53 protein-coding genes and 2 pseudogenes are annotated in these 41,337 nt (G+C 69.6%); 27 read left to right on the top strand and 28 right to left on the bottom strand.

The features are described 5' to 3' along the window. A pseudogene (locus tag ACZ50K_RS35065) lies at window positions 1–90 on the top strand (transposase); the annotation flags it as partial. A gap of 34 nt (window positions 91–124) precedes the next feature. On the opposite strand, the pseudogene ACZ50K_RS35060 reads toward ACZ50K_RS35065, so the two are convergent. The 5 genes and pseudogenes from ACZ50K_RS35060 to ACZ50K_RS35040 all read right to left on the bottom strand — a co-directional run. Continuing rightward, a pseudogene (locus tag ACZ50K_RS35060) lies at window positions 125–523 on the bottom strand (ATP-binding protein); the annotation flags it as partial. Continuing rightward, window positions 520–825, bottom strand: coding sequence for a calponin homology domain-containing protein (locus ACZ50K_RS35055; RefSeq protein ID WP_468910983.1), 306 nt, complete (start codon window positions 823–825; stop codon window positions 520–522). The gene ACZ50K_RS35055 and the pseudogene ACZ50K_RS35060, both read right to left, overlap by 4 nt. 106 nt (window positions 826–931) lie before the next feature. Next, window positions 932–1,159: a hypothetical protein gene (locus ACZ50K_RS35050; RefSeq protein WP_468910981.1), complete on the bottom strand. Its 228-nt coding sequence runs from the start codon at window positions 1,157–1,159 to the stop codon at window positions 932–934. Continuing rightward, window positions 1,156–1,488: a DUF6233 domain-containing protein gene (locus ACZ50K_RS35045; protein ID WP_468910978.1), complete on the bottom strand. Its 333-nt coding sequence runs from the start codon at window positions 1,486–1,488 to the stop codon at window positions 1,156–1,158. The genes ACZ50K_RS35050 and ACZ50K_RS35045 overlap by 4 nt, the downstream gene beginning before the upstream one ends. A gap of 187 nt (window positions 1,489–1,675) precedes the next feature. Beyond that, window positions 1,676–1,918, bottom strand: a complete 243-nt coding sequence (locus tag ACZ50K_RS35040) for a hypothetical protein (RefSeq protein ID WP_468910975.1) — start codon at window positions 1,916–1,918, stop codon at window positions 1,676–1,678. A 127-nt stretch (window positions 1,919–2,045) separates the two neighbouring features. Here ACZ50K_RS35040 and ACZ50K_RS35035 point away from each other — a divergent pair, with 127 nt between their 5' ends. Both ACZ50K_RS35035 and ACZ50K_RS35030 read left to right on the top strand, forming a co-directional pair. Then, a complete protein-coding gene (locus tag ACZ50K_RS35035) occupies window positions 2,046–2,516 on the top strand; it encodes a Ku protein (RefSeq protein ID WP_468910973.1) in 471 nt (156 codons plus the stop codon). Then, on the top strand, window positions 2,447–2,935 hold the full coding sequence (locus ACZ50K_RS35030) for a Ku protein (RefSeq protein ID WP_468910970.1): 489 nt from the start codon (window positions 2,447–2,449) through the stop codon (window positions 2,933–2,935). The genes ACZ50K_RS35035 and ACZ50K_RS35030 overlap by 70 nt, the downstream gene beginning before the upstream one ends. Before the next feature lie 102 nt (window positions 2,936–3,037). Here the strand turns inward: ACZ50K_RS35030 and ACZ50K_RS35025 are convergent, their stop codons facing one another. Together ACZ50K_RS35025 and ACZ50K_RS35020 are read right to left on the bottom strand one after the other, a co-directional pair. Next, window positions 3,038–3,391 (bottom strand): STAS domain-containing protein, encoded by a 354-nt coding sequence (locus ACZ50K_RS35025; protein WP_468910968.1) that lies wholly within the window; start codon window positions 3,389–3,391, stop codon window positions 3,038–3,040. Window positions 3,392–3,589: 198 nt separating this feature from the next. After that, the gene (locus tag ACZ50K_RS35020; RefSeq protein WP_468910966.1) at window positions 3,590–4,012 is read right to left on the bottom strand and encodes an ATP-binding protein; all 423 of its coding nucleotides are present in this window, start codon (window positions 4,010–4,012) and stop codon (window positions 3,590–3,592) included. 931 nt (window positions 4,013–4,943) lie between these two features. On the opposite strand from ACZ50K_RS35020, the gene ACZ50K_RS35015 reads away from it, so the two are divergent. Both ACZ50K_RS35015 and ACZ50K_RS35010 read left to right on the top strand, forming a co-directional pair. Continuing rightward, window positions 4,944–5,294, top strand: coding sequence for a MerR family transcriptional regulator (locus ACZ50K_RS35015; protein ID WP_468910964.1), 351 nt, complete (start codon window positions 4,944–4,946; stop codon window positions 5,292–5,294). Window positions 5,295–5,559: 265 nt separating this feature from the next. Continuing rightward, entirely contained in the window at window positions 5,560–5,763 is a 204-nt protein-coding gene (locus ACZ50K_RS35010; protein ID WP_468910962.1) for a cold-shock protein, read from the top strand. Between the two features lie 498 nt (window positions 5,764–6,261). On the opposite strand, the gene ACZ50K_RS35005 is transcribed toward ACZ50K_RS35010, so the two are convergent. Together ACZ50K_RS35005 and ACZ50K_RS35000 are read right to left on the bottom strand one after the other, a co-directional pair. Continuing rightward, entirely contained in the window at window positions 6,262–7,512 is a 1,251-nt protein-coding gene (locus ACZ50K_RS35005; RefSeq protein ID WP_468910961.1) for an FG-GAP-like repeat-containing protein, read from the bottom strand. A 332-nt stretch (window positions 7,513–7,844) separates the two neighbouring features. Further along, complete coding sequence (locus tag ACZ50K_RS35000) at window positions 7,845–8,732, bottom strand: hypothetical protein (protein WP_468910960.1); 888 nt, start codon at window positions 8,730–8,732, stop codon at window positions 7,845–7,847. A 704-nt stretch (window positions 8,733–9,436) separates the two neighbouring features. On the opposite strand from ACZ50K_RS35000, the gene ACZ50K_RS34995 reads away from it, so the two are divergent. The 3 genes from ACZ50K_RS34995 to ACZ50K_RS34985 all read left to right on the top strand — a co-directional run bounded on the left by ACZ50K_RS34995 (window position 9,437) and on the right by ACZ50K_RS34985 (window position 12,094). Beyond that, a complete protein-coding gene (locus ACZ50K_RS34995) occupies window positions 9,437–9,844 on the top strand; it encodes a hypothetical protein (RefSeq protein ID WP_468910958.1) in 408 nt (135 codons plus the stop codon). Between the two features lie 170 nt (window positions 9,845–10,014). Further along, complete coding sequence (locus ACZ50K_RS34990; protein ID WP_468910956.1) at window positions 10,015–11,523, top strand: FG-GAP-like repeat-containing protein; 1,509 nt, start codon at window positions 10,015–10,017, stop codon at window positions 11,521–11,523. 205 nt (window positions 11,524–11,728) lie between these two features. Next, window positions 11,729–12,094, top strand: coding sequence for a hypothetical protein (locus ACZ50K_RS34985; protein WP_468910955.1), 366 nt, complete (start codon window positions 11,729–11,731; stop codon window positions 12,092–12,094). A gap of 177 nt (window positions 12,095–12,271) precedes the next feature. Here ACZ50K_RS34985 and ACZ50K_RS34980 read toward each other — a convergent pair whose 3' ends face one another. Continuing rightward, complete coding sequence (locus ACZ50K_RS34980) at window positions 12,272–12,862, bottom strand: hypothetical protein (RefSeq protein ID WP_468910953.1); 591 nt, start codon at window positions 12,860–12,862, stop codon at window positions 12,272–12,274. 454 nt (window positions 12,863–13,316) lie between these two features. Between ACZ50K_RS34980 and ACZ50K_RS34975 the strand changes: the two genes are divergently transcribed. Both ACZ50K_RS34975 and ACZ50K_RS34970 read left to right on the top strand, forming a co-directional pair. Continuing rightward, window positions 13,317–13,637, top strand: coding sequence for a hypothetical protein (locus tag ACZ50K_RS34975; protein ID WP_468910951.1), 321 nt, complete (start codon window positions 13,317–13,319; stop codon window positions 13,635–13,637). A 111-nt stretch (window positions 13,638–13,748) separates the two neighbouring features. Continuing rightward, the gene (locus ACZ50K_RS34970) at window positions 13,749–14,282 is read left to right on the top strand and encodes an SMI1/KNR4 family protein (protein WP_468910950.1); all 534 of its coding nucleotides are present in this window, start codon (window positions 13,749–13,751) and stop codon (window positions 14,280–14,282) included. A 33-nt stretch (window positions 14,283–14,315) separates the two neighbouring features. Here the strand turns inward: ACZ50K_RS34970 and ACZ50K_RS34965 are convergent, their stop codons facing one another. Beyond that, window positions 14,316–15,437: an IS630 family transposase gene (locus tag ACZ50K_RS34965; protein ID WP_468910948.1), complete on the bottom strand. Its 1,122-nt coding sequence runs from the start codon at window positions 15,435–15,437 to the stop codon at window positions 14,316–14,318. A 179-nt stretch (window positions 15,438–15,616) separates the two neighbouring features. On the opposite strand from ACZ50K_RS34965, the gene ACZ50K_RS34960 reads away from it, so the two are divergent. The 3 genes from ACZ50K_RS34960 (at window position 15,617) to ACZ50K_RS34950 (ending at window position 18,800) form a co-directional block, all read left to right on the top strand. Beyond that, window positions 15,617–16,240, top strand: coding sequence for a hypothetical protein (locus ACZ50K_RS34960; RefSeq protein ID WP_468910945.1), 624 nt, complete (start codon window positions 15,617–15,619; stop codon window positions 16,238–16,240). A gap of 1,279 nt (window positions 16,241–17,519) precedes the next feature. Continuing rightward, window positions 17,520–17,936, top strand: a complete 417-nt coding sequence (locus ACZ50K_RS34955; RefSeq protein WP_468910942.1) for a hypothetical protein — start codon at window positions 17,520–17,522, stop codon at window positions 17,934–17,936. A 111-nt stretch (window positions 17,937–18,047) separates the two neighbouring features. Then, the gene (locus ACZ50K_RS34950; protein ID WP_468910939.1) at window positions 18,048–18,800 is read left to right on the top strand and encodes a transposase family protein; all 753 of its coding nucleotides are present in this window, start codon (window positions 18,048–18,050) and stop codon (window positions 18,798–18,800) included. A gap of 133 nt (window positions 18,801–18,933) precedes the next feature. Here ACZ50K_RS34950 and ACZ50K_RS34945 read toward each other — a convergent pair whose 3' ends face one another. The 3 genes from ACZ50K_RS34945 to ACZ50K_RS34935 form a co-directional block, all read right to left on the bottom strand. Next, on the bottom strand, window positions 18,934–19,122 hold the full coding sequence (locus ACZ50K_RS34945) for a hypothetical protein (protein ID WP_468910937.1): 189 nt from the start codon (window positions 19,120–19,122) through the stop codon (window positions 18,934–18,936). A 71-nt stretch (window positions 19,123–19,193) separates the two neighbouring features. After that, window positions 19,194–19,721, bottom strand: a complete 528-nt coding sequence (locus tag ACZ50K_RS34940) for a DUF5958 family protein (protein WP_468910934.1) — start codon at window positions 19,719–19,721, stop codon at window positions 19,194–19,196. A gap of 69 nt (window positions 19,722–19,790) precedes the next feature. Beyond that, window positions 19,791–20,081: a hypothetical protein gene (locus ACZ50K_RS34935; RefSeq protein ID WP_468910933.1), complete on the bottom strand. Its 291-nt coding sequence runs from the start codon at window positions 20,079–20,081 to the stop codon at window positions 19,791–19,793. A gap of 255 nt (window positions 20,082–20,336) precedes the next feature. Here ACZ50K_RS34935 and ACZ50K_RS34930 point away from each other — a divergent pair, with 255 nt between their 5' ends. From ACZ50K_RS34930 to ACZ50K_RS34920, 3 genes are all read left to right on the top strand, one after another. After that, entirely contained in the window at window positions 20,337–20,969 is a 633-nt protein-coding gene (locus tag ACZ50K_RS34930) for a hypothetical protein (RefSeq protein ID WP_468910931.1), read from the top strand. A gap of 893 nt (window positions 20,970–21,862) precedes the next feature. Next, a complete protein-coding gene (locus ACZ50K_RS34925; RefSeq protein ID WP_468910929.1) occupies window positions 21,863–22,066 on the top strand; it encodes a hypothetical protein in 204 nt (67 codons plus the stop codon). Then, the gene (locus ACZ50K_RS34920; protein WP_468910927.1) at window positions 22,057–22,356 is read left to right on the top strand and encodes a hypothetical protein; all 300 of its coding nucleotides are present in this window, start codon (window positions 22,057–22,059) and stop codon (window positions 22,354–22,356) included. The genes ACZ50K_RS34925 and ACZ50K_RS34920 overlap by 10 nt, the downstream gene beginning before the upstream one ends. Window positions 22,357–22,446: 90 nt before the next feature. Here the strand turns inward: ACZ50K_RS34920 and ACZ50K_RS34915 are convergent, their stop codons facing one another. Both ACZ50K_RS34915 and ACZ50K_RS34910 read right to left on the bottom strand, forming a co-directional pair. Beyond that, entirely contained in the window at window positions 22,447–23,019 is a 573-nt protein-coding gene (locus tag ACZ50K_RS34915; RefSeq protein ID WP_401893085.1) for an HD domain-containing protein, read from the bottom strand. Window positions 23,020–23,033: 14 nt separating this feature from the next. Next, entirely contained in the window at window positions 23,034–23,213 is a 180-nt protein-coding gene (locus ACZ50K_RS34910) for a hypothetical protein (RefSeq protein WP_468910925.1), read from the bottom strand. A gap of 127 nt (window positions 23,214–23,340) precedes the next feature. Here ACZ50K_RS34910 and ACZ50K_RS34905 point away from each other — a divergent pair, with 127 nt between their 5' ends. Together ACZ50K_RS34905 and ACZ50K_RS34900 are read left to right on the top strand one after the other, a co-directional pair. Beyond that, entirely contained in the window at window positions 23,341–24,237 is an 897-nt protein-coding gene (locus tag ACZ50K_RS34905) for a hypothetical protein (protein ID WP_468910924.1), read from the top strand. Between the two features lie 104 nt (window positions 24,238–24,341). Continuing rightward, window positions 24,342–24,689 carry a hypothetical protein gene (locus ACZ50K_RS34900; RefSeq protein WP_468910922.1) on the top strand — a complete coding sequence of 116 codons (348 nt, stop codon included), beginning with the start codon at window positions 24,342–24,344 and terminating at the stop codon, window positions 24,687–24,689. Between the two features lie 188 nt (window positions 24,690–24,877). Here the strand turns inward: ACZ50K_RS34900 and ACZ50K_RS34895 are convergent, their stop codons facing one another. Beyond that, window positions 24,878–26,065 carry a hypothetical protein gene (locus ACZ50K_RS34895; RefSeq protein ID WP_468910920.1) on the bottom strand — a complete coding sequence of 396 codons (1,188 nt, stop codon included), beginning with the start codon at window positions 26,063–26,065 and terminating at the stop codon, window positions 24,878–24,880. An 82-nt stretch (window positions 26,066–26,147) separates the two neighbouring features. Beyond that, window positions 26,148–27,005, bottom strand: coding sequence for a hypothetical protein (locus tag ACZ50K_RS34890; RefSeq protein ID WP_468910918.1), 858 nt, complete (start codon window positions 27,003–27,005; stop codon window positions 26,148–26,150). Window positions 27,006–27,160: 155 nt separating this feature from the next. Between ACZ50K_RS34890 and ACZ50K_RS34885 the strand changes: the two genes are divergently transcribed. Further along, window positions 27,161–27,520, top strand: coding sequence for a hypothetical protein (locus ACZ50K_RS34885; protein ID WP_468910916.1), 360 nt, complete (start codon window positions 27,161–27,163; stop codon window positions 27,518–27,520). A 4-nt stretch (window positions 27,521–27,524) separates the two neighbouring features. Here the strand turns inward: ACZ50K_RS34885 and ACZ50K_RS34880 are convergent, their stop codons facing one another. From ACZ50K_RS34880 to ACZ50K_RS34870, 3 genes are all read right to left on the bottom strand, one after another. Next, entirely contained in the window at window positions 27,525–28,400 is an 876-nt protein-coding gene (locus ACZ50K_RS34880; protein WP_468910914.1) for an IS5 family transposase, read from the bottom strand. A gap of 621 nt (window positions 28,401–29,021) precedes the next feature. Continuing rightward, window positions 29,022–29,249, bottom strand: coding sequence for a hypothetical protein (locus ACZ50K_RS34875; RefSeq protein ID WP_468910913.1), 228 nt, complete (start codon window positions 29,247–29,249; stop codon window positions 29,022–29,024). A gap of 23 nt (window positions 29,250–29,272) precedes the next feature. Next, a complete protein-coding gene (locus tag ACZ50K_RS34870; protein ID WP_468910911.1) occupies window positions 29,273–29,602 on the bottom strand; it encodes a DUF6233 domain-containing protein in 330 nt (109 codons plus the stop codon). A 430-nt stretch (window positions 29,603–30,032) separates the two neighbouring features. On the opposite strand from ACZ50K_RS34870, the gene ACZ50K_RS34865 reads away from it, so the two are divergent. Continuing rightward, complete coding sequence (locus ACZ50K_RS34865; protein WP_468910910.1) at window positions 30,033–30,485, top strand: hypothetical protein; 453 nt, start codon at window positions 30,033–30,035, stop codon at window positions 30,483–30,485. Between the two features lie 69 nt (window positions 30,486–30,554). On the opposite strand, the gene ACZ50K_RS34860 is transcribed toward ACZ50K_RS34865, so the two are convergent. Next, window positions 30,555–31,118: a hypothetical protein gene (locus tag ACZ50K_RS34860; protein WP_468910909.1), complete on the bottom strand. Its 564-nt coding sequence runs from the start codon at window positions 31,116–31,118 to the stop codon at window positions 30,555–30,557. A gap of 232 nt (window positions 31,119–31,350) precedes the next feature. Between ACZ50K_RS34860 and ACZ50K_RS34855 the strand changes: the two genes are divergently transcribed. Continuing rightward, entirely contained in the window at window positions 31,351–32,217 is an 867-nt protein-coding gene (locus ACZ50K_RS34855; protein WP_468910907.1) for a hypothetical protein, read from the top strand. A 1,389-nt stretch (window positions 32,218–33,606) separates the two neighbouring features. Here ACZ50K_RS34855 and ACZ50K_RS34850 read toward each other — a convergent pair. Continuing rightward, window positions 33,607–34,725, bottom strand: a complete 1,119-nt coding sequence (locus ACZ50K_RS34850; RefSeq protein WP_468910906.1) for an IS630 family transposase — start codon at window positions 34,723–34,725, stop codon at window positions 33,607–33,609. Between the two features lie 356 nt (window positions 34,726–35,081). Between ACZ50K_RS34850 and ACZ50K_RS34845 the strand changes: the two genes are divergently transcribed. Both ACZ50K_RS34845 and ACZ50K_RS34840 read left to right on the top strand, forming a co-directional pair. Then, the gene (locus ACZ50K_RS34845) at window positions 35,082–35,315 is read left to right on the top strand and encodes a hypothetical protein (protein ID WP_468910905.1); all 234 of its coding nucleotides are present in this window, start codon (window positions 35,082–35,084) and stop codon (window positions 35,313–35,315) included. 53 nt (window positions 35,316–35,368) lie between these two features. After that, complete coding sequence (locus tag ACZ50K_RS34840) at window positions 35,369–35,545, top strand: hypothetical protein (protein WP_468910904.1); 177 nt, start codon at window positions 35,369–35,371, stop codon at window positions 35,543–35,545. Window positions 35,546–35,613: 68 nt separating this feature from the next. Here ACZ50K_RS34840 and ACZ50K_RS34835 read toward each other — a convergent pair whose 3' ends face one another. Both ACZ50K_RS34835 and ACZ50K_RS34830 read right to left on the bottom strand, forming a co-directional pair. Further along, window positions 35,614–36,186: a hypothetical protein gene (locus tag ACZ50K_RS34835; protein ID WP_468910903.1), complete on the bottom strand. Its 573-nt coding sequence runs from the start codon at window positions 36,184–36,186 to the stop codon at window positions 35,614–35,616. 89 nt (window positions 36,187–36,275) lie between these two features. Then, window positions 36,276–37,382: a helix-turn-helix domain-containing protein gene (locus tag ACZ50K_RS34830; protein WP_468910902.1), complete on the bottom strand. Its 1,107-nt coding sequence runs from the start codon at window positions 37,380–37,382 to the stop codon at window positions 36,276–36,278. 113 nt (window positions 37,383–37,495) lie between these two features. Here ACZ50K_RS34830 and ACZ50K_RS34825 point away from each other — a divergent pair, with 113 nt between their 5' ends. After that, on the top strand, window positions 37,496–37,711 hold the full coding sequence (locus ACZ50K_RS34825; protein WP_468910901.1) for a hypothetical protein: 216 nt from the start codon (window positions 37,496–37,498) through the stop codon (window positions 37,709–37,711). Continuing rightward, the gene (locus ACZ50K_RS34820) at window positions 37,708–38,118 is read left to right on the top strand and encodes a hypothetical protein (protein WP_468910900.1); all 411 of its coding nucleotides are present in this window, start codon (window positions 37,708–37,710) and stop codon (window positions 38,116–38,118) included. The genes ACZ50K_RS34825 and ACZ50K_RS34820 overlap by 4 nt, the downstream gene beginning before the upstream one ends. A 149-nt stretch (window positions 38,119–38,267) precedes the next feature. Here ACZ50K_RS34820 and ACZ50K_RS34815 read toward each other — a convergent pair whose 3' ends face one another. Further along, complete coding sequence (locus ACZ50K_RS34815; RefSeq protein ID WP_468910897.1) at window positions 38,268–38,672, bottom strand: squamosa promoter-binding protein 15; 405 nt, start codon at window positions 38,670–38,672, stop codon at window positions 38,268–38,270. Between the two features lie 176 nt (window positions 38,673–38,848). Next, window positions 38,849–39,694, bottom strand: a complete 846-nt coding sequence (locus ACZ50K_RS34810; RefSeq protein WP_468910894.1) for a hypothetical protein — start codon at window positions 39,692–39,694, stop codon at window positions 38,849–38,851. Window positions 39,695–39,846: 152 nt separating this feature from the next. Here ACZ50K_RS34810 and ACZ50K_RS34805 point away from each other — a divergent pair, with 152 nt between their 5' ends. Further along, complete coding sequence (locus ACZ50K_RS34805) at window positions 39,847–39,972, top strand: hypothetical protein (RefSeq protein WP_468910892.1); 126 nt, start codon at window positions 39,847–39,849, stop codon at window positions 39,970–39,972. Between the two features lie 197 nt (window positions 39,973–40,169). Here ACZ50K_RS34805 and ACZ50K_RS34800 read toward each other — a convergent pair whose 3' ends face one another. Then, window positions 40,170–41,006, bottom strand: coding sequence for a WD40 repeat domain-containing protein (locus tag ACZ50K_RS34800; RefSeq protein WP_468910889.1), 837 nt, complete (start codon window positions 41,004–41,006; stop codon window positions 40,170–40,172). A gap of 210 nt (window positions 41,007–41,216) precedes the next feature. On the opposite strand from ACZ50K_RS34800, the gene ACZ50K_RS34795 reads away from it, so the two are divergent. Next, a partial coding sequence (locus ACZ50K_RS34795; protein WP_468910986.1) for a transposase occupies window positions 41,217–41,337 on the top strand: 121 nt, incomplete at its 3' end.

The following is a 41,337-nucleotide window of genomic DNA, read 5'->3' as shown; positions in this document are numbered from 1 at the left end:
ATCCGACGAGGCCTACGACACATCCAGTACCGCAGCGACCTCATAGACGGCTGCCTCGCCGAAACCGGCCTGACCATCAGACCCGCCTGAACAACAGCACGACATCACGAGTTCAACCTCAGTAGGTGCCCAGCGCGATCAGCAGGTGAGACTTGCCTGTCCCGGAGTCGCCGATCAGGCAGAGCGGCTGGCCCTTGCGGACCCACTCGCATTTGGCCAGGGTGTGGATGGCCGCCGGGTCGACGTTCGGATTGGCGTCGAAGTCGAAGGCACGCAGGGACTTGTCGCGAGGGAAGGCGGCGGCTTTGATGCGACGCTCCGACCGGCGTCGGGCACGGTCGTCGCACTCGGACATCAGGAGCTCGGCCAGAAAGCCCCGGTAGGACATCTGCTCGCGGGAGGCCGCGGCCGCGAGGTCCGGAAACTGGCTTCGGATGGTGGGCAGCCGCAGCATGCGGCATGCCTGGTCGATCGCGGTGGTGGCGGCTTCTTCGGTGAATTCGCGCTGGCGGGGGACGGTCATGTGGCTTCTCCCTGGCTGGTGCCCTGGCCGCCGGTCCGGCGGCGGTTGAGGAGTTGGTCGTAGGCGGCCACCGAGGGAAGGGGCCGGGTGTCGGGCGGCAGGTGGGTCAGCCGGTAGTCGGCGAGGAAAGTCACCGTCGCGTGCTCCTCGACGGCTGGGGCAGGCACCTCGGGTGCGGGAACTTGGGGCGCGGGAGCGTCGCCGTCGGCAGCCTTGCGGGCCTCCAGAGCGACCGCGTCCGCCGTCAGAGCGCCGGCCCGGAAGGCCTCTGCCAGGCCCGCGACCACGTGCTCGTGGCGCATATGGCGCCCCAGAAGCAGCACCTGGATCAGTGCCCGGGTGCCTTCGGCGTCCCCATGAGCTGACCGGACCGCGGCCCACCAGCCGGGCCCGATGGCCCGGCGCGGTTCACTCGGTCCCGGGGCCGGGACTCCAGACGGCGGGGCCGCCGCCGCGCCATTCGATGAGCGCCCGGTCGTTGAGGTTGACGGTGCCGGGATCGAGTCCGGCCCGGCGGAGGAACTCCCTCAGATCACCCGGCCCTGAGGCGCGGCCGAGATCGTTGCCGTAAGCGCGGACCTGCCGTCGGCCTTGTGCGTCGGGTGGGTGGACGGCTATGGGCGGGTGGCCGGTCATTCCAGTACTCCGAGGGCGGTGTTCGGTCGGCAGTGGATGCAGGCCGGTATGCCTTCCGTGAGGGCGCGGCGGGCGGTGTCGGCGGTGGCGGGGGACCGGTGTTTGCCGGCGTCCCAGCAGTCGCCGAGGTGGATCCGGATCGGGGGTCGGGACGCGCCGATGCCCCGCTCGATCAGGAACGGCGGCGGGGGTGGAGCCGGCCGGGCCGGGGCGGCGGTGGCCGCTGCGGTCTGGGCTGCGGCCAGTGCCTGCTCGACCCGGACGAGCTCAGCGCGGAGGTAGATCGCCAGGACCTCCAGACGGGGTGGATCCGGGGGCAGGACCGTCATGATCAGTTCCCCGTCAGCGGCCTACAGCGGACACACAAGGGGTTGGCAGGGGCCCCGTAGCGCGCGCACTCCTTGCCGCACCGGGCACAGGGACCGGCCTGCGACGGCGCCCACACGGTGGGGCTGCTGGGGCCAGTAGGTGTCTCGGCGGCGCGCAGGGTGACGTTCTCGACCGGGGCGGCTGTGGTCATGCTGCTGCCCTCCGGGGTGCGGCGGGGGCGGTGCGGGCGGCACGGCGTAGGTCGGCGCGGCCGCCCCCGCCGGGGCCGGTCCAGTACGGGTGCGTGTGCAGGCGCAGCGACAGGGCGATCAACCGCCGCCGCGCCGTGGTGGTGCCGGCCGGGCCGCAGCCGGCGAGGTCGGCGTAGGCGGACTGCCAGGCCCGTTCCAGGGCGAGGAGGTTGGGCGGGAAGCGGAGTGGTGCTCTCACCCCTCCAGGGAAACACGTGTTCGATTTTCAAGGGAAGTCCGGATGCTCCGTCCGGGCCTCGGCCGGGCGCCGGATCCGGGCTCGGGGTGCGAGGCTGGGAGAGGGGCTCACCGTGGGAGGTTCTCGGATGCGGCCCATCTGGTCCGGTGCGATCTCGTTCGGCCTGGTCACCATTTTGATCAAGGTCTACCCGGCGACGGAGTCCCACGCGGTGGCCTTCCGCCAGGTCCATCTCGCCGACGGGGGCCGGATCCGCTACCGGAAGACCTGCGAGCTGGACGGTCAGGTCCTGGAGGCGGGCGAGATCGGCCGGGGCTACGAGACCGCGACCGGCACCCTCCTCCCGGTGACAGGCCAGGATCTGGACGGGCTGCCGCTGCCGACGGCGAAGGCGATCGAGATCGTCGGGTTCGTGCCGGCGGCGAGCATCGACCCGATCCAGATCGGCGCCTCCTACTACCTGGCCGCCGAAGGAATCGCCGCCAGCCCTACGAACTCCTGCGCCAGGCGTTGGAGCGCAGCAGCAGGGTGGCGGTGGCGAAGTTCGCGGTGCGCGACCGCGAGCGTCTGGGCCTCCTGCGCGTCAAGGACAAAGTGATCATGCACCACTCGCTCCGCTGGCCGGACGAGATCCGATCGCCGGAGCAGGTCCCGGTGCCGGAGGTGGAGGTTACCGACGCTGAGGTCGACGGGGCGATCGCCCTCGCCGAGTCCCTGACCGGCACCGATCTCAGCGGTCTGCGCGATGAGTACCGGGCCGCTCTGGAAGCCGTCATCGAGGCCAAGCAGGCTGGGGACCGGCCACGCTCGGCCGCCCAGGTCGGGCCGCCTTCGGCTGAGGTGGTGGACCTGATGGCGATGCTGGAGAAGTCGGTGAAGGACGCGAAGGCCAGCCGGGGCGAGGACGCCACCGTCCACCCCCTGCCCGACAAGACCGGCCAGGAGCCCAGGTCCCGCAAAGCCACCGCGAAGCCCCCGGAAAGCCACCGCGAAGCCCCCGGAAGGCGACCACCGTGAAGAAGGCCGCCGTGAAGAAGGCCGTGCCGCGGCGTAAGCCACGTAGTGCCTGACCGACGTCCGGCTCCGGTCCCGGCACCGGGGCCGGGGCCGGGAGGGGGGTCAGGCGGGCGGTGGGGTGGGGTGGACGGTGAAGACCTGGTCGGCGCCGGTGATGTTCAGGAGGCGGGTGAACTGCCGGGTGGGTGCGGCCAGGACCAGGTGCCGGCCGGCGGCTTCGGCATCGATGCGGGCGGCCAGGAGGACGTTGAGTCCGCTGGAGTCGCAGAACACCATCTGCCCCAGGTCCACCACGATCTCGCCCATACCAACCGTCAGGGCGGTGTCGACGGCGGCGCGGAGCTCGTCGACGCGGGTGGTGTCCATCTCGCCCCAGGGGCGTATCACGGTGCGCAGCCGGCCGGTTTCGATGTCGGTCAGCACACTGTCGTCGTGGTCGTCGCTGTACTGCGTCATCTCGGCCTTGTGTCCCTTCCCGGCTGGTCACAGCCTCGCGTTTGGATTGCCTGTCCAGGGTAGGGAGGGGTGGGCCGGTGTGTGGAGGGCGTGACAGGCGTGACAGGGCCTTCCCCTTGCCTGGGCCGGTTCGGTGGCGAGGTGTCAACGCCGGGTCGGGGGCACCGCTGCCTGCAGGCGAGGTAGTGCAGATGTGGTCTACCGGGGGAGGCGGGCGCTGACGGTCTTGCCGGTCTCGTGGAGGGTGACGGATGTGGTGTGGGCGAGGAGGTTGGTCAGGGGCCAGCCGTAGCCCCCGGTTCCGTCGTGCAGGCCGGGGTCGCGGCCTGCGGGCGGGAGCGGGCTGGGGTCCTGGACGCGGATGTCGATGCCGTCGGGGTAGGCGGCCAGTGTCAGGGTGCAGGTGCCGCCTGCGTGGCGCAGGGCGTTGGTGACGAGTTCGGAGACGACCAGGAGCACGTCCTCGACGTCCTGTTCCGCGACCGGGGGTCGAAGCCCGTCGATGAAGGCCCGGCTGCACGCCCGGGCGTCTGCGATCGAGGCCGTGGAGGGGTCGGCTGCTATCCCTACCCGGAGGGGCTCCATCCGGTCGGTCGGCACTTGGGCGCCCGCTGTGCTCATCAGGTGGACCTGGCCTCTCCTGGGCCGCACCGGGCCCGTGCCAAGCGTCTGCCCGCAGCGTACGGCACAGATTCTCCCCTATGGACCAAGCCGGTTCGTTATCGCCATCAAACCCGACTACCTTCCCTCCACGCCCACAAAAACCTGTGCTGGCCGGAGTAGACATTGCGCGGCGGTGTGGTTATGGTTTCTCTTGAACCGAGAAGGACCGCGGGCCCGGCAGAGACGAACTGCCAGGCAGTAGTAGAGGCATTGCCCGTAGTTGCAGTGCGCAGGACGGTGCGGTGGTGGAGTTTCGAAGCCAGGGTTGTTGCAGGACGGCGACGGGGCTGACGACCGGACCGGGTGGCCCGCAGTGATCAGGGGCCGCCGCCAAGCAGGACCGCAGTTAACGCAGTGGTTGCAGTACCCAGCAGTGAATTGAGTGGAGCGGTACCTCGGTGAAGGCGTCGGCTGCGGGCGCGCGCATCGGGAGGTTCGGCAGTGGGGTTCTAAGCCAGAGCGGTTGCAGGATGGGCGACGGGGCTGGCTGCCGGAGAGTGGCGCTCGGTCAGGCCACGAGCAGTACGTAGTATCAGCAGTTCGCAGTACCAGCGGTATCGAGTGAAGCAGTACCCGTAGTTCGCAGTATCAGCAGTACGCAGTCCCCCGTTTGGTAAGCAGTTCATCACCAGAGGGAAGAACGGAGGAACCGAAGCATCATCAGGATCGCCCGGACGCCACGCGGGTCCGGGTGCCGCAGGACATCGACAGTGAGGTGGTCTGAGGTCACGCATCCGCGATCCCCGCACGCCCGACGAAGTTCAAGTCGGGTCGGCGGACACAGAAGGCCGGCGCAGTCCCAGGGCCGGCAGATGGTGTAGCAGTTCCTTCGGGGCCCGGGAGCCACATGCTCCCGGGCCCCTCCATGCGTTTTCACAGAAGAGGTGCAATGACGGCAGAGAACCCGGCCGGCCCCTTGGGCGGGCACCTGGACGACGACGACTATCCCGCTTACACGATGGGCCGGGCCGCCGAGATGCTCGGCGCCACGCAGAACTTCCTGCGCGCCCTGGGCGAGGCCCGCCTGATCACCCCGCTCCGCTCGGCCGGCGGGCACCGCCGCTACTCCCGCTACCAGCTGCGGCTCGCCGCCCGGGCCCGGGAGCTTGTCGACCAGGGGACCCCGATCGAGGCCGCCTGCCGGATCATCATCCTCGAAGACCAGCTCGAAGAGGCCCAGCGTCTCAATGCCGAATACCGCCGCGGTGCCGTAGCAGGCGATCCTCTTCCCGCGGCCTGAACCCCCTCTCGCCCTCACCGCCGGCCCCGGGCCCTCAAGAACACCGCAGCCCCTCCCTGCTCCGTCCTCTGGGCCGTTGTTGGTTGCCTCTGGTGACGGCCCGTTGTCGGCGTGTAGCGTTCGGGGCAGCTGTCGTGGTTCGGATACCCCCGTTTTGCCCACGCCTTCGGCGTGGGCGTTTTGCTGTGCTGTGCCGCAGGGACCAGGGCGATCACCTCCGCCTTCCACACGGTGTGGGAGGCGTACTCGACTGGAGGCATGAGACATGGCTACGGGAACAGTGAAGTGGTTCAACGCGGAGAAGGGCTTCGGCTTCATCGCCCAGGACGGCGGCGGCCCGGACGTCTTCGCCCACTACTCCGCGATCAACGCCTCGGGCTACCGTGAGCTTCAGGAAGGCCAGGCCGTGACGTTCGACATCGCCCAGGGCGCCAAGGGCCCCCAGGCGGAGAACATCACCCCCGCCTGACCCTGCGACACCACTCTCTCCCGGACTGCCCCGGGGATGGGGTCTGTCAATCGAACGGCTCTGGCTCACATCCGGTGGTGACGTACGGCAACGATCGCCACCCGCAGCGATGCGCCCAGTTCGGCTCGTCGTTCAGGGCGCCACGGCTCCGGGTGTGTGGGAGGAGAGGCAGCTGGCCCCGATAGATATCACCGGCTCGACCAGCGCATTCCTCGATGGCTCAGCGTCACCACCGGATGTGAGCCAGAGCCGTTTACTGGACACACCCCCCCAGAGGCGAAACTCCGCAGGGGGTATCCCAAGCCTTCGCGAGCACACGCGAAGGCATCCCCCCTCCACCCGGGGCGTAGACGGCATCAGCTGTGACAGGCGCACCGAGATCTCCTGACCGCCCCCACGGCACGTCGATCGTGGTAGAGCAGGCGCAGCCGCCACCGGTGGGGTGGATAGCGCCTTGAAGACGCAGGCGCCCGATCTGAACCAGGGTGCGTACGGTGCTCAGAAGATCCGGGTCAACGAATGCTGGTCGTAGGGGAGCCGGGAGGAGGGTGCGGAGAACTTTCCCGTGCCGCTGCCTTGGTGGACGGACAGGTCGCCGTTGATGTTCTGGAGGAGGTCGCTCTTGCCGTCGCCGGTCACGTCGCCGGTGGAGACCAGAGTGCCCTTGATGGTCAGGGAGACCGGCGCCTTCTTGCGGGTCGCGAAGCCGCCCTTGCCGTTGCCGGCATACACCCACAGGGTGCGTGCGCTGTCCCGGGCCAGGAGATCGGTGATCCCGTCGCCGGTCACGTCGCCGGGCGAGACGAGGGTGTTGTACGTGTTCCAGCCCGCGCCCACGCGGGCGGCGGGCGCCAGGCCGCCGCGGCCGTTGCCGGCGTACCGCCACAGCACTCCCGCTCCGTCCCGGGCGAGCAGGTCCCGTCGCCCGTCGCCGGTGATGTCGCCGACGGCGGAGATCTCCTTCATCGTGTTCCAGTTCGTACCGGCCTTCACGCGGCTGCCGAAGGCGCCCTTGCCGGTGCCGGGGTAGAACCAGAGCACTCCCGAGGTGTCCCGGGCGAACAGGTCCTCGCGGCCGTCGCCGTTGTAGTCGCCGTGCCGGACCAGCTGCGTCATCGCGTTCCAGCCGCCGCCGACCACCCGCCCCTTCCCGTCACCGGGAAGGAACCACAGCCTGCCGTCAGCCGTGCGCTCCAGCAGGTCGGGCCGGCGGTCGCCGTCGAGGTCGCCGAACTGGGCGGCGGCCGGCAGCCCGGCCGGCCTGCGCTCGCCGGACTCGCTGACCCAGGGCATGTGGAAGGTGCCGTAGGCCATCTCGTACTCGCTGGTCGACGCCCGGACCGAACTGATCCGGTTGTCCAGCTCGTACAGGAACGCGTGCGGCGGCCCGTCCGGGCCGACCCAGTAGGAATGGCCGCTCAGGTCGAATCCGCGCTTCTCGTACCAGGCCACGTGCATCCGGCTGTTGTTCACATACGAGGAGATCCGGTCGTTCCACCAGCCCAGATCCGCCTGGCTGCCGGAGATGACGGCCATCGCACCCTGGTAGTCGGAGTACTGGAAGACACACAGCTTCCCCGCCGGGCACCGCTTCTCCCCACTCGGCGCCGCCGGCGAGGGCGAGGCCGTCGCCAAAAGCGCGGCCAGGGCCGCCACTCCCGCGACCGACGCGCCCACCACACGACGCGTCCACCGCGAGAGCCGTCGGGCCCGCCCTCTGGCACTTCTCGTATGCACGGAAGCGAACATGATTCCCCCACTTGGTTGCTTGCAGTGGCAGGCCGCAATCGGGTGCGCCGCCCACCGCGGAGGATCCTAGTCGGCCCCTCTCCCGCTTCCCCTGGCGGCTGGTTCGGGATGGCTAGGGCGCAAATGCGGCTGGTCGGGGGCATAGGCGGCGGCTGGCTCTTGTGAGCCGGCCGACGTCGTCGGGTCTGGCGTGCGTCGCCGCCGACCACGATCATGCCAAGGCCCCAGGGTTCCATCGGAGATCGGCCGCGAGGCCCGTTTCGCATGGGCGGGCATACCAGGGCGGTCCTCGGTTCGTCGAGCCGGAGGGGGCCGTGCCCCCGGTGCCGGAGTCAGCCGTGGTCTTCCCAGCCGGCCGCACAGAAGCGCGCCTCGCTGACGACGCCGTCACCGGCTCGCGTGGCTCGCACGTACATGCCCAGCCCGTCCGGCCCCAGGTCACCGCCGCATCCCACGACCAGGCCCATCTCCTCGTCCTCCGCCCGCTGCACCAGGACGGCGTCGACAGCCCTGACGCTCCCACCGATGAGGTCAAGGCCGTCGAAGACGACCTGAGGACCTTGACGCCCGTGCACGGTCACGGCAGCCAGGGTGGGCCCGCGCTCCTGCTCCCAGTAGTGCGCGGTCAGCCCGGCCTCGGCGAACTCGTCCTCGTTCAGGTGCCACTGCTCGCAGGTGCGGTAGATGGGGTGAGGGAAGCTGCCTCGGTGGACTGAGGGTTCTTCGCCGTTCAGCGCGGTCGCCACCTGCAGAGGGCCCATCCCGAACCGGAGCGGCCCCACTCCCCGCAGCGGCGCCCACTCCCACCGCGGCCGATCGCCCACGGGCCGCACCGACCATGCTCCGGGATTGGCCCCCCTCTCGCGGACGTCGTGCCATTCGAGCACCGGCTCGGTCCGGTAGGGATCCGACGCCACCTCCGACGCCACCACCAGCACCTCGCTGATCAGCCTGTCCGTCCGCTCCACATACCCCTTGGCCTTGAGGATCCGCTCATGCGCGGTACCCATGGACACACCCCAGGCCTCGACCTCCGGGTCACCACTCCAATTGACCCGGACCCCCACCCCCTGCCGACCCGCAAGAGCAAGGATGTCCTCGCGGACCGCGGAGGGCACCCTGCCCACCAGCTCCACGCCCCCGACCCGAACCTGAGGCCCGCCCAGCCCTTCGACCGCCACCGCGACCAACCGCTGCCCCGACCTGTAGACCGCGGTCACACACTCCTCGCCGTACTGCTCCCAGCCTATGGATCCGTCCCATCCTCCGTGTGTCACGGTGGCCACAGCCCCGTCCAGAGCCGCCTTGACCTCATGGGGACGCATCCCAAACCGCAACGGGCCCACCCCGACCAACGGTTCCAGCACCCACTGCCGCCGCTCCTCAGATCCCCTCTCCCACCAAGCCACGACAACCCACTCCTGCCTTACACCGAGCCGTTCCGACGATCTTGTGCGCACCCTATGCGGCACCACCGACACTGCCGGCGGGTGGCGCCGAACGGCCCGCCAGGGTGAACCCGCATTTCCTCGTAGCTGACCAGTGGGTCGGGAACCTACGGAGATCGCAGCGCGGCCCGTTGCCGCGGCCGTCGCTTCGCTTACCGTAGCTCCGCGCACCCTCAGCCCTCTCCCGGCCAGCAGTGCCCAGGGTGCGATGGAAGTGCCACCGTCATTGCACGGCTCACTCCAGCTGATGGGGCTGACAGGTATGTTCGGCCCAGCGATTGGACGAGGCGTCCATGTCGTACTCTGCTTTGATACAGCATCAAGCAGATTCTAGAACTGGAATCCGTCCGTGCTTCAGGCAGTGTGGATTTCGGTCAAGTCGGAGACGTGGTATGTGGTTTGAGAAAAGTGTAGTCCAGGATCGCCGGAACTGGGAATTGGTTCCTTTCTCTTCCGTCGGGCCTTTGAGGTTCGGTATGAGCCGCGATGAGTTGGCTGCGGCCCTCGGCGTGGAGAGGCCAGCCGCGCTGTCGAACGGGGAGACGGTGAGAAGTGAAATCTACGAAATCGGGATCACTGCCTATTACTCGCGTGGCTCAGATCTGAGCCTGACGGCAATCGCAGTAGATCCGGTTCGTGGTCCACAGATTCTGTTGGAAGGCGCCGAACTTACAGGGAGGCTGCCATCTGAACTGAATTCATGGATTGACCTTATGTCTGACAGCGGCCACGAGCTGCTCTTTACTCCCGTCGGAGAACCGAGCTTTCGCGATCTGGGAGTTCTGTTGCGATTGCAGCCCAATGGAGATCGCGCTTTGAGTCGCCCACTGCTCCTCGGTGGCAGTTGGGCGGACGAAGACTGGAGCGATCTCAGTTTTTTCTGACGGCTGTAACCGATCCGAGATAGTGCCCTTACGGTGGACGTTCTCTGCGGATAGGGCGCAGCGGGTGCGCTCCAGTTCTGTCTCTCGGCGCCCTGACCGCGCCACGCGCCACGACTGCCGCGCTGCCCCGCTACGACGGACCCTTCCGGGCCCGCACACGAAGAGGAACCATGCCCCACACCCCATCGCGCCTGCGGCGGCTCGCCGTCCTGGCCACCGCCGGTGCCACCGGCTCCCTCCTGCTGGCCGGTACCGCCACCGCCGTCGTCGGACCCATCGTCGCCGCGGGCGAGCACGCCTATGTCGCACGGGTCGTCATCGGCCCCGAGGCGACCGCGAAAGCCTGCACCGCAACGCTCGTCGACCAGAACTGGGTCCTGACCGCGTCCAGCTGCTTCGCCACCACCCCCGGCGCGGCCCTGCCCGCCGGGAAGCCGCAGCAGGCCGCCACCGTCACCTTCAGCAACGGCCAGACCGCCACGGTCACCGACCTCAAGCCGCGCGGCACCCGCGACCTGGTCATGGCCCGCCTGGACAAGCCCGTCACCACCATCACCCCCGCCGAGATCGCCACCACCGCCCCCGCTACGGGCGGCGAGCTGACCTCCGTCGGACTGGGCCGCAGCAACGCCTGGTGGGGGCTGTCGATCATCAGGCCGAACAAGGCGACGTTCAAGGTGAACTCGACCGGCTCCGGCGTGCTGAACGTGGCCGGCAAGTCCGCCGGCGACTCCATCTGCAAGGGCGACTCCGGCGCCCCGCTCCTGAACGCCGCCGGCGACCTCGTCGGCGTGGCGAGCCGGTCCTGGCAGGGCGGCTGCGCCGGCGAGAGCGAGACCCGCACCGACGCCATCATCGCCCGGGCCGACGACGTCGCCTGGTGGATCCAGCAGAACCGCCTCGTCGACATCATCCCCGACATGACCGAGGTCTTCACCACCGCCGACTTCAACAAGGACGGCCGCTCCGACATCGCCGTCGTCACCACCGACGGCAACATCCACACCGCCTACGGCCGCACCGACGGCACCTTCGAGTACGGCCGCCCCCTGTGGAAGCTCGACGGCAGCTGGAAGTCCCTCACCGACATCGTCGCCGGCGACTACAACGGCGACGGCACCATGGACATCGCCGCCGTATGGGGCGGCGGCAGCCTCCAGTACTACGCCGGCAAGCCCGACGGCACCCTCGCGCCGGCACAGAAGATGTGGCCCGACGACGCCGACTGGACCGGCATGCTCCAGATCGCCCGCTACAAGGTCGACAACTCCGGCCGCGACGGCATCCTCGCCGTCTGGAACGGCGGCAGCCTCTACGCCTACCACACCGGCACCAACGGCCTCCTCACCCAGCAGAAGCGCCAGATGTGGCCCGACACCTCGTGGAAGAGCATGAAGATCCTCACCACGGGCGACATCAACACCGACACCCGCGACGACGTCGTCGCCGTCTCCAGCGGCGGCTACCTCATGCGTTACGACGGCAACGCCCAGGGCGGCCTCAACGCCGGAGTCAACATCTGGGCCGACGCGGCCTGGGGCGGCATCAAGGTCTACGCCGGCGACTACGACGGCGACAAGAAGCCCGACCTCCTCGGACGCTGGGGCACCAACCTCAACTTCTACAAGGGCGACGGCAAGGGCGTCTTCGGCACCGGCACCAAGGCCTGGCCCAACTAGCAACACCCGCCCATCCGGCGGTGCGGGCAGCCAGCGGCTGCCCGCACCGCTCAGGCGGAAGCCCATGCCCGAGGCCAGGCCCGTTCACCCGTGACCACGTGCCAGGCAGAGACATCCCGCAGGCCATGACAGGCAAGCCCGAAGGGTCGCACCATACGCGGAACCCCCTGAGCCCTTCGAGGCGGAGACCGGGTACGGTGCGGGCGTGACCGAGCACCTTCCCTCCGACGTGGCCGCGGTGCTCGACACCCTCCTCGACAGCGACGACCCGGTCCACCTGGCCCTCCGCACCCAGATTCCCCACCTGCGTGTGCGAGAGCGTTGTGCGTGCGGGTGCGGTACGACCTACTTCGACCTCGACACCGCCTCTGTCCTACCGGCGCCGTCCGGACCGAGCACGGTAGTGGCCGCCGAGGCCCTGATTGGCGCCGATAGGGGCGACTGCCCCGGCGAAGTTCTGGTGTTCGCTCAGGCCGGCTACCTCTCCTGGCTGGAGGTCTGCTCCTGGAGCGAGGACACCGACGTCACCCTGGCGCTGGCTCTGCAAACGCTGCGTCGCCGGAAGGGCTGACCCGGGCCGGTGTGCTTTCCCCTGGGCGGGCGGGGTTGCCGCCACCCACCTGCGGACGCTCGCCCATCTGCTTCTGCCGGTTCGGCCCGTTCGGCGGAGGCTCCCGCCTGTAGGTGCAGAACCCGCAGGGGGAGCCGTTGACCCTGATCCGGCTGGGGACGGAGCGGTTCAGTAGGTTCACACCTGGGTGGAGTGTTCGGCCAGGAAGGAGCGGGCGGCTTCGGCGGCGGCCTTGCTGGTGGGGAACTCCGGTCGGCTCACGTGCTGGGTGCCGTCGGCGGCGATGGCGGTGTAGAGCCAGGTGTCGGTCTCCTTCTGGTGGAGGACGGCGGCGGTGCCGCCGGCGTGCTGGACGGCGACCGGGGGCTGGGGGAGGTCTGCGCGGGCCGGCACGGCCTCGGGCCACTTCACGCGGGCGGACTGCCGAGTGATGCCCCAGGCCTCCCCGATCCGGGCGTAGCTGGCGCCCAGGTGCCCGGCGACTTGCGCGGCGGCGGCGGCCTTGCGTTCGACGGCGCCCGCGGCCTGGCGGAGGGCGTGCAGGAGGGCGAGCTGGTAATCGCCGGAGAACACCACCTTGTCGGGCGCCTGCCCTCCTGCTGCTCGGTGGGCGCGGGCGCGTTCGGAGATCTGCCAGGCCATCGTGTCGGCGGCCTCGGCGATGGTGCTCTGCAGGTCGATCAGGTCGTCCTCGGACGGCTCGGCGTAGGCGGGGGTGCGGATCGCGGTGGCATCGCCCCAAACGCTGGTTTCATTGTCGGTTTCCATGAATGACAGTTTTAACTGTCAATGATGCGTAGTGCAATCGAATCTCCGCTGTTGGCATATGACAGTCCTTCACGTCGACTGTTCCGGTGTCCCCTCGAACTACCGCGTCGCCTCTGGTCCTTGGTAGGGCAACCAGTCCCGAGCAGGCACCGGATCCGGCACCGGAAGGGGAGCGGGCGGCGCCCGTCCCTTTGAAGGACGACCCAGCTGAGTCCACCCGTTGTTGTCCATCCTCTGAAGGCAGCCGGGGCACGATTCCGTCTTCCTTATGACGGGCGCCCCGGCCTGGGAGGTTCGGCTTGGATGGAGGGCGCCACCCACGCGGTCCGGCTGGCCCCGCCGTGCTGGCCGGACAGGCCCTTGCGTCCCGCAGGGTGCCCAACGGGACGCGGCGCGCACGGCGTTCGTGATGCTCCGCCCACGATGACGTGACGGGACCGACATACTCACCGAGATGCTGGCAGGCTGGGCCGCGCAGACCCTGGGCGGCTTCACGGTGTTCGCCGGAGGCGCCCTGGGACGCCGGTTTCGTCGGCGCCGGTCGGCGTCCGGTGCCGTCGTGGCCCCGCCGTCGGCTGGCCGGCCGCTCCGTACCTACACCCTGCTGGGATCACGGGTCGCGGACGGCCAGCCCATCCACCTGCCCAGCCGCCGGCCGGCCGGAACGGTGGTCTGCTGGCGGGGGTCCTGCGATGCGGTGGAGCGGTTCGAGCTGACCGACGCGCCGCTGGACGACGGCACGTTCGCAGCCGAACGCACGACGTGTACCGGCTAGTGCTGTGACCGGGAAGGTTCGCCGGGTTGAGGACGCTGGGCCCCCTCGGTGTTGTCAGAGGGAGGCCTGATGATATTCCCGGCCAGTCGCATATCAGGGACGAGGGAAGACATGCCATCGTTGCAACGCCTCCAGGCACTGCTCGGTAAGCCGGAGGAGGCGTGGGGCTGGCCGCGGCGACAGGTCTGGGAGGCCTCCGAACAGCACCTTGGTGTCATGCTCCCCGCGGACTACAAGGACTTCATGGACGTGTACGGGCCCGGAACCCTCGGCGGGTACCTCCACCTCGACCGGCCGACAGGTCTCATGACCCCTGCCGAACTCGAAGACTTCTGGTCCCTGGAGGCCTGGCGCGATGCACGGAAAGGCTGGGAGGACCTCTACCCCTTCCCCTTCCACCCCGACCCTGGTGGCCTCATCAGCTGGGGCCACGACGAGCACAGCAGCGAGTACTACTTCCTGGCCAACGACCCGGACCCGGACAACTGGGAGATCGTGGTCGGTAGCGAGTGCGCCCAGTGGTACCGCACCAGCGGCAGCTTCACCGACTTCCTGCTGCGCTGCTACGACGGCCTCGACCGGGCGCCGTTCATGGACCACGCCTGGCCCGGAGGCAACGCCCGCTACAAGCCCTTCGACACGTAGGGTGTGCCCGCGAAGGGCTGCCAGACCGGGCGGTCAGGCTGCTGTTTGCAGTGGTCTGCCGCCCCAACGGACACCTCGTTCGCTGCGGATGCGGGCGCGTTCGCGACGTTGGGCAGCCAGGACGTCGGGGTGGCGGGCGTTCTTGTTCCGCCAGCTCAGGTAGGCGTGCAGGGCCCGGGTCTGGACGGTGTGGTTGGGATGGTTCGAGTTGGCGAGGGTGAACTGCCGCAGCGGCCCGAAATGTGCCTCGATGGGGTTGGCCCAGGACGCGTAGGTGGGCGTGAAGCACAGCTCGACCTTGTTCTTCGCCGCCCACCTGCGGATCTTCCAGTTCAGGTGGGCGGAGAGGTTGTCGAGGATCACGTAGATCGGGGCGCCGTCCGGACGGGCAGCTCGGATCGACCGCAGGGCGGACCAGGTGTGGACGATGCCCTTGCGGCGCCGGTTGACACCCCACAGCTTGTCGTCACCGATCGAGTAGCAGCCGTGGAAGTAGGTGATGCCATGGGTGCGGCGGTAGGTGGCAGGCAGCCGGTCGGAGCTGCCTTGCTTCTGCCAGCAGGAGCCGGCGGTGGGGCGGATGCCCAGGGGCCCGAACTCGTCGAAGGCGAATGTGCGGTCAGGACGCTCGTTGAGCGCGTACTCGATCCTTTCCAGCTTGGCGTTGAAGGCCGGGTCTGGGGATTCCTTCCAGGTCTTCGTCCGCTGGAAGGTAATCCCCCGGCGGGTCAGCAAGCACCGCAGGGCCTCCCGGCCGATCCGCACCGGCCGGGCGATGTTCCTGCGTAAGTGATCGACCAGTTTGCGGACCGACCAGCGGGTGAAAGGCTTGCCCAGCACGCTCGGGCGGGTCGTGGCCGTCTGGATGACGAAGTCCTCGTCGTCACGGCTCAGCAGGCGGGGACGGCCTCCCGCCCACTGAGGGTTGAGGCATGCGAGCCCGATCTCGTTGAAGCGGTGGATCACGTCACGGACGGTGTCCTCGTCCGCCTGGACCAGACGCGCGATCACCGGGACCGTGTTGCCGCCGGCCGAGGCCAGCAGCATCATCGCCCGCCGGAACCGCACCGAGCTCGTGCTGCCCCGCCGAACGATCTGCTGGAGCTTCTGTCCCTCCTGCTCAGTCAGCCTCCGAACCCCGACCGATGGTGCCATCCCACCCCTTGCTGGTTGGAAGTCGTCACTTCAATCAGCACAACGAGCAACCCGGTGAACTATTCCGGTCACAGCACTAGTTCCCAGCTCGGTCAGCGGCGCGAGAGGCGCCATATTTCGACCATACGATGGCGCTCCGATCACGGTAGGAGAGGGCGGAGTGCATGGGCTGGGTAGAGGTGACGAGCGCAGTCGCGGCCGTGGCCAGTGGGATAGCCGCTGGGGGTGCCTGGAAGGTCGCCGGTGAGTCGCGGGACACCGCGCAGGGCGCGGCCGAGACCGCGGAGGCCGTAGGCAGGATCGAGCGTGACCGGCTGCATCACGAGCTGACGCCGCAGTTCGAGGTGTCGCTGACCCAGCTGAACCCGCACTCGGCGGCTCGGGGCACCCTGCGGGTGACGTGGACGGGGCCTTCGACGCTGGAGCGGTTGGCGGAGGTGTTCGTGACCGTCCGTGACGACGGCCTGCACCGGAGTGCCTCGTCGGCCGGGGTCGAGCCGACCGCGCAGCAGATCAGCAGGACGATCTGGGGGCCGTACCGGATCTTCCCCGAGGACGGAGTCACCGAGGGCGGCCGGACCGCGCGGAAGACGAACGTGGAGCTCGGCGGGACCGTGGTCCTCGGCATGGAGAAGACGCCAAGCCCGCCCTGGATCCCGTTCCCCGTGTTCTGGGATATGGATCAGGCCGGCAAGCCTGTGCGGCTGCGCATCGAGGCCGTGCACCCTGACTTCCGGCCATGGGTGAAGGTCCTGGAGGTGCACATGGAGCGGCCCGCGGAATGGGACGCCGCAGGCGGCTGAGCAGGGAATACCGGGCGGCCGGCTCGGTCACGGCCGTGCCCGTCGTTTCACCGGACGGCTGGGCTATTGCCCACGGTGTCGTGGAGGGCCGCCCACAGCATCTTTCGGTGGTGACCTGAGCGGCGCCCGGGCGCGTTCGGTAAGGCCTTCGGACAGGGCGGCCTCCCGGCGGACCGTGTCCGCCCCACCGGTCCCCACGCAGATGGTTCCCTCAGGAAGATCGGTGGAGCCGAGATGATGCGGTCCAGCTTCATGCCCAAGCAGTACTGCTACCGAACGGGAAGGCGATCAGGCTGGGCGGCGTCCACTCGCAGTCCAGCGCACCCGTAGTACCGGGAGACTTCTGCCAGTTCAGTAGGCCGTCCGCAGGTACGAGCCCTTACGCTAACTGCACTATGACTGGAAACCCGCACGCCGGAAACCCCTGAGATATCGGGGTACTTGCAGACCCTGACGTAAACCCTGCCTCCGCCTATGTCTGTGCTGTGCCCGGGAAGACCCCAGACCCGGCACACAGCGCCACTCTCGGAAGGGTGAAACATCAATGGCCGCAGCCTGGCTGATAGCTGCATTTCTTTTGCTGTTCCTCCCCGTACTGCCCTGGATCGTTCTGCCATTGAGGCAGCAGGCAGGAATTGCAGTGGGAGCAGCGGGATGCCTCCTCGGAATACTCCTTTGGATTTCCGGCATCGACGGAGGTGAGCCATTCTATGGCCTCCTCATCTTCAGCGGTCTTGCCCGTATGGCATTGGAATTCACGGGGAGCCTTGAGGACATGCGGGCGGAGTACCGCTCCAGGCGGGATGGCGAAGCTAACAGTTGAGCCACCCCGCAAGGCGGCCGGCGCCAGGCGCACTTCCGTCAACTGAAGGCGGACCTGGAATTCGTGCCAGTGAGCCTTTTCCATCCTCACGCTGAGGCGTGACGAAGGGCGAGGACGGTCTGGACGATCGTGATGATGCCGTGGCACTCATCGGGGTGAGGGCGACACGGGCCGCTGCCCGCGCCTCCGATCCTTACGCCGTACCGGGGCCATGTTCCAGATTTCTGGAACGGGTCCTGAGGGCAGGCGCTTGGTGCCGCCTGCAGCACGCGTTCGCGAGAATGCTTCCTTGCACGCACGTTTCGATCTGAGGTGGGTTCGTTGGTCTGGTGGGCGGAAGGGTTCCTCCGGGACGGGGAGCGTCCTGCGTGGGCATGGGCTCCGTTGAAGTCCGTGGGGCCCATACGGTTCGGTCAGAGCAAGGAGGAAGTCTCAGCCGCTCTGGGCGAGCCGATCATGGCATGGGACACGAAGAAGTACGCGCGCTGGTTCCCCTTCGAAGGGGTTGGTATCGACACCTACTACGACCAGGAGACGCAGACCCTGGCTGCAGTAGCTGTCGACGCCTGCCGGGGCCCGCAGGTCAGTCTCGGTGGCGTCCCTCTGGTTGGTCGACTGCCGTCGGAACTCGAACCCTGGATCGAGAAGACCGCGTCAACACTTGACGATCCGACACTGCCCGGGTATGTCGATGGCCTGCGCTTCGGGCCCCGCGGGGAGCCGTATCTCCTCAGTTTGGGATTGGTCCTGCGCTCCCAGCAGAACGGAGACCATGCCCGCTGTCGCCCAGTGTTCCTTGCGCCTCAGTGGGCCATGCAAGGCCAGGCATGGATCGAAGACTTGATCCCCGACAGGGAGTGGCTGACGTACTGAGCTGTTTCGACCTGACGGAAGGTTGGGCGTGCGGCCCCAGCGGCGGAGATGAAGAGAGCTCCTGGTAGACGGGTTCACGACCAAGATCACCAATCCGCCAGGAGCTTTCTCTTGCTTGTCTACCCGTCCGCTATCGACCTGTCCAGCCGCACCCTGCGCCACCTCTCCGGTCTTCTCGCAGGTCACCGCCGCCGCATCGGCTCCCGCTGGCGTCGCCTGACCTGCGGCCGGCAGGCCCTGCTCGTCATGGCTCACCTGCGCTGCGGCGACACCTACGCGCGCCTCGCAGCAGGCTTCCGCATCGGGATCGCCACGGCTTTCCGCTACATACGCGAGGCCGTCGACCTCTTGGCCGCCCTCGCGCCCACGCTGGAACAGGCCATGGAGACCGTGCGGAAGAAGGCGTACGTGATCCTCGACGGCACCGTGCTGCCGATCGACCGCATCGCCGCCGACCGCCCGTACTACTCGGGGAAGAAGAAGCACCACGGGATGAACGTGCAGGTCCTCGTGGATCCAGCCGGCCGTCTCATCTGGGCCTCGGACGCGCTACCCGGGGCCGTGCACGATCTGACCGCGGCCCGGATCCACGGGATTCCCGCTGCCCTCGCCGCCGACGCCATCAAGTGCTGGGCCGACAAGGCGTACCAGGGCGCAGGACCTGCGGTCCGCGTCCCGTTCCGAGGCAAGAATCAGCGTGGCTGGCGCCGACGTCACAACCGCGACCATGCCAAGATCCGCGGCCTCGGCGAACGTGCCATGGCCACTCTCAAATACTGGCGGCTCCTGCGGAAGCTCCGCTGCAGCACCACCCGGATCACCGCCACTGTCCGAGCCGTCGGCGCCCTTGAACTCGCCGCCTGATGATCAAGATGGAAAAGGCTCACTGACCGCCCTCATACAGCCGAGTAGCCGGTTATCGGCTAGATCGTGACGCAAGCTCGATCATCGGTCCGGCGCAATTCAGGCCCAGGCGAGCCGTCAGCACCCTCTTGCTTCAGATGTCCCACAGGTCCATGTTGTGGAGGGTGCCAAAAGACGTAGTACCGTCATTGAGGTTGACCAGAATTGGCCAGCAGCCGAAGAGGCGAACTCGTTCGTCGCGTGTGTGAATATAGTCTCCGCAGTTAAGCGGGACGATGAGCAGGGAATCGGTCGATTCAATCATTTCGTGGTCGATCTGCAAGCTTAGACTGTTCTCTTCATTGAAACCCCTCAGGACCTCTCCAGCCTTGCGGAGGGCGTCTTCATATCCGATCAATTTGCCCTCATTACTTGATAACTTTTCCAGTTGGGCGCAGGGTGGCACTTTTGATCTGACCATCCAGGAATACGACCGTGCCGTCGACGTTGGCTACATTGAATACGTGCGCGGCCCGCTTTCCGGCGCCGTACACGATGCCACGTGCAGGCGTTCTTGCAGTACGTCTGTCTGCGGCGGGTGTCTGCGGCGGCGAACACGGAGACGAGTACGCGGAACGCTTTGACGTATTCGTCGGCGGGGAGGCCTGAGAATCCGTAGCGGGGTGGGTCCACGCAGATCATCACTGAGGGGTTCGCGGTGGGTTTCACTCCGGATCGGGCCACGCCGGCGCGGCCGTCCGCGGCCGTGATGTGCGCCTGCATCGCGTAGCCGCCGATCTGCTGCAGTACTTCCCGCTGGCCCGCCAGGGAGAGACCGGAGAACCAGGCAACCCCGTCGTCCAGGGTTCGGAGTTCCTGGGCGATCTGGTTCACGACCAGCTGGGTCTGGGAGCGGCCGTCCGCGTTGCTCGTCGGGGTCATCTCGTGATCATTCCATTGGGTGGCTGGTGCCGATCCGGTGTCGGGTGGCTACTTGGGGCGGTGCGCGGTTCAGGGGCGTGGCTGGCTGAGGGCGGTGGCGGGTGTGCGTGCGGGGCTGCATTCGACGATCTCTCGTGCGGCCTGCAGTGGGATGGGCTGCTCGCCGAGGAGCTTGGTGATGAGGATGGCGCTGATGATGGGGACGCCTTGGTCCTTGAGATGTTGCTGGACGGTGTCCATGTCGGTGCCGGCAGCGAGCAGGCCCCTGCATACCTGGATGTGGTCGGCTACCTGCTGCGCATGCTCGGGGGACAGCCCGAAGACCGACGCGAGGAGTTCTTCAGCGGTGGGACTCTGCATGCCGGAGATCCTCTCAAGGCCCCGTTGCCGGTTCCACACGGTTTCGGGGGGCGCCGGCTACCTGGCCCAGTCGACTCCGAGTTCGGCGAGCGTAGCCAACTGGGCGGGGTCGAGCCGGTTGCGGCGCTGTTTCTGGTTGACGATGCGGTGCGGTGGGGTCCGTCCGGGAGCTCCTCGACGTGGTTCCGGCCGGGAAGGCCTCCGCACGGTGATCCTCCCCAACCCTCGCGCCGGGTGGCTGCGTACAGTCCGGGCATGAAGATCGTCAGTGGTGTCGTCGGTATCGAGTACTCGCACTTCTACGTGAGCGAGGCGTTCGACGACGTAGGTCCGGGCCCGGACTTCCGCATGGACGAGCCGCTGATCATCACTGCGGGGCAGCTCACCGTCATCAGCCGTGTCCAGTCCCACCAGGCGTGGGTGACGCTGATGGTCACGGACGAGGTGCCGACGGAGCAGTCGAAGGAGTGGCCGCTGCTGGGGGTCTGGCCGTATACGCCGGCCGCCGACGGGCGGATGTTCCTGCACGGTCCCACCACCGGCCCGGCGGCACCCGCGATGGGATGGCTGTCAGGCGGCGTCCACCACCCCGGGCCTCTGCAGCTGGACCCGGGCACCGCCTACGCGGTCCACGCCTACGCCCGGGGCCGCCACGACTCCCGGGAGCGGCACGAAGCCGCCATGGACCGCGAGGAGTACGGCGTATGCGAGGGATTCGAGGACTACGTCATCGTCTTCGTCCCCCAGACCCCGCCGACCGAGCCGACCACGGCCGACCCCGAGGAACTCCCCGGCACCCAAGACGAGGGTGCCGACCGGGACGGGATCACCTTCAGGCCACCGGCAGGGGAGCCGGGGCAGGGAAGCACGTTCTGGGAGCGCGGGTAGGCTCCGCGACACGACGGATCGAGCGAGACCAGCAGCCGGGCGCCCGTTCGGCACGAGCCCGCCGCCGGCCGAACCCGCTCCTCACACACCCGGTGCCTGCCTCCGATACCGGCCACCGCGCGGGCCCGGCGGGAGCCCAGCGGAGCAACACCATGCCGATGCAGACGCAGCCCCCCTTCGGACGCAGCGCCCTGCCACCAACTGGCAGGTCGCTGCGACCGGTCGTCGGTTTGGGCCCGGATCTGGTGGACGAGCATCCGTGGGGTCAGGCTGTGCCTGTCGGGCGGAAGCGCGGCCATGGCGGCGGAGACCTGGTCGATGCCGCCGGCCCGGTCCCCGGAGAACCGGCCCGGTCGCCCCGCAGCCGCTCCCGCTCCCGCTCCCCACGGATCCGGGCCCACGCCTGGCGCCGCCCGGAGGTCGAGGAGTCCGGCGGCCTGTTCGGCGCCGGCCTGCCAGCGCAGCTCGGCGGACTGCTGCTGGGCGACCTCCTTTCGGTTCCGGCCTCCCGGGTGTGTTCCTGCTGGTGGATCCGACCCCGATAGCCTGGACGCGACCAGTGCATCCCTGATGGGATTTGCCCATATGCCCAGTTTGGAGTCCTTGCTGCGGTTGACGGTGGCCGCGTTGATGTACGCGACGGGGGAGGGTCAGGCCGACCTCGCCCGGGGTCTGGGCCTGAGTCAGGGGGGCAGGTGTCCAGGAAGCAGTCCGGTGCGGGTAGCGCCTCCTCGTGGACGCTGGCTGACGTCGACCGGCTGGCCGTCCACTGCGGGATCCCCGGTCCCGGATCTGTTCTGCGGGGTTGACCATGCGGTGAAGCGTCTGCCGGCCCACCGCCTGGCCGCGACCGCCAGCGGCCTCCAGACCGTCATCACCCCGTAGGAGCCACCGTGGACGAGACGGAGCCGGTGTCGTACTGGTCGTGGACGCTGACGTTCGAGGACGGCGCACGGTACGCCAGCCTCACCGAAGTCCGGGGCCCCGCCCACGACGCCCGCCCCGAAGAGCTGCTGCCGGGGGTGTTGGAGAAGGTGGTGGGGCAGTGGCCGCGCCTTCGCGGGCAGGTGTTCCGGGACTGGTCGGCGTGGAGCTGAGCGAGGCGGAGTACCGGCTCCGGCAGGCGGAGGCACTGGAGAGGATGTCCGGCCTCCGGCCGCCCCGGCCGCCGGTGCCGGGGACCGTGGTGGTGGCCTTGCTGCTGGGGGCAGCCCTGCTGGTCCTGGCCGGGACGCTCCCGGGCGGCCCGGTGCTGGCCTGGCTGCTGCCGCAGGCGGGCGTCCTGGCCGTCCTGGTGGGCGCTGCCCGGCTGGCCCTGTGGAGCGCGTTCCGGGAGATCGAGGCCATGACGGCGGCCGGTGAACCAGATGCAGGTAGCCACGCGTGAGTGGCGGCGCGAGACCGGTTCATGCCAGCCCGCGACCGAACGGCGCGGGGCCCCCGGTAGCGCCGGGGGGCTCGCCGGGGATCGGGTGGGTTAGGGCAGGAAGTTCTTCTGCCACTGGAGTGAGTCCATGCTCAGCGCGGCGTCGGCGAGGGCTTTCGCGGACGGGGTCTTGAGGGAGGCGAGGCTGGTGTCGATCCAGTTCTGGGTGAGGCTGTAGCCCTGCTCCCGGTACTCGACGGCCTGGACGAGGCATTCGAGTTTGTCGGCGTCGCGGGCGACGATCGCTTCCGGGGTCTCGCCGGCCTCGTACTCGTCGACGGCGCTCTGGACGCCGGTGCGTACGGCCGGGTGGGCGTTGGCGACCTGGTCGGCGGTCACCTCGCCATTCGGGGCGGCCTTGATGTACTTCCGGCCGATGTGCGGGATGTCCCCGACCCGCGTCTCCTGGCTGTCGTGGAACAGGCACATCAAGGCGACCCGGGCCGGGTCGACGCCCTCCATCATGGCGAGCACCGAGCCGATCACCCCGACACGGAAGGAGTGCTCCGCCACGGACTCGGGGGCCTTGTTGCCGGTGAACCACCAGCCGGTCCGTGCGACGCGCTTGAGCACGCCCATCTCGGAGATGAAGCTCGCGGTGCCCTGGGTGGTGTCGTCGGCCATGCGGTCCTCCGGTGTCAGCGGTTGTGATCGAAAACGTAGTGGACGTGGGCGAGTTCGCGCCGGGATCTCGCCGACAGCGCCGTCCCATCAAGGAGTTGGCCGGCCTGCTCGTGCAGTGGCCCCGTGAGCGGTCCGGCTGCCTGCGGCAGCCACGGGAAGGCGGTCAGCAGTGCCCACAGCCAGCTCCTCGACATGCTCGGTCTCTGGCCGGGTGACGCCCGCCCACACCGGGGACAGCCCCTACGCGGCCCGATGACGGGGCTGAGGCCGACCGCCGAGTCGCGTGATGCGGGACGCGGCCGGCGGGGTGAGAGTGGGGCTGTGGTCGACTCCGCGGTGGTGAGCGAGCTGTACGGGCTGCGCCCGCAGGAGTTCACCGCCGCCCGCAACGCCCTGGTCGCCAAGGTCCGCAAGGACGGGGACGCTGCCGGGGCGAGGGAGATCACCGCGCTGAAGCGGCCCACCCTGGCGGTGTGGGCGGCTAACCTCCTGGCCCGCTCCGACCCCGCGCAGGCCCACCGGCTCCTGGAGCTGGGAGAGGGCCTGCGGCAGGCACACCGGCAGCTGGCCGGGCCACAGCTGCGCGAGCTCTCCCACCAGCAGCACCTGGTGACCGCCGCGATGGCCCGCCAGGCCCGCGCCCTGGCAGCCGAGGCCGGCCAGCCGCTGACCGAGACGGTGCAGCACGAGGTCGAACAGCTCCTCCACCTCCTGCTCGCCAACGCCGGTGCCGCCGGCCAGTGGGAGCGCGGCATCCTGACGGCGGCCCCGCCAAAGGCCGTCGGCTTCACCGACCTGGAGACGGAATCCGGCACGGTGCGTACGTCGAAGGCGAGGACGGTCACCGGAGCGTCTGATCGCAACGACCGCCAGGGCCCCTCCGGCTCCGGCAAGGACCACGCGGCCCGGGAGAAGGCGAGGGCCGCCGAAGCAGAGCAGGCCCGGGCGGCGGCGGAGGCCGCTGAAGCGAAGGCACGGCAAGCGCAGGACGCACTCGCGGAGGCCGAGGCCGGCCTGGTCGAGGCCCGCACAGCAGTGGGCCGCCTCGAAGAAGAGATCACTGAAACGCAGGAGCGCCTTGCTCAGGCGCAGAAGGAACACGCACGCCTGAGCAAGGCGGCGGATACCGCCGCGCTCCGGCACCGGGAGGCGGCCCGGGAAGCGAAGGCAGCCCGGGCCGCAGCCGACCGGGCCCACAGGGACCTCGCCCGCCACTGAAGCGCTGCGCGGTCACGGCTCGATGCTGCACGTCGCGGGCCGTCCGGGGGACTGGGCGGTGCGGCGACTCGCCAACCAAAATCGAACAGGTTTACGATCCAAGGGTGAGTGAAAGCATCGCCTTCCCCCCGGACCTCCTCGCCCTCCAGGAACGCCTCCACCAGGCCCACGCCGAGTACCGGGCCCACGTGACCGGTCTGCCATGGAGTGTCGAGCCGATGCCGGGCTGGCCACGCGGCCAGCGGTACTCCCACCGCGGCGACGTCCCCGACAGCCCCGGCTGGACCGAAGAACAAAAGACGACCGCGGACACCCTGTGGACCGAGATCCGAGAACTGGCCATCAAAGTCGCCGCGCACCATCACTGGGGGACCTACGAGGACCAGGACCTCGTCGCGGCCCGCATGGACCTCAAGCGGCAGACCCGGCCGGCCCCCGCCGAGGCGGCGTAGCCGGTCATGCCCGACCCCCCTCCTGCCGCCGCGGTACGAACTCCAGATGCCACACCGCGGGCGGGCCGGGGCGCCGGTGCTCACCCCCCGATGGTTGTTGAGCGCGTCCTGCGAACGAGTCTTGTAGTCGACCCGTCCTGCCAGCTCCATGCTCAGCTTCAGTCTCCTCCGCCGTCACGCAGGCAGTTTCAGCTCAGGAGAGGATTGCCCCTGAGGTTGGCATCCCCGCACGGCCAGGGACCCTCGGCCAGGGACCCCAGCGGTGTACGGAAGACCAGGACCTCGTTGTCCAGGGAGACGACGACACTGCCTTCGCTCAGCAGTAGCGCACGACCGATAACCGCTCGGCTGTCATCCATGGCGAATAGCTCGTGTCCGGCGAGATCCGTGTCCACAGCGAGCAGCTTGCCGTCTCGCCAGAACACCGCGGTTCCCTCGCAGTCCATCGCGGGGTAGGACGTGTAGTAACCCGTCAGTGGCGGCCCGTCCACAAGGCTGTTGTCCGGTGCGAGCCGCCGGAAGCGTGATCGCGAAGGCAGGCCGTTTTCGAGCTCCGGGCCGCAGACGCCGCCGTTCTTGACGACGAGCATTGCCCCATGGCTGGCCCAGCGTGCGGTTTCGACGCCGTCCCGGCCGAAACGGCCGGTCGTGAAGGCACCGTAACCCTGGGATCCGAGCAGGAACTGGCCAGGGCCAGCTATCGCCTTTCGGCCTGTGGGAGCGGGAGCGGTGACCGAGATGGTCGCGCCACTGTCCAGGTCGAGGAAGAACGTCCTTCCGATGCCACCCCGTGTGTCGGTGAAACTGGCTGCGATCCGGTCGGCCGATACGAGCAGTGGCTCCCAGTGATCAATGCCGATCTCCTCCGGGACCCAAGGTCTACGCGGCCGGATCTCCCATCCGGTCCGGTCTCCCATCTCCACCACACCCGGGAACGAGACCGCACCGAGCGCAATCGGCGTGGACCAGAGGCACTCCCCCTCTCTCGTGTACCGGGCCACGCGAGGCTCCGGTACAGAGGTGGGTCGGCTTCGTTCCCTACGGACCATGCGGGAGCCGCTGACCCAGGAAATGACGAACCCGTCGTCGAGGAGGACGAATGCGCCGATCTCCTCATCGGCGCGGCACTCCGGGCGGGCGGTGGGCCCAGTGGAACCGTCCGGCAGAACGCCTTCCAGGAGCTGACCGTCGCGGTCTGGGTAGGCGAGCCACAGCGCGCCGTCCGTGGCCAGACGGGATTGCGGCTTGCCTGTCCCGGGGTAGGTCCGCTGCCACTCCACCTTGCCTGAAAGGTCGACCCTCGTGATGACGGTCGCCAGCGGATTCGGACCGTAGCCGGTCACGGTCAGTGGCCCAGAGGGGTCGGATGTGGCCACAGCCCGGACCTGGCCCGGCATGGTGAAACGCGATGAGAGAGGCATGCGTCCGCATCTTGCCGCATGTCTCGCCTTTCGGGGCTCAGCTGCTGAGGTCAACCACGCCCCACGCGGTGAACGGCTCGGCCTGGACGTAGATCCTGCTTCCTCGGCTGACGGCGCGGCGGCGGCCGGGCAGGTGGCCGTCGGGCAGGGTGAGCAGGCCGACGTCCGTTGGCTCGACGGATGCTTCGGTGAGCTCTCCGCGGGTGAGCCGGTCCACCTCCTCGCCGTAGCCGCCGTAGAACGCGACCCGCTCGCCGTGGATGGCCACTGCCTTGGCGCCCCGTACCTGGTTCGGCCACACTCTCACGGGCCGGTCGGGGCGTATCTCGACGAGCGGGAAGTCGGTGTACGTGCACGCCCAGGCGGTAGTGCCCGACACGTTCAGGGCGTAGCAGTCGAAGAGGCCAGGGATGCTTGCGCCGTCGGACGTCCAGTAGATGTGGCCTGTGGGGCTCCAGCGGCGGATTCCGGCCGGGTTTTCGTCGAAGTGCCCGACCCAGATGTGGCCGGCCTCGTCCACGAGCATGTGCTCGATGGCGTCCCCGACGGAGAAGGAGGAGGCCTCGCGGCCGAGCGCGTCGAAGACCTGGACCTGGTCCGCGTCCTCGTACCGGCGGGCGCGGGATGCTGCGACGACGAACCCGCCGTCAGGCAGACGGTCCAGGTGCGGCCAGCGGGCCCGCACGGCGCTCAGCTCGGTGAGTTCGACGTCGCCGCCCGGATGTACGGAGACGACCAGCGCGTCGAAGGGCAGGGCATCGCCGCCGGGCTGCGGAGCGCGGTCGGCAAGCAGCCAGTGGGCGGTGCCGAAGACGTCGACGGTGCTGGTCAGGACGTGGTGGGCGTGGTGCGCTCGGGGAAGGTGGGCATAGGGAACGAGGGCAGTCTTCTGCACGGGCGGGCTCTCCTGGGTGGGCGGTCACGGCGTTCGGGCGCTGCGGTGAACGGTGGCGGTGCGCGAGCGGTGGAGAGCGAAGCGGGCCGCCTAGGGCCTGTTGCGGAAGTGCACTGCTGGGCAGCTGAATCCTGTGGGTCGGTACAGTCGCGTGCATGCTGAAGCCAGTGCTGCGTGCAGTTGAAGCGGGCGGTCGTATCGTGGACGATCCGACCGAGGAGGCTCTGCACGACCTGCTGTCCGAGATGAACCTGTCCCACCGGTTTGTAATCCTGGAAAGGCTCGATCTGGAGCCTGTGGATCAGCACTACATTCAGGTGTACCTGAACGACGACCTCAGCTACCAGGTCGAGTACCGCGAAGGCAGTGCAGACAAGCACTACCAGGCCCACGTCGCAAGGCTCCATGAAGTGTTCGGCCCGGAAGAGCCCACCGCCCAGGTGATGATGGACTGGGCTCACGATCGGCAGGGATGGCGGGAGGCGTTGCCGTGGGCCCCCATACCTTTTCAGTGAAGGATTACAGCCACTCGTTGATCGCCGCGACCAGGACTGTCGCCTCGTAGCGGACGGCGAGCTTGTCGTATCGCATGGCGACCGCCCGGTGTCTCTTGAGGCGGTTGATCCCGCACTCCACCGCGTGCCGCTGGCGATAGTCGATCGGGTCGAAGCGCGGTGGCCGGCCACCGCGGGGTCCGAGTTTTTGGCGGTTGCGGGCCTGGTCGGCCTTGTCGGGAATGGTGCAGCGAATCCCGCGGCGGCGCAGGTAAGCACGGTTCTTGCGGGAGGCGTACGCCTTGTCCGCGCGGACCCGGTGGGGGCGGACGCGTGGCCGGCCCGGCCCGATGCGGGGCACACGGACCTTTGCTAGGACGGGTTCGAACTGCGGCGAGTCCCCGCGCTGCCCGGCGGTCACCACGATCGCCATGGGCTTCTGGCCCTGCTCGACGGCCAGGTGCAGCTTGGTGGTGAACCCGCCGCGCGACCGCCCCAGCCCGTGATCTCCGGGCTCTTCATGGACACCGCCCGGTGGTTCCTTCTGCAAGTCACCCTGCCTTCGGGCTCCGGCCGCATGCTGGTGGGCGCGGCAGACCGTGGAGTCGACATTCAGGTCCCACACGATCGCCCCCTTCGCGTCGGCCAGGGACTGGAGGCGGGTAAGAATGCGGTGCCAGATGCCGTTCCGCTGCCATCGGCGGAACAGGTCGTAGACCCGGTTCCACGGTCCGTACTCGACGGGCACGTCCCGCCACGGAACACCGGTCCGGACCCGGAACCGTATGCCGTCGATCAGCTGCCGCCGGGGCCAGACCGGTGGCCGCCCCGCCTTCGTCCCCCTCGGCAGCAACGGCTCCAGCATTGCCCACTGTTCGTCTGTGAGATCTCCCCGACCCATGAACCGTGATCATTCACAGCCCAAGATCGACTTTCGATACACGGCCTAGAAGGCATGGCCCTTTCTGGTGGTCATGAGGTGATCATCGTCGATGTGTGGCCCCCGTGCCAAACCCTTTCGGTCCAGCGCGCACGCCGTCTGTGACCCCACCCACTCAGCCTCGACGAGGGCCAACCCGCCCGCCAACTCGAATACCCAGCGCGACAAGTCCAGTGCTCATTGGACAGATGCAGTGCACGGTCGCACGTCCCTAAACCGGCTTGGCGTGGGGAGCTACAGACGACCCGTGATCGATTGATGTTCGGCAACAACTCGGAATAGGCGAGAGAAAGGGCGGCCGCCACCGGTCCGTGGTTGTCGCGGAGGCCGTGGCACGGCTGGTCTGGGAGTCGTGGGATCGGGAGTACGGGGTGGAGGTCGAGCACCACCACATCGGTCGTCCGGTCCTGTCGGCCGCCGGCTGATCCGGGCGCGGGCCGTCCCCCCTGGGGGTGCCGGTGGTCGGGGTGGGTAGGGTCGGGTCAGCCCGTGCCGATATGGCGTGCGCGGGCGAGGTCCGGTGCCCAGCATCTGGGGGCAGTACCGCCGGGCCGCCCCAACTTGCGCTGTCCGCACGCCGGTTCACGCGGCGCCCGGGTCGGGCCTCCAGACGGCGGGCCCGCCGCCGCGCCATTCGATGAGCGCCCGGTCGTTGAGGCTGACGTCGTCGGGGTCCAGGCCGGCCCGGCGCAGGAACTCCAACAGATCGCCGGGGTTCCGGGCGCGGCCGAGGACTTCCCCGCCGACGCGGACCCGGCGGCCGCCGTCGGCGTCGGGCGGGTCGATGGTCACGGGTGGGTGGCCGGTCATCCCTCCACCGTGCCCGGCCGGGTTCACTCCAGCATTCCGAGGGCGGTGTCGGGCCGGCAGTGGATGCAGCTGGTGACGCCCTGGGCGAGGAGCGTGCGGACCTGCTGGGCGGTCGCGGGGGTGCAGCGGTGCCCGGTGTCCCAGCAGTCCCCGCGGTGGACCCGGACGGCGGGCTTTCCCTGGGCGATGCCGCGCTCCACCAGCCACTCGGGCGGCTCCGGCGGCGGCCGCCGGGACTCCTCCTCGGCCTGCCGCTCCGCGGCCGCCAGGGCCTGTTCGACGCGGTGCAGCTCCCCGCGGAGGTAGGTGGCGAGGACCTGGAGCCGGGGCCCGTTCGGAGGGAGCACGGACACGTCCGTCAGTCCCCGGCCCGGTCCTGGAGCAGACGGCGGCACGCCGCGCACAGGGGTGACGCCCTGACCCCGTAGCGGCAGGTGGGCTGGTGGCAGCGGCAGCAAGGTCCGGTTTGGGACGGCGCCCAGGTGGCGACCTCCGGCCGTGAGGCGGCGGAAGCGGCGGGGGCGGGAGTCGGTGCGGTGGGGGAGGTCATGGGACTGCTCCTCGGTACGGGGATACCTTCAGCAGATCACCTGTTCGATTTATTCGGGAAGTGGGACGCACCCTCCCGCGCAGCCGTGGTGTGACTGAGCGTTGTAGTTGGCTACTGAGCGTTCTAGTTGACCGGAGCCGCGCAAAGCGGGCCGGGCCAGAGGCTCGCCCGGTAACGGGCGAGCCCGGGAAATGGAGGTGCAGGCTCCTGACCTGCGCAGGCAGGATCTCTCCATGTCGACCGACGTCAGCGGAATGATCGAATGCCGGCCAGGGGCCCGCCTGTGGGGCCCCGACGACGAGGACTCCGTATGGGAGGTCGGCATCGATCTGTTCCTCCTCAACAGGGGCAACGCCTACGACGGGCTGGCCTGCCTCTTCGGGATCCGCAACTCCTACGGCTTCCGGCCCTTGGCCGAAGATCGTGGCTTCCCGGACGACGCCTCGGATGGGCTGCGAGCTGAGTTCGCCGGCTACGGTGGCCCCCACGACGTATACGGGACTACGTGGCTGACCTGGGCCGAGCTGGACACCACGGACTGGCAGGAAACCAACGCCTCAGGCGCACGAACCCGCGCCTCAGCCGCAGGGGCCGATACCGACTGGGGCCGGGTCTGGAGCGTCATGCGCATCCTCAGCGAGATCCACGGAGCCGAGAACGTACGCCTCGTCGTCTGGTTCCACTGACTCGTAGCTGAGCACCCGGTTGGCCACGCTGGCCAACTACGACGCTCAGTCACACGTGGGCGGAGCTGGTCACGTGCCGTAGGTGCCGTGACACAGCCGGCTGACCGCCGGTCCGGTGACCCCGTGGGAGTCCCGGCATAGCTGCGCCATGTCGACGGTGCGGGGACGCGGTGCGGTGGGCCGGGCCGGTGCCCGCCGCACCGGGCGGGAGGCCTTCGGCTTGGCCTTCGGGCGGGTCTTCACGCGCGGCTTGGCTGCCGGGGCGTGCCGGGCGGGGGCGGTGGTCCGGTGGCGGTGCGGCCGGGACGGCCGCGCTCCCGGACCGGGTGTGGGCGGGGCGGCGGCCGGACGCTGCGCACGGTCCCGTGCGGAGCCGGCCGCGGGGGCCGGGGGCGCGGGCGGGTGCTCGGCATGGGCTGCCGGGGCGTCCGGCTGCGGCATCAGGGACAGCGGCAGGGCGGCCGGGTTCCCGACCGAGCCGAGGGCAGGCCGGGGGCGCGGGGCGGGTGGTTCGGCGGCGGCACGCCCGGCCGCCGGACCCGGGGTCTGACCCGGGTCCGAGTCGGCCGGGACGGTCACACAGCCGGTGGCGAGCAGGAGGACCAGGAGCACGGGGACGGTGGCGCGGCGCATGCCCCCACCGTCCCGCAGCCGACCCGGTCGCCGGGGTGCAGTGACGGTTCACCGCGTCGCGCCGCTCACCCGCCGGGGTGAACCGCGCTCCTCGCGTGCACGTACGCGATGTGTGCGGAGCGCCCCCAACTGGCCGCCAGTTAACGCCTATTGACATCAATCGGGATCTTTCGTCATCTTTCCGGCACGGCCCGTCCGGGCCGTCTGGTGTGTGATTGGAGTGTGTTCCGTGGTGCGTTCGGTGCGTGGGGTGTACGACGAGTCCGGGGCGGCGGGCCGGTTGCGGGTGCCGGTGGCGGCCTGGCGGTGGGCGGCCGGGTCGGGCCTGGTCCCACCGGCGGATGCGGGCCCGGGGCGGTGGTCGCGGGCGGTGGTGGAGGCCGCGGACCGGGAGGCGGTCCGGGCCGCGCTGCGGGGCCCGGCCGGTGCCGGCTGGGCAGCACAGCGGCTGACGCGGGCGCTGGGGGAGCCGTTGCCGCCGATGCGGCCCCCGGTGACCGCGTCCGCCGTCGGGCATCTGGTGGGGGCCGGGCTGCTGGTCTGGCTCGCCGGTGAGCGGGAGTTCCCCCAGGTGCACCCGGAGCAGGTGGCCGCACTCGCCCGCCGCCGGGACCTGCCCGCGCTCCTGGACCGGCATGTGCCCCTCGGCCCGGACCAGGCCGCCCGCCGCCTCGGGGTGCGCCGCGCCGACTTCGAGCACGTGGTCCGCCTCGGTCTGATCGCTCCCGTGGGCACGGCCGAGGTCGACTACGGCCGCGCCCGGGGCGGCACCGCCACCGTCCCGCTCTACAGCGCCGAGGACGTCGCCCTCCTGGAGGTCGCCCACCCCGAAGTCGACTGGGAGGCCGTGCGGGCCACCGGCCCCGGCCGCCGCTCCCCACTGGCCCGGCTGGCCCCCCTCGGCCCGGGGGCGGACCGGGTGGGCCTGGCCGAAGTCGCCCGGATCGCCGGGGTGGCACCGTCCACCGCAGCCGGATGGCGCCGCACCCACCCCGACTTCCCGGCCCCGGCCACCGGGACCCCGATGCGCCCGGAGTTCGACCGTGGCCCGGTGGTGGAGTGGCTCCTGGCCCGGGGGAAGGTCGTGGTACCGCAGTGACGCGGGGGTTCGATCCCTAGGCGTCCAGCCGTTTCTCTAGCCGTTCCGCTAGGGGTCGCACGCGACGTCGTGCTAGACGTTCTGCTGGGCGTGGTGCTAGTCAACGGCTAGTCAAGCGCTAGGGGTTCCGCGGGGTGTTCTCCCTGATCAGGCCCGGATCTCGTTGACGGGCATCCGCAGCCAGGATCGGGGCGATTGCACTGTCATGGAGCGGTATTCGTGCAGGCGGGTGGCGGGGCCTCCCGTCGGCCGAGGACGACATCCGGCCGTCCTGATTGCCCGGATTCCTCGGAGTTCCTCGGGTTACCTCGGCGAGACTCACCCGTTCTCACTGGAACTCACCGGCACCTACCTGGCCGAGACGGAACCGAGCTTCTTCGCCGCGACCGACCGCCGTGCCAGACTCCTCTCAGAGGAAGGGAACAAGCCAACTCGTCCGACCCCCTCCGTACTCCTCCACGGCACTCCGGCAGCACTCTGCCAGCACTCTGAATACCGTCTCGCGCACTCTGCCTACGCTCTCGCGCAGTCTGAGTACGTGCAGGTCATGGCGGGTTTCGGCGGGCACCACTCGCCACCGACGGATAGCCGCCCTACTCTCGCTTCACCGGCTCCGAACGGGCCGACTCCACACACCGGACACGCCCCCGTGGGAGGGGTTTCCGCCATGCCTTAAATCCCGCCCGCACGGGCCGACAGCGACCTACGACGCGATCCAGCCAACTTGGCCCCTGATGACCTCGCGGAAGTTAGCCATAGTTAGCCACTGGTTGGCACTCATGTCCTCTTGCGAGACCTTGCGTAGCCTTTCACCTGCAACAACGCCCCCATTGCCGGTTTCCGCGGTGGACGCTCGCCATGCTGCCCCGCCGGTCATACGCTCCACTCACACCTCGAACTCCGAGGGCACCCTCCGCTCCGCCCTCCAGAAGGGATGTTCGTGGTGTCCGAAAGGGCGCTCCCTAGTGCTGTGACCGGAAAGGTTCGCCGGTTCTGCTGAGAGGACACCTGCGTACTCTGCTGCGACAGGCGGGTCGGTTGGTGATGGAGGAACAGTGACAGCGCAGGATGCGCCGGTGGCACGGCTACGGGTTCGGAACAACGGTGCTGAGCTGTTGGAGTTGGTCCTGGAGTGTTACGGGAGCGATCACTGGCTGCGTCCGGGTGAGACCTTTGTCGTTTGGACGGTCGCTTCCTCCGAAGGCGATCCCTGGCCTGGGACGACACTCGGCAACGAGCCCTTCCAGGTGGACTACCGGCCAGGTTCGGTAACGGTGCATTTCAACGGGGTCCACGGATATGTCACGGATGTTGCCGGCAACGAGATCGACTGCGGCCACCGACGCCCGGCCGACGCTGAGAGTGTGTGACCCTGCCGTCCGCGGAGGGTCAGGCCGCCTTCAGTGGCCGTCCGCCCCAGCGGATGCCTCGTTCGCTGCGAATGCGGGCGCGTTCGCGTCGTTGGGCGGCCAGGACGTCGGGGTGGCGGGCGTTCTTGTTCCGCCAGCGCAGGTAGGTGTGCAGGGCCCGAGTCTGGACGGTGTGGTTCGGATGGTTCGAGTTGGCGAGGGTGAACTGCCGTAGCGGTCCGAAATGGGCTTCGATGGGGTTGGCCCAGGACGCGTAGGTGGGTGTGAAGCACAGCTCGACCTTGTTCTTTGTCGCCCACCTGCGGATCTTCCAGTTCAGGTGGGCGGAGAGGTTGTCGAGGATCACGTAGATCGGGGCGCCGTCCGGTCGGGCGGCTCGGATCGACCGCAGGGCGGACCAGGTGTGGTCGATGCCCTTGCGGCGGCGGTTGACACCCCAGAGCTTGTCGTCCCCGACCGAATAGCAGCCGTGGAAGTAGGTGATGCCATGGGTGCGGCGGTAGGTGGCAGGCAGCCGGTCGGGGCTGCCCTGCTTCTGCCAGCAGGAGCCGGCGGTGGGGCGGATGCCCAGCGGCCCGAACTCGTCGAAGGCGAACGTGCGGTCAGGGCGCTCGTTGAGCGCGTACTCGATCCTTTCCAGCTTGGCGTCGAATGCCGGGTCCGGGGATTCCTTCCAGGTCTTCGTCCGCTGGAAGGTGATCCCGCGGCGGGCCAGTAAGCACCGCAGGGCCTCCCGGCCGATCCGAACGGGCCTGGCCATGTTCCTGCATAAGTGATCGACCAGTTTGCGGACCGACCAGCGGGTGAAGGGCTTGCCCAGCACGGTCGGGCGGGTCGTGGCCGTCTGGATGACGAAGTCCTCGTCGTCACTGCTCAGCAGGCGGGGACGGCCTCCCGCCCACTGAGGGTTAAGGCATGCGAGCCCGATCTCGTTGAAGCGGTGAACCACGTCACGGACGGTGTCCTCGTCTGCCTGGACCAGACACGCGATCACCGGGACCGTGCTGCCGCCGGCCGAGGCCAGCAGCATCATCGCCCGCCGGAACCGAACCGAGCTCGTGCTGCCCCACCGAATGATCTGCTGGAGCTTCTGTCCCTCCTGCTCCGTCAGCCTCCGGACCCTGACCGGTGGTGCCATCCCGCCTCCCCTGCTGGTAGGAAGCGGCATCGCTTCCAACCAGCACAACGAGCAACCCGGTGAACCTATGCGGTCACAGCACTAGCGAGTCCGTCGTGGGCATCTGACTCGATCCGGCCAAATTCGGCGTCATTGGCCTAGAGCTTTCTCGATCCTTCTAGAGCTATCTCGACCCGATTCGTCTGTTCCGTTGAGTTTCTTTGAGTTTCCTTGAGTGTGACCTGCTGGGATGCAGTTCCCCGGTGCGATTTCAGCCGCTGGTGGCCACGCTCAGTCGACGCTCCTACTCTGCAAACACACCCCGGTTCTCGGGGACGCAACTCCCCCAACACACCTTCAACGAAGGGGACTTCGTCATGCCCGCATGGCCCCGCATCACCTGCCCCGCCTGCCGCCGCCCCGTCGCCGTCAGCCCGGACACGCGCCATCTGGCCCGGCACGACCCGCCGGGACCGCAGAACCGCCGTCACGGCCTCCCGCCGATCTCCTGCATCGCCTCGGGACGCCTGATCCCGGCTGGCTCGGACCTGCTGCTGCCGATGTTCGAGGACGCCCAACCGGCGGCCGGCGGGGAACTCGCACTGTTCTGAATCAGCTTCCGCCCCGGCCGTCGCTGTAGGCGACCAAGATGTCCCGCGTTGCCATGTACAGGACTCCCCTGTGCGGGCGGTGCGGGATCTACTACCCGACCTGTCTGCCGGCGCCCCCGGTGCCGGGCCCGGCGAAGCACGCGAAGCCCTGGCCGGCCATGCCGGATCCCGTCGTCGGGGTCGCCGACCCGGTGGTGGAGACCGGGGTAGTGCGGTCGATGGCCGCGTAGAAGGCCCGGCGGGGACAGTAGGTCCGCCCCCGTTGGCTGGGCGGCCGTGGTGACTGCCGACGGTCGGGCTACCGGCCGTAGGTGCCGTGGCAGAGCTGCGCGACCGCGGCACTGGTGACGCCGTGGGCCTGCCGGCACAGCTGCCCCATGTCGACCGGCCGGGGCCGGGGCGCGGCCGGGGCAGACGGGATCCGCCGGACCGGCCGCCGCACGGGCGAGGCCTTCGGCCGGGTCTTCACCCGGGGCTTGACCGTCGCGCTGCGCCGGGTCGGGACCGTCGACCGCCGGGGCGGCCGGTCCCCCCGCACGGCCACGGGACCCGGCCGGGCCTCGGCCCGCCGCTGCGCCCCGTCGCGCCCGGCCGGGTGCTGCTCGGCCGTGGTGGTGCCCGTCCCGGCCGACTGGTCCGCGGGCCGAACCGGCGATGCCGCCGGCCCGGGTTGGGCGGGGACGGGCATGCGGGTCAGCGGCCGTGTGCCGCTCCCGCCCGTGGTGCCGCCCAGGGCGGGCCGGGTCCCGGCTGGACTCGGCGCGGTGGCGCCCGGGCTGCCCCCGTCGCGGCCGGTGCCGGTGGCGGGGACGTGCACGCATCCCGTGGCGAGCAGCACGACCAGGAGCACGGGGAGCAGGGAGCGGTTCATGGTGCCCACCGTGCCGGAGCTGGTCCCGGCCCGGTGTGCAGTGACGGTTCACCGCTGTGTCGCCCTCACCCTCGCGGGTGAGGCGATGCTCAGGCCCGGATTTCCTCGACCAGCATCCGCAAGGTCAGGCTGTGCTTGTCGGGCGGGAGCGCGGCCATCGCGGCGGAGGCCTGCGCGATGCCCCCGGCCCGGTCGCCGGACCGGGCCAGCATCAGCCCCCGGTGCAAGTCCAGGTGGGTGGCGAAGCGGGGCAGGCTGGAGGGGAGTTCGGCGAGGGCCTGATCCTGGGCGTGGGTGGCGGCGGGTTCGTTGCCGAGTCGGGCCAGGAGCAGGGACCGGAACACGTTCAGCCGCCACCACGGCACCGCGTAGTCCGAGGTCTGCTCGTACGAGCCGGCCCGGTCGAACACCCGCTGCCCCTCGGTGTCGAGTGCCAGCGCGGTGGCCCGGTCGCCCCGCAGCGCTGCCGCGTGCGCCTTGCCGTAGATCGCGTTCAGCAGCCCCAGGGAAGGCCGGCCGTCGGCTAGGGCAAGGGCCTGGTCCCCGAGCACATCGGCCACCCCCAGCGCCGCGCCCTCGTACCCGAGGGCGATGGCGGCCCGGCCCCGCACCCACACCCGTACATCCGGATCCCCGGACTGGTCGGCGGCGGCCGCGGCCATCCGGTACCAGCGCACGGCCGACGCCCCGTCGGACCCGGGCAGCGTCTTGGCGTACAGGGTCATCAGCCGGGCCGCCGCCGACCACAACCGCGGCTGGTCCAGCTGCTGCTGGACCACGACGAGTTCCCCCGCCACCCGCCGTTGGATATCGGCGGCCCCCAGGGACATGTACTGGGTGCCGTACGCGGCCAGCTTCGCCTCCCACGCCTCCACCGTGGGCCCGCCGGACAATCGGGCGGAGAACCCCCGGGCCAGCAGGTCCGAGGCGACGACCGGCGCTATGGCGGTCCCCGCCACGTCGGTGAGGAACTCGCGGCGCAGCATCGGGTCCTCCAGAACGGCTAAGGGCACATCCAGCACCCGCGACAGCGCCGCCAGGTAGAACGCACGCGGCGCGCACTTCCCGCGCTCCCACCGTGCGATGTACTCCCGGGTCAGCCCGGTCCCGTGCAGCGCGTTGACCTCATCGGCCAGCCGGGCTTGAGACCAGCCGTGGGCGGTCCGCAGCTCCCGGATCAGTGCGCCGATGTCCATCCCCCCAGTCTGCCCCCGCTTTTGCCCCTGCCGGGCGACTTTGCGCGGGCCGATGGTGGAGGTACCGGCCGGGATGGAGGGTAGGAGTTCCGGCGAGCACCGAAGGGAACCTGATGGCGCAGCACACCGACACCGACACCGATACCGGCCGCGCGGCCCGCGAGGCCGCCAAGCTGTTCCCCCCGGTCCGGATCAAGCCCGACAAGGGCTGCTCGCGCTGCCAGGAGTACGCGGCCCGCCGGGAAGCCGCCGACGGCCCGTCCCGTGGAACGGTGGTCACCGACATGCAGGTCCTCATGAAGCGCTGCGCCGCCGGAGGCCACCGGTGACGGGCGGCCGCCGGCTGAGGATGGGGGAGAGGGTCCTCGACCACGACCGCCAGGCCGTCGGCGACGTCATCGGCCTCTACCCCTCCCCGCTGGTGGTCCGGCTGGAGAACCCGGCCGGCTTCCAGTGGATCGCCCGCACCACCGCCTGCACCCCCACCACCCCGCACCCGGCACGCCCCGGCGACACCGTGGGACGGGTGCAGGCGCCCCGGGGGACGGCGCCGCTCGACTGCCCGCCCAACGAACTCCGCCGGGGTGACTGGCTGCCGGTCGGCGGGACCGTGGTCCAGATCGCCGACCTCCGCTACCGGCGCGGCACCACCCGCACGGTCATCCTCCGCGACGGCACCGTCCACGTCGCCGAGGGCCAGCAGCGCGTCTACCGGCCCTACCCCTCTCCGGCCTGAGACGGCCCGCCGGTGCCGCAGTGCGACGGGGCAGGCTGCTCGACGGTTCACGGCGCGTCGTGCTCGACGGTTCGCCAGGGGGTTCACTTGGGTTCCGGTTCCGGTTCCGCTTCGCGTGGTGCTGGTGCGGCGCCGGCTTCAGGCCCCCCTCACCAACTCCGATAGAAGCCTTCGTCGTCTTCGTTCGGTTCCAGCGGTGCGAACTGCCGCAGCTTCCCGCCCCTGATCATCCACAAGCGGAAGAACCCCTCCTCCTGATCCATCACCAGGAGCTGCACCATATTCGGCTCGCGCCACTGCGTCTCGAACACACGCTGCTTAAGAGCCTCAAGATCGGCGTGGTTCAGAGCGCCCGCCCACACCTCGCACTCCGGGTTCTTCCACCCGCCCCAGCGATGGGTCCCAGGACTCGTCAGCGGCTCCAAGAAGCCCACTCCGCGGCCCTCTCCGTCAGCACGACGAGGCGCGTCCGTCCGCAACCACTCACTCAGTTCCTCTGCGTTCGCGCTGTCCGCCGCGTCAATCGAGATCATCACGTTCGCCACCCAGCTCATAGTGATCGTTGTACAGCAGCGGTCAGCCGGCCCCTGGGCGGACCCGGGCTCGTGGCTGTTCGGCGGGCTGGCTGTTGGTCAGCGCGTGAGGTGTGAGGGAACGGGCCGGCACCGGCGGCCGGCGGGGGAGGCGCCCGTGAAGCCGGATCCGGTCTGTGTCTGTGGGGGTGCGGGGTTTACCACCCGGCCTGTCTCCCGCCCGTCCCGGCGCCTGGACCCGCCCGGCACGCCAAGTACCCTGCCGCTCCCGAGTAGGCTCCCCGGCCCTGCGGTCGGTAGTCGGCACCGCGGTGGTGCGGTCGCTGGCTGCATGGCCGACCCGCTGGAACCGGTAGCTGTACCGGGGCCGGGGGAGGGCCGCTACGGCCACTCCATGTCGCGGGGCCGGGGTTGAGTGCCCGGGTGGCGGTGTGGAGGTTCTGGTGGAGGAGCGTGGTCCCGAACTCGGGGTCGGTGTAGGCGGTGTGGACTCCGCCGAGGACCAGGCCGGGGGCGGAGAATGCGTCCCACACCACCGCGTACGTGTCCGGGCCGGCCGCCCCGGCGGGGGTGAGGAAGCCCCGGGTGCGTTCCTGCCCGGTGGCCGCCGTCAGCTCGGCCACCGACACCGCCAAGAACCCGTTGCCCTCCATCCCGGTCCGCTCGTGCGCGAACACGGCCACGGGGTCGCTGCCCGGCGGCGGGGCGGGCTCCCGGTAGTGCCGCAAGTGCGGCACGGTCGTCAGCGCTTTCAGCGTCCGCGCGGCCTGGGCGGCGTCTTCGGCGGCTTCCTTTCCGCCGTTCTCGGCGAAGACCCGGCAGGCTTCCAGGAGGGGCGCGAACACGCTGCGGGCCGGCCACGTCACCACCAGGGCGCTCGGGCTGGCGGGCAGGGTCCGTGGCAGGCAGGACCGGCCGGCCTTGCCGAGCGCGGTGAGCGCCGCCCTCCAGGTGGCCTCGGACAGATCCGACTCGGCCGGCAGAAGCTCTTTCGCGGGCTGGAGCAGCAGTTCTGCCCATTCCTCGTCAGCCGTGTTCCGCATCGCTCTCCCTCACCCGTTGATCCGCCATAACGATCATCCTCCACCGCTGCCGACGGCTGCGTGGGCGGCCCGCGGGCAGGTGTCTGGAACTGGTGACGTCGGGCCGGTTCTCGTGCGGCCCGGCCGAGCGGGATGCGCGAGAAGGCGGGTTCGTGAAGGCAGGTCCGGGCGGGGTGATGACCGACGAGGTCGGCGTGATCACCGGGGACCTGACCGTGGCCACCAGCGACCTCGGCGACGGGACCGCCGCGGTGAGCGTCCAGTACACCAGCGCCTAGGAGTGGTACACCCTTACCGGCAGCCCCGCCATGCAGTATGGATCCGGCCTGGCTGGCCTCCACGAACAGGTCCTGGCCGTCACGGCCGTGGGCCCCTCGCCCGGCGCCGGCATCGCCTTGATGGACCACGCGCACGAACTGACCGGCCGGCGCCCTTCTGTGCCACCACGGCGCTGACAGGTCCGTCCTTCCACTAGTCAGTGGCGTGCTACGTGATTGTGCGGCTGGAGGCGGTAGAGGGCAATGTCCTGGTGGAAGGCGATGGCCAAATCGCCGTTGGTGCTGAACGCGATGCTCCGCGGATGATCACTGAGGAGTCGTGCGATGACTCGACGGGTGGTCAGGTCCCAGATCCACACGGTGCCGTCCGCGCTGCCAGTGGCGGCGATGGGCCGGCCGTCGAGGACGGTGCACGCCACCGCGTACACGGTGTAGGTGTGGCTGGTGAGGGGTTCGCCGATGGGGAGGCCGGTGGTCAGGTCCCAGATCCGCACGGTGGCGTCCTGGCTGCCGGTGACGGCGATGGGCCGGCCGTCGAGGACGGTGCAGGCCACCGCCTCCACGGTGCTGGTGTGGCTGGTGAGGGGTTCGCCGATGGGGAGGCTGGTGGTCAGGTCCCAGATCCGCACGGTCCTGTCCCAGCTGCTGGTGACGGCGACAGGCCGGCCGTCGAGGACCGTGCACGCCACCGCGTTGACGGTGTCGGTGTGGCCGGTGAGGGGTTCGCCGACGGGGAGGCCGGTGGTCAGGTCCCAGACCCGCACGGTGTCGTCCCAGCTGCCGGTGACGGCGACAGGCCGAGCGCCGAGAACGGTGCATGCCACCGCGCCAACGCCGTTGGTGTGGCCGGTGAGGGGTTCGCCGATGGGGAGGCCGGTGGTCAGGTCCCAGACCCGCACGGTCCTGTCCCAGCTGCTGGTGACGGCGACGGGTCGGCCGTCGAGGACGGTGCATGTCACCGCGCTGACGGCGCTTGTGTGGCCGGACAGTGTGTCGCGGAGGGCGGGGTTGAAGGTGCTTCCGGTGGCCCACACAGGAGTCCAGGTGCCGGGTCGGATGCGGTCGGCGAGTTCCTGGTGGAGGTGATGGGCGCCGGCGCGAGCGGCGTCGAGAGCGAGGACCTGGCGGCGTTGCCGGGGGGTGGCGTTGTGGTGGAGGTGGAGACTGGTGCGGTAAACGGCGGCGGCTAGGTCGTGTTTTAGAACTGGGGTCCGTGTCTCGCCTCGCGCCGCGATGATCTCTGTGTGGGGCGAGGGGATCTTTCAGATGACCAGTGGGCGGTGCTGGGGCCGTTGTTGCCGGTCGCGGGGTTGGGCAGGCCGTCGGTGTGCCGGCGGCGGTTGATCGACGGGATCCGCTGGCGGG

The sequence above is a fragment of the Streptomyces sp. NPDC033845 genome, assembly GCF_055576225.1.
Note: the sequence above shows the minus strand (reverse complement) of the source record. Positions and strands in the feature narration are given on the sequence as shown.

Excerpts from the sequence above, each read along its gene's own strand:
- ACZ50K_RS34995 (WP_468910958.1), top strand. The coding sequence starts at position 9,437 with ATGAGCCGCGATGAGTTGGCTGCGGCCCTCGGCGTGGAGAGGCCAGCC.
- ACZ50K_RS34935 (WP_468910933.1), bottom strand. The coding sequence starts at position 20,081 with ATGCAGAGTCCCACCGCTGAAGAACTCCTCGCGTCGGTCTTCGGGCTG.
- ACZ50K_RS34815 (WP_468910897.1), bottom strand. The coding sequence starts at position 38,672 with ATGAGCTGGGTGGCGAACGTGATGATCTCGATTGACGCGGCGGACAGC.
- ACZ50K_RS34915 (WP_401893085.1), bottom strand. The coding sequence starts at position 23,019 with ATGGCCGACGACACCACCCAGGGCACCGCGAGCTTCATCTCCGAGATG.
- ACZ50K_RS35035 (WP_468910973.1), top strand. The coding sequence starts at position 2,046 with ATGCGGCCCATCTGGTCCGGTGCGATCTCGTTCGGCCTGGTCACCATT.
- ACZ50K_RS34830 (WP_468910902.1), bottom strand. The coding sequence starts at position 37,382 with ATGGACATCGGCGCACTGATCCGGGAGCTGCGGACCGCCCACGGCTGG.
- ACZ50K_RS35020 (WP_468910966.1), bottom strand. The coding sequence starts at position 4,012 with ATGAGCACAGCGGGCGCCCAAGTGCCGACCGACCGGATGGAGCCCCTC.
- ACZ50K_RS35010 (WP_468910962.1), top strand. The coding sequence starts at position 5,560 with ATGGCTACGGGAACAGTGAAGTGGTTCAACGCGGAGAAGGGCTTCGGC.
- ACZ50K_RS34970 (WP_468910950.1), top strand. The coding sequence starts at position 13,749 with ATGCCATCGTTGCAACGCCTCCAGGCACTGCTCGGTAAGCCGGAGGAG.
- ACZ50K_RS34865 (WP_468910910.1), top strand. The coding sequence starts at position 30,033 with ATGTCGACCGACGTCAGCGGAATGATCGAATGCCGGCCAGGGGCCCGC.
- ACZ50K_RS35015 (WP_468910964.1), top strand. The coding sequence starts at position 4,944 with ATGACGGCAGAGAACCCGGCCGGCCCCTTGGGCGGGCACCTGGACGAC.
- ACZ50K_RS34975 (WP_468910951.1), top strand. The coding sequence starts at position 13,317 with ATGCTGGCAGGCTGGGCCGCGCAGACCCTGGGCGGCTTCACGGTGTTC.
- ACZ50K_RS35025 (WP_468910968.1), bottom strand. The coding sequence starts at position 3,391 with ATGACGCAGTACAGCGACGACCACGACGACAGTGTGCTGACCGACATC.
- ACZ50K_RS35050 (WP_468910981.1), bottom strand. The coding sequence starts at position 1,159 with ATGACCGGCCACCCGCCCATAGCCGTCCACCCACCCGACGCACAAGGC.
- ACZ50K_RS34965 (WP_468910948.1), bottom strand. The coding sequence starts at position 15,437 with ATGGCACCATCGGTCGGGGTTCGGAGGCTGACTGAGCAGGAGGGACAG.
- ACZ50K_RS34940 (WP_468910934.1), bottom strand. The coding sequence starts at position 19,721 with ATGACCCCGACGAGCAACGCGGACGGCCGCTCCCAGACCCAGCTGGTC.
- ACZ50K_RS34910 (WP_468910925.1), bottom strand. The coding sequence starts at position 23,213 with ATGTCGAGGAGCTGGCTGTGGGCACTGCTGACCGCCTTCCCGTGGCTG.
- ACZ50K_RS34835 (WP_468910903.1), bottom strand. The coding sequence starts at position 36,186 with ATGAACCGCTCCCTGCTCCCCGTGCTCCTGGTCGTGCTGCTCGCCACG.
- ACZ50K_RS35045 (WP_468910978.1), bottom strand. The coding sequence starts at position 1,488 with ATGACGGTCCTGCCCCCGGATCCACCCCGTCTGGAGGTCCTGGCGATC.
- ACZ50K_RS34840 (WP_468910904.1), top strand. The coding sequence starts at position 35,369 with ATGTACAGGACTCCCCTGTGCGGGCGGTGCGGGATCTACTACCCGACC.
- ACZ50K_RS34850 (WP_468910906.1), bottom strand. The coding sequence starts at position 34,725 with ATGGCACCACCGGTCAGGGTCCGGAGGCTGACGGAGCAGGAGGGACAG.
- ACZ50K_RS34990 (WP_468910956.1), top strand. The coding sequence starts at position 10,015 with ATGCCCCACACCCCATCGCGCCTGCGGCGGCTCGCCGTCCTGGCCACC.
- ACZ50K_RS35055 (WP_468910983.1), bottom strand. The coding sequence starts at position 825 with ATGCGCCACGAGCACGTGGTCGCGGGCCTGGCAGAGGCCTTCCGGGCC.
- ACZ50K_RS34930 (WP_468910931.1), top strand. The coding sequence starts at position 20,337 with ATGAAGATCGTCAGTGGTGTCGTCGGTATCGAGTACTCGCACTTCTAC.
- ACZ50K_RS34810 (WP_468910894.1), bottom strand. The coding sequence starts at position 39,694 with ATGCGGAACACGGCTGACGAGGAATGGGCAGAACTGCTGCTCCAGCCC.
- ACZ50K_RS34880 (WP_468910914.1), bottom strand. The coding sequence starts at position 28,400 with ATGGGTCGGGGAGATCTCACAGACGAACAGTGGGCAATGCTGGAGCCG.
- ACZ50K_RS34825 (WP_468910901.1), top strand. The coding sequence starts at position 37,496 with ATGGCGCAGCACACCGACACCGACACCGATACCGGCCGCGCGGCCCGC.
- ACZ50K_RS34955 (WP_468910942.1), top strand. The coding sequence starts at position 17,520 with ATGGCATGGGACACGAAGAAGTACGCGCGCTGGTTCCCCTTCGAAGGG.
- ACZ50K_RS34875 (WP_468910913.1), bottom strand. The coding sequence starts at position 29,249 with ATGACCGGCCACCCACCCGTGACCATCGACCCGCCCGACGCCGACGGC.
- ACZ50K_RS34885 (WP_468910916.1), top strand. The coding sequence starts at position 27,161 with ATGCTGAAGCCAGTGCTGCGTGCAGTTGAAGCGGGCGGTCGTATCGTG.
- ACZ50K_RS34860 (WP_468910909.1), bottom strand. The coding sequence starts at position 31,118 with ATGCGCCGCGCCACCGTCCCCGTGCTCCTGGTCCTCCTGCTCGCCACC.
- ACZ50K_RS34980 (WP_468910953.1), bottom strand. The coding sequence starts at position 12,862 with ATGGAAACCGACAATGAAACCAGCGTTTGGGGCGATGCCACCGCGATC.
- ACZ50K_RS34845 (WP_468910905.1), top strand. The coding sequence starts at position 35,082 with ATGCCCGCATGGCCCCGCATCACCTGCCCCGCCTGCCGCCGCCCCGTC.
- ACZ50K_RS35005 (WP_468910961.1), bottom strand. The coding sequence starts at position 7,512 with ATGTTCGCTTCCGTGCATACGAGAAGTGCCAGAGGGCGGGCCCGACGG.